Here is a 56,871-nt window from a genome sequence, read left to right as displayed (position 1 = left end):
TGGTGGTCAGATAAAGGCGCTAAGGCGTAAAAAAAGAGGCTACCAATGGTAGCCTCTTTACATTTGCAGGTATTGTTTACTTTCTTATTTTTGCTTACGCAGTTTTGGTGCGGATAAGGTAGTCAAACGAACTCAGAGACGCTTTGGCACCTTCACCCGTGGCAATAATGATCTGTTTGTACGGCACCGTGGTGCAGTCGCCCGCGGCAAACACCCCTTTCACGCTGGTTTCGCATTTCGCGTCGATGATAATTTCACCCATGCGGTTGCGCTCAATCGCGCCTTCCAGCCAAGTGGTATTCGGCAGCAAACCAATCTGCACGAAAATCCCCGCCAGCGCCACGCTGTGCACATCGCCGCTCACACGGTCGCGGTATTCAAGGCCGGTCACTTTGCTGCCGTCGCCTTTCACTTCGGTGGTCTGCGCGTTCAGAATAATGTCGACGTTTTTCAGGCTGCGCACTTTATCCTGCAATACCTGGTCAGCTTTCATTTCCGGGGCGAATTCGAGCAATGTCACATGCTCGACAATCCCCGCCAGATCGATAGCCGCTTCCACGCCGGAGTTACCGCCGCCGATCACCGCCACGCGCTTGCCTTTAAACAGCGGGCCGTCGCAGTGCGGGCAGTAAGTTACGCCTTTGGTGCGATACTGATCTTCGCCCGGCACATTCATGTTGCGCCATTTCGCGCCGGTGGCAATGATAATGCTGCGTGCTTTCAGCACCGCGCCGGAGGCGGTTTGGATCTGATGTAGACCGCCTTCCACCGCTGCCGGAACCAGCTTGCTGGCGCTCTGGCTGTCAATCACATCAACGTCGTAATCCGAGACGTGCGCTTTCAGCGCGCCCGCCAGTTTCTGGCCTTCGGTTTTCGGCACAGAAATGTAGTTTTCGATATCAACGGTATCCAGTACCTGACCGCCGAAACGCTCGCCCATCAGGCCGGTACGAATGCCTTTACGCGCTGAGTAAACCGCCGCTGCCGCACCCGCCGGGCCGGAACCGACAATCAGCACATCGTAAGCGTCACGTTTGTTCAGCTCTTCCGCCGCGCGTTTTTCCGCGCCGGTGTCGATTTTGGCAACGATTTCGCTCAGCGTCATACGCCCCTGGCCGAACTCCTGACCATTCACAAACACCGCCGGAACCCCCATCACGTTGCGATCGGTAATTTCGTTCTGGAACGTACCGCCATCAATCGCCGTGTGCTTGATACGCGGGTTCAGCACCGCCATCAGGTTCAGCGCCTGCACCACGTCCGGGCAGTTATGGCAGGAGAGCGAATAGTAGGTTTCAAACTCAAAATCGCCGTCGAGATCGCGGATCTGCTCCAGCAAAGCCTGCGTCTCTTTTGACGGATGACCACCGGTCCACAGCAGCGCCAGCACCAGTGAAGTAAATTCGTGGCCCAACGGCGAACCCGCAAAACGCGGGCCGGTATTCGAGCCAGGGTTGGTAATCAGGAATGACGGTTTACGCACCGCCAGGCTGTTGTCTTCTTTAAAGGAGACCTTGTCTGACAGTTCAGCGATTTCGCCCAGCAGTTCTCTGATCTCTGCTGATTTCGCGCTGACGTCCAGCGTAGCAATCAGCTCAACAGGTTTGGTGAGTTTCTCAAGATAGGCTTTGAGCTGGGTTTTCATAGTAGTGTCGAGCATAACGTTCTCCCTTAAAACATCATCATGCAAGCCGAATTGTTTAAGGCTGCATCAATGCAACTTGCATCATGGTGCTGAATAAAACGGGCACTCAAAAGTACCCGTTTGCCAGATAATTTCCCCAGTATTTCGCGCCAGAGCAAGGCGGCTAGCCTGAGAGTCCCCGGGAGCTTACACCAGTAAGTGACCGGGGCTAGCAGGCGACGCCAACGCCGCTATGGCGTGAAAGACGACAGGAAATTTAGATTTTGCCAACCAGATCCAGGGACGGAGCCAGCGTCGCTTCACCCTCTTTCCATTTCGCCGGGCACACTTCACCTGGGTGAGAAGCCACGTACTGTGCTGCTTTGATTTTACGCAGCAGGTCAGATGCGTCGCGGCCGATGCCTTCAGCGGTGACTTCGATAGCCTGGATAATGCCCTGCGGGTCCACAACGAAGGTGGCACGATCGGCCAGACCTTCATCTTCACGCATGTTGTCGAAGTTACGGGTCAGGGCGCCAGTCGGGTCGCCAATCATCGCATATTTGATTTTCGCGATGGTTTCGGAGCTGCTGTGCCACGCTTTGTGGGTGAAGTGGGTGTCGGTGGAAACAGAGTAAACGTCCACGCCCAGTTTCTGCAGCTCGTCGTAGTGGTCAGCCACGTCGCCCAGTTCAGTCGGGCATACGAAGGTGAAGTCAGCCGGGTAGAAGAAGAAGACGCTCCAGCGGCCTTCGGTATCTTTCTCGGTTACTTCGATGAACTCGCCGTTTTTGAACGCCTGGTTTTTAAAAGGTTTAATCTTGGTATTAATTAAGGACATCTATACTTCCTCCGTGTTTTCGTTGGGGTGTAAGTTAACGAACTTTGATTGATTGGGCTAATGCGTTTGCTTTATCAAATCAATAAGTGTTAGCTAACAACCCACATCGAGCAACCTTGTGAACGGCTGAATTGCCAAAAGTAAAAAGGCCACCGCGACGGGTGGCCTCGATACCTGAAATACCCGTGGGTAACTTCAGCGCCAGCAAGCTGGCTTTGCGTTGCGCTCATAACCTGTTGGTCATCAAGCGTTGTTGATTACAACACTGCGGACACGTGAGAACAATGCCTTACCCGGCGGTCTTACCGATAGTTGTGATAGGTTTTCTCTACCCTTGCTCTTTCCCACTGTTTTTATAAGGATTTTTATGCTCAAGCGCCTGTTAATGCTGACCCTGCTCCCGCTGACTCTGCACGCCGAAGAACTGCCCGCGCCGGTAAAAGCCATTGAAAAGCAAGGCATCACCATCATCAAATCCTTCGACGCACCGGGCGGCATGAAAGGCTATCTTGGCAAATATCAGGAGATGGGCGTCACCATTTACGTCACGCCGGACGGCAAACACGCCATTTCCGGCTACATGTACGATGACGCGGGCACCAACCTAAGCGAAAAGCTGATCGCCAAAGAGATTTACGCCCCGGCAGGCCGTGCGCTGTGGCAGCAGATGGAAAAAGCCGACTGGCTGCTGGATGGCAAAAAAGAGGCACCGCGCGTGGTGTACGTCTTTGCCGACCCGTATTGCCCGTACTGCAAACAGTTCTGGCAGCAGGCGCGCCCGTGGGTGGAGTCCGGCAAAGTGCAGATCCGCACGTTGCTGGTTGGCGTGATCAAACCGGAAAGCCCGGCGGCCGCGGCAGCGATTATGAGCGCAAAAGATCCGGCGAAAAGCTGGCACGACTTTGAGCAGTCGAACGGCAAAATGGCGCTGACGTTACCGAAAAGCGTACCGCCGGAAATGATGAAAAAGCTCAACATCAACCAGAAAATCATGGACGATCTCGGTGCGAACGCCACGCCTGCCATTTACTACATGAATGAAGACAATGTGTTGCAGCAGGAAGTCGGTTTGCCGGACGCGGAAAAACTGAACACGATTATGGGCGAGAAATAAAGCAGTCACGGCGGCGCAGCCAGCACCGCCGTTAACCTGTTACAGCTTACACAGGCGCTCTGCCGCCGCCAGCAGCGTCGATTCCTGTTTCGCGAAGCACAGACGAATCAGTTTGTGCGGGAAAGGATCGGCGCAGAACACCGACAGCGGGATCGCCGCCACGCCCACCTCTTTCGTCAGCCACTGGCAAAAACTCACATCATCCAGATCGGAAATGGCGCTGTAATCCGCCAGCAGGAAGTAGGTGCCTTCACACGGTAAAATCTCCAGCTTGCTGTGGCTGAGCGCATTGACCAGCACATCGCGCCGCGCGCGGTAAAATTCCGGTAGATCACGATAATGTTCCGGCGCGGCGCGCAGCATATCCGCCAGCGCCAGCTGCGCCGGGGTATTCACCGAGAACGTCAGATATTGATGCACTTTGCGCAGCTCCGCGCTAATCGCGGCAGGTGCCACGCAGTAGCCCACTTTCCAGCCGGTCATATGGTAGGTTTTGCCAAATGATGACACCGCCACCGCCCGCTCGCGCAATTGCGGATGCGCCAGCACACTGGCATGCCCCTCTTCGGCAAAACAGATGTGCTCGTAGACTTCATCGCTCAGCACATAGATTTCGCGTTCGGCAATTGCCTGCCACAACGCAGCGAAATCCGCCTTTTGCCACACCGTCGCCGACGGGTTGTGCGGCGTGTTCAGAATCACCAGCCGCGTGCGATCGCTCAGCAGCCCCGCAAACTGCTGCCAGTCGACGCGAAAATGCGGCGGTTGCAGCGCAATGCGTTTCAGCACCCCGCCGGAAAGCTCGACCGCTGGCGCGTAACTGTCATAGCTCGGATCAAAGCAGATCACCTCATCGCCCTGGCGCACCAGCGCAGTAATCGCCGCGTACAACGCTTCAGTCGCCCCGGCGGTGACGGTGATATCGGTATTCACATCCGGTTTATGCCCGTACAGCTCGGCTGTTTTATCGGCAATCGCTTCGCGTAGCGCCTGCACACCGGTCATGGGCGCGTACTGATTCGCCCCCTGCGCCACGTGGAACGCTAAACGCTCCTGCAAATAGCGCGGGCCGTCGAAATCCGGGAAGCCTTGCGACAGATTAATCGCCTGATGCTGCTGCGCCAGGGCGCTCATTTGTGTGAAGATGGTGGTGCCAAGCGTGGGAAGTTTACTTAGTGGAATCAGTGCGTTATTGCTCATTATTATCTGCCTGCCTGTGATACGCGTGTTGCCGCCACTATAACACGATGCTAGTATTTGGCAATCAAGACGCTTAGACGTCTATACGATAACAATATTCCTTATAAGGAAGGGTGATGACAGACAACCTGCAACTCCAACAACTCGTTGCCGCCTGCCACTGGATCGGCGCGAAAGGCTGGGCACCCGCCACCGGCGGGAATATGTCGGTTCGCCAGGACGCCGACTGGTGCTGGCTGAGCGAATCCGGCAAAGACAAAGGCAGCCTGACCACGGCGGATTTTTTGCAGGTGTCGATTGCCGATAACCATGCCCCTTCCGGCCGTAAACCTTCGGCGGAAACTGGCCTGCACACCCTGATTTACCGTCTCTATCCGGACGCCAACGCCGTATTGCACGTACACACCGTGAACGCGACGGTGCTGTCACGGGTGGAGAAATCCCCTGTCCTGCTGCTGAACGGTTTTGAGATGCAAAAATCCCTGAGCGGTCAGACCTCGCACCTGGACACCGTGCCGGTGGCCATTTTCGACAATGACCAGGATATCGACGCGCTGGCTGCACGCATCGCCGCCTATGCGCAGACTCACCCATTGCGCTATGGTTTTCTGCTGCGCGGCCACGGGCTGACCTGCTGGGGGCGTGATGTCGCCGAAGCCCGTCGCCATCTGGAAGGGCTGGAATTTTTATTTGAATGCGAAATGCAGCGTCGCCTGCTGGAGAGACCATGATCCGCGCTATCGTTACCGATATTGAAGGCACCACCAGTGACATCCGTTTTGTGCATAACGTCCTGTTCCCTTACGCCCGCGAACGCCTGGCGGCGTTTGTCACGGCGGAGCAGTACAACGAGCCGGTGAGCACCATCCTGGATAACCTGCGGGAAGAGATCGCCCGGCCACAAGCCAGCACCACCGAACTGATTGAGGTGCTGTTTGCTTTTATGGATGAAGATCGCAAATCAACGGCGCTGAAAGCGTTGCAGGGCATTATCTGGCGCGACGGTTATGTGAACGGTGATTTCAAAGGCCACCTCTACCCGGACGTGTTGCCCCAGCTTGAGAAATGGAAAGCACAGGGCATTGATCTGTATGTATATTCCTCTGGCTCGGTTGCGGCGCAAAAACTGTTATTTGGCTACAGCGACGAAGGTGATATTACTCCTCTGTTCAGCGGGTATTTCGACACGCTGGTTGGCGCGAAACGCGATGTGCAGTCGTACCGTAATATTGCGACGCAGATTGGGCTGCCGCCCGCGGCCATTTTGTTCCTCTCCGATATTCACCAGGAGCTGGACGCCGCCGAAGCGGCAGGTTTTCGCACCACACAACTGATTCGCGGCGATGATGACGCAGCCAGCCATCATTACCAGGTTCCCTCTTTCAGCAACATTAAGCCGGAGCAGATCCCTTCATGAGCGCACTGACGATTTACACCGATACCGATGCCAGCACGCCAGTGTGGCACAGCACCGACGCCGCAGAGATCCAGCAAAAACTGAACGCCAAAGGTGTGCGTTTTGAACGCTGGCAGGCCGACCGCGATCTCGGCGCAACCCCGACACCGGAGACGGTGATTACCGCTTACCAGCACGCCATCGACAAACTGGTGGCCGAAAAAGGTTATCAAAGCTGGGATGTGATCAGCCTGCGCGCCGATAACCCGCAGAAAGAGGCGCTGCGCGCCAAATTCCTTAACGAACATACGCATGGCGAAGATGAAGTACGCTTCTTTGTCGAAGGCGCGGGTCTGTTTTGCCTGCACATCGGTAGCGACGTTTACCAGGTGCTGTGCGAGAAAAACGACCTGATTTCCGTCCCCGCCGGAACCCCGCACTGGTTTGATATGGGCTCAGAGCCGAACTTCACGGCGATCAGGATTTTTGATAACCCAGAGGGCTGGATCGCGCAGTTTACCGGGAGTGATATTGCCGAAGGGTATCCGCGGTTGGCGTGATAATAAGGCTCCTTTCGGAGCCTTATTTTAAGATTTTATGGTGGCGATTTAACCATAATCCTGGCGTGTAAAAGATCACTTTTTCTGTATGTCACGTCGATCCAATTCCCTGCGTAACAGCCGCTTGATCCACCCTGCTTTGTTGTCGTCGCCGTCTTCTTTCATCGCTATTGCCAGCCTTTCTGACAGATCAGCATCCAGACGGAGTTGCACCACGTGCCTTTCTTTTTGGTTGTCTTTGATTGACATCAACGCTCATCCCTGCGGGTATTTCGTGCTAAGACTCAATGCACACCCATATCCTAAAATTTAAAAAACGACCCAATTAGATTTATAACCAAAGAGCCGGACTTTTTTATATCATTGCTTCAACTCAATCCCTTTCGCCTGCAACTCTTTCCTGATTATCCGCTTAATCCACGCAGAAAGCGTTGCGTCTCCATCCGCTTTCAATGCCTGCTGCATTGCTTCTTCCAGCGCAGGTTCTACACGCAGCGCGATCTGTTTATTGCCCTTTTTTTTGAATGATACAGTTGACATGTGTCAGACACCATTTTAGAGTAGCGATGTAAGCAAGTGTATGACACTTGTCTTACTAAAACAACGAAGCCCACAGGTGCTACCAACACCTGCGGGCCTCTAACCACATCATTACTGGAGGTAATGTATGGCTGTTGCCAATAATATCACGCATGGGTATTTAAAGCCCAACCCCTTCTCAATTAACGCTTTTGTTTGTCTTTCTGCTGTTCGTTTCTCCGCTTTGCCGGAGGTGCGCTATGCTGCCTGACACCGATATCCTCTCTTCCGAACTGCGCGATATTTTTCGCAAACTGGATACCTCAAACCTGAGCGAAGAAGAGATGCTGCAACTGGCGAACGGTTGCGAAGATCACATCGCAGGACTTTGCCACGGTCTGCACTTTTTGGGCAAAACCTTCGTCTCATTTGCAGACAGCGACGTGCTGGAGTTTTCCCGCGAAAGTCTCTGCCAGTTAGGTCATGGGTTAAAGACCACTGCAACGCTGCTTCCTGCGCTGATGGAGCTTCATCAAATGACTGAGCGGAAAATCGCCGCAGAAGAGTATCTAATCTAACCCACAAGGCTCCCACTACGCGCAGTTAACGCTTTTGGGAGCCTGCTCGGTTTTTCATTTTCCACGCCTTGCGATTAGCCCCCGTTTTGCGTTGCAATTCGCGCTGTCCAATCTTATCCTTGTGTACGGATTATATCCGTACACAAGCTGACAAGATTATTGGTAGATCTGCATAAAGCAGGCTGCCTGGGAGAGTAACGCTATGCCCGCACTGAAAAAACAGCGCATCGATCTGCGATTGACCGACGAGGATAAAAAAATGATTGAAGAAGCGGCGGCAATGACCAACCAGACGATCACCCAATTTCTGGTGAGCAGCGCCTCGGAACGCGCCGCAGAAGTGATTGAACAGCATCGCCGTCTGGTTCTGAATGAAGCGTCATGGAACCGGGTGATGGATGCTATCGAAAACCCACCCGCACCGAATGACAAACTTAAACGCGCCGCAAAACGTCTGCAAAACAGGGAGTGAATCGTGGACAAGTTGACCATTGAGATGTTCTCAGGAGAGACAGAGTATGAAACGGGTGGTTTTGATTGTGGTGAGATCTCGCTCAACACCTTTTTAACCCAGCATCTCAAGCACCAGCACAACGGAAAAATTTTACGCGCCTATATCCTGCAAACAACAGCTTCCAGGCCGCGCGTTTTTGGTTATTACACGTTGTCGGGCGGGAGTTTCGAGAAAGAGCAACTGCCAACCAAAACGCAGCAAAAAAAAGTGCCTTACCGCACTGTTCCGTGCGTGATGTTGGGTCGTCTGGCTATCGATAAATCACTCCAGGGAAACGGCTGGGGAGAAATGCTGGTCGCACATGCCATGCACGTGGTTTACAACGCCTCACTTGCTGTCGGTGTCCATGGATTATTTGTCGAGGCGCTCACGGACAGTGCCAAAAATTTTTATGAAAAACTGGGCTTCATTCCGTTAGCTGCTGGCAACCAACATTTGCTGTTCTATCCGACAAAATCTATTGAGTGCCTGTTTGAAGAGTGAACGCTCTCCAGCCATAGCGAATTACCCTATACCCTTCATTATCTCCTCTGGCTCCAGCCCTACCAGTCTCGCCAGGTGGACAAATTCCACCACATCCAGCCTTCTCTCGCCTTGCTCGATTTTGGTGATAAAGGATTGTGGGCGACCAGGTGCTTCGGCAAGTTTCGCCTGCGTGATACCCCGTGTTTTGCGAGCTTTTTTAAGCGCCGTGATAACGCGTCGGTACCCTTGCGCATAGACAGATGTCATTTGCCAAACTCCTTTTCACACTTTCGAAACGGTTTCTTCCTCTCTCTTTTGCATCGCAACGCTTGCTACCTGTTAACGCTACCTCATTACTCCCCGCCGCGCCTTTCTTGCCGCGAAACATTTGTGATCTCTGCGTAATAGGCCGCACCCCGCGCTGGCAATCTCCCCCGCCACCAGCAACACTCTGTAAGCCGCCAGCACACATAAAGGAGCAAAACATGACGAGTGATTTTTACTGGATCAACGAACCGCAGCAGTGGCGCGAAACGCAGGGCAAAATTGAAGTGGTGACCGATGGCAGCACCGATTTCTGGCGCAAAACCTGGTACGGATTTGAGCGCTTCAGCGGTCACGGTTTTGTGCGCGATGTGACGGGGGATTTCACCTTTCAGGTGCGGATTCAGGCGCGGTTTTCCGAGCTGTATGACCAGGCGGGCGTGTTGTTGGTCGCGGACGAGCAGAACTGGCTAAAAGTCGGCATCGAATTTAACGATGGCGCGCCCGCCATCGGCAGCGTGCTGACGCAGGGTTATTCGGACTGGGCGACCGGTATTTTCCCCGGTGACGCGGGCGATTTCTGGCTGCGCCTGAGCCGCAAAGGCGACGCGCTACGGCTGCAATACTCCACCGATGGTCGCATCTGGCCGCTGCTGCGGCTGTGCCATTTTCCCCACTCGCGTTGCGCGGTTGGCATGATGTGCTGCACACCGGAACGCAGCGGTCTGGAAGTGGTCTTTTCTGAAATGGCGCTCACGCCGCTGCTGGAGAAAGATCTGCACGACTTGAGCTAGTTTCTCCATGCTTCCACCGAAGATCACCGTTTCGTTTCCCGTCCGGTGACAACCAGCAACACAGGCGACCGAACGAGAGGTTTATACGTTTCGGTTGCCAGAACACGGAAAGCTCGCACACCGTTAGAAATACCGCTTCCCTAATTATTTACCTCATAAGTAATTTGCTTTGCTACATGATATTTCAGCGCAGCTAAATGATGCCGTTAAATATCGGCAACCAATACAGGATATATTCTCCACAAAATTATAAACCATCATAAATATATTATATAAACCCGGCAATCCATATTTTATTAAAAACCTTACCGATTGTATTTTATGGTCATTTTTAACGTGTGTTAACTGGCTAACTAAAAAACAAAACCCATATCTCTTTTTGTTAAATCTTCTATGAAGGTTTCGCTTTAGTCGCCGATAAAAATAGAGTTCACCCTGGATATGGAAAGCACCTGAGGCCGTTATGACCATTTTAAAGAAACTGTTATTTGTTTTTGCCATTACGTTTATTGCCATGATCGTGCTCGGTGGTTTAAGCATCCGGGCATTAGATAATGCGCAATCACGTTTCGATTACGTTGTTGAAAATAGTTTACCGAGTATCAGTAAGCTCAGCGAGGCGCTTCAGCACCGCGAAGAGGCGCGTCGACAAATCCTGATGTCGCTGCTGATAAGCGATGAAGCGGTATTCACTAAACATATGGCGCAAGCGAAAGATGAGTTAAATAAAACCAATGAGATATTTAAATATTATCGCGAGCAACTTATTAGCGATGATATTGATGGTCAGTTATTGAAAAAAACACAGGATTCCTTTGATGACTATCTGCAAAAAGCAGAATCCATGGTTGGCATTTATCATAGCGAAGGCATTGAAGCCGCACGCAAAATGGTGTCGGATGGTGGTATTACTGCCAATGCCTCTGTTGCGCTTAGCGCCAATTTAAAAGAGATGCTGGTGCATAATTATAAAATTGCCGCAACATACGCTGAAAATAACCATACGCAATATATCAATACCTTCTGGTTATTGGTCGGAACCATTATCTTTTTACTGGTGTTAATTGCCGTATTCGCTTCAACGATCCTTAGCTATTTAAACAAAGGGTTAAAAAACCTGCAAAATAGCATGGGAACCATCAGCAGCACGCTGGATTTAACTGTCAAAGTGGATCTCGATAAAAAAGATGAACTTGGCGCTACCGCTGCCAGTTTTAATAATCTGGTAGACAAAATCCGCGAAGTATTAAGCAGTGTGAAAGACGCCAGCAACGAAGTGGATGTTGCTGCCACCGAAATCGCCAAAAGCAATGATGATCTGTCATCGCGTACCGAATCACAGGCCTCGTCGCTGGAGCAGACCGCTGCCAGCATGAACGAATTGTCGGCCACGGTGCGGCACAATATGGACAACGCCAAAGAGGCAAATGCCTTTATTGGTCGTGTGCAAACCATGGTGAATGAAAGCCATCGCGAGCTGAGTTCCCTGCAAAAATCCATCGACGATATTTCCGCGTCTTCGGCGAAAATCTCTGAAATCACCGACATTATCGACGGCATCGCCTTCCAGACGAACATCCTCGCGCTCAACGCAGCGGTGGAAGCCGCCCGCGCCGGTGAGCAGGGTAAAGGCTTTGCGGTAGTCGCCGGTGAGGTGCGTTCGCTCTCGCAACGCTCTTCTGTGGCGGCGCGCGATATTCGCGGCTTAATCGACGAGGCGATTAAAAATGTCGGCCAGGGCGTCAGCTATGCGGCCAACGTGACTACGCGGATGAACGAAGCGCTGGGCGCTGTCGATGAAACCACGGTGCTGATAAACCAGGTAAATAATTCTTCAACCGAGCAGAGCCACGGTATTGATCAAGTTAACGTGGCGGTCAGTCAGATGGAGGGCAACCTGCAGCAGAACGCCGCCATGGTTGAAGAGATGGCCACTGCCGCGAACTCACTCAGCCACCAGGCCGGTAAACTGCTTAACGATGTCAATGCCTTTAAGCTGTAACAACGAGGCCGGGAAGCGCTCGTGTTTCCCGGCTTCACCCTCGCCCTAACGCTTCAGGTAAATGGCTAACAAACGCGGTGTTATCGGCCGGATAGTGTTGTGATCTTTCATTAAACATCGCTACCAGGCGATATTTGGCCTCCGCGTTAGGCCATCCCTGAGAACACATCACGCCTCTGCGCCTGGATCTTTCACGATCAGCGCTTTCATATCTTCAAGGCTGTCAGCGCCCCATTTCATCTTCATCTGGTGAAAAATTTCCACCGCGAGGCGGTACTCCTCTTCGCTGATGGGCGCGTCTTCTTCGACGATATAATCGCAGATTGTTTCAAATGCTAAGCCGCTTTCACCGAAATCGACATATTCAATGGCAAAGCGCAGTTTCTCTGCATTCACGCGGCCAGCAAAACGCGCACCAAAGGTTTTAATGCCCTCGCGCATTACGATCCTCTCTTCTCCCGCGATTCGTTGACCAGCGCGCAAACCACCGGCACAGATACCGCAAGCAAAAACAGCACGATGCTGGTCATTACGTTATCGGCGTTTTCACGCCAGTTGCCGAGCAGCGCTGAAAAGAGAAAAAATCCCGCACCGCAGAGAAGCATCACCTTGCCAAAAAGGCGGTTCGCCCGATACCAGGCCGTGTCATCCCGCAAGGTTAGCGCGGTACGCACACCGTAAAAACGATTGGGTTTGATACGTTGCCGCGCCAGCGGAATGGCAACCGCCATTAACACCAGCATCCCAACGCTGAGGGAGAGAAAGATGTCGTTCATTGCAGGCTCCTTATGCTGAGCAGACACATTCCGGACGTTTGTTGTGGCAAAACATCATGTTCCCGACAACGGGATAAAGCAACGGCTATTCCTGAGTGGGATTGCGCATGTGTTTAGCGGAGGGAAAGAAACCCGCACACCAGGCGGTGCGCGGGAAAGTATGTAGTTTAGAAGAAGGTCAGCAGGCTGAGGTTAAAGCGATTGTCCTGCGATTCGCCGCTTTGATTGCCGCGCGCGTATTCCAGCGTCAGCAAGGCGCTGTTCGGGCTGGCGGCCTGGCTGGCGCTCAGGCGCAAACCGGCACCGTACGCGCTACCGTGCACCTCTTTTTTCTCCAGCGCCGTCGGTTTTGCCTGGCTTACGGAACCCAGTGAACCGAAGACGTACGGCATTACCGCACTACCAAGATCGGGTGCCCAGGAGAACGCGCCCAGCGGCTGCGGCAAGCCAACTTCAGCGCGCGCGGCCAGGGCGCTATCGCCGCTGACCGTGCCGGAATCAAACGCCGAAAGCCAACTACTGCCGCCAAGTGAAGCCTGCTCAGAGGACGGCAGAGCCTGGTCAAACGAGGTCTGCGCCAGGCCAGAAAGGGAGAGCTGTACTTTGCCATCCACCAGCGGCTGGCTGTAGTTCATAGTCAGCTCCAGCTTCTGGAAATCCGGATCTGCACCATTCCTGCTCATCGGCAGGTCAGTGGTGCCGTGGCGCGCGCCCAGGCCGTCGATGCCAAAAGAAGCCGTCAGGCTGGAGGCGAAACGCGCGTCAAAATCAGTGGTGTAATCCATCGACTGCGCCAGGCGCACAATGCGCAGACGATCATCGGTGAACGGTACGTCATTGTTATTAAACTGCAAATGCTGGGTTTCGTTTTGCACATCCAGCGACAGCAAGGTCGAGGTGTTGAAATCACGCGCACGCACCCAGTGATACCCCAGGCGTGTCGACAGGCGCTGGAAGTGATCGCGTGAGGTCAACCCACTGTCAGTTTTCGGTTTGGTGCGGCTGTCCACCCCTTCAACGTTCATCCACAAGCCGTCGGTGCCGAGCGGTACGACCACGCCGAGCGCCCACTGGCGGTTACGCGGCTGCGTATCCGTAAACGGGTTGTCGCCGCGCGGGTAACCGTTCAGGCGCACGTACACCTGCTCGCCAAAGCCTGTCAGGTTGTTAAGCTGCCCGCCGAGCCCGAGTGAGTATTTCCCCAGCTCGTCGGAAAGGCCATTATCAAAGGTCACCAGCCCGGCAACCGGATCGTAGCGACCATCAACAATCAGCACCGTTGAACCCGGCTTGCTGCCCGGTTTGAGGGTCGATTTCAGCATCACGCCTGGTGTGTCGCCTGCCAGCAGCAAACGCCGCTCCAGCGCTTTACGGGTTAAATGTTTCTCGCCCACCAGCGGCTGCAACAGGCTTTCCACCCGACTGCGCGCGGTATCCGGCAGCGCAGAGGCATCCACTTTTTCCACATAGCCGTCGGTAATCACCACACGCAGCGGCGCACCATCTTTGATCTGTTGCGGCGGCAGACTGACGCGCGCCAGCAAGTAGCCCGCTTTGATGTAGGCGGTTTCCAGTTCCTGCGCGGCGGCAAATAAATTCGCCGCTGAGACGCGGCGGCCTTTAACGCGCGACTCAATACGCGCCGTTTCGCTCGCTAACTGTGGAAAACCACCTTCAACGAGCAGACCGGCTGGTATGACAAACAGTTTTTCCGCGCCGTTCGGCGCAGTAAGCCCGGTGGTGGCAGGCAGCGTAATGCCGCCGCCGGTGTGCTGCTGAACCGGCGCATAAGAGGGTTGCACCAGTTGGCCCGCGTTGGGCGCCGCCATCACGGCTCCTGCGTGTAAGCTCGCGGCGATACTCAGGCTCAGCAATGTCGGTGCTAAAAGTGAAGAGTGTGAAAATAAACGCATGAGTTATCTCTTATTTTTACTTGCCGGAGCAGGAAAGGGCCAAATCGGCGCCCATGGAACAAACCGCACCCGCCAGACGAGGATCCGCCGTGGCGATAACCGCGTTATCCGCACTGCCAGCACTGCTGGCATCATGGGTCACCAGCATCGTGTTACCGGTCAACTGACGCGTCACATCCTGCGCCGAGACACGGTTGCCAATGGTGGCGGCTAACGGCGTCGATACCGGTGTTGATGTCGGCGTCGGGGTTGGCGTGCCCGGCTGGGCATTCACCACAAGCGTTCCGTCGATATAGTTGATGGTGTAATTACCCAGCCCGTTACCGGTGGCATTGGCTGCAATCACTGCGTAGCTGCCCGCAATGGCAGTCGCCGCCGAACCTGCGCTGTTCAGCGCCACACCGGTCACCGTGTCGCCATTAAGCAGGCCGAGCACGCTGTAATCACTCAGGCTGACAAGGTCGCCGTAGGTTTTGCTGGCGTTGCCCGCGTTGATCACCAGTTGCGCTGGCGTCACGTTTAGCGAGCCTGCGCCGTAACTGATGGTGTAGTTCGACAAGCCACTGCCGTTCGCATTGCTGGCGTTGATGGCATAACTGCCCACGCCTGCTGTGATGGCGGCGCCTGCGCTGTTAAGCGCGACATTCGTTACCGTATCGCCGTTTAACAAGCCCACAATGCTGTAACCGCTTAAGTTCGCTGCTCCACCGTAAACCTTACTGGCGTTATCGGCGGTGATGGTCAGCGTCGCGGGCGTGACGGTCAGATTGCCGTTGTGATAGACAACGTTGTAGTTGGCAAGCCCGGTGCCCGTCACGTTGCTGCCCACAATGCTGTAGCTGCCAACGTTAGCCGTAGTGGCAAAACCCAGGCTGGTATAGGTCAAGCCGTTCACGGAGTCGCCATTGACCAGGCCTTGCGCGGAGTAGTTCACACTTCCCGGGAACTGGCCATACACTTTGCTGGCGTTATCCACGTTGATGGTCAGCGTGGCTGGCGTCACCGTGGCGCCAACGCCCACAACGCTGGCCGTCTGCCCGTTAGCTTTAAGCGCGCTGACACCGGTGGTATCCAGCGCATAGCTGCCAACGTTATCGGTGCTCCTAAGGCCGTTTGTCAGGCTGCCGCTGATGGCGTTCCAGAAGCCGGCACCGTAGTAAGTTGTAATCGGATTCGCGCCATAGATGGCGGTTTGCGCCACGCCAACAATACCGGACACGCCGAACAGCGCCGGCATGGCGGAGCCGGTGGCCGGTGCCCAGGCTTTATTATCCAGCCCGATAAAACTCGCGCTGTTGTTCATTTGCGCAGCGGTTAAACCGGTAATCGCTTCCATACCGTTCGCGCCGCGCCCGATGCCTGCCGCAACGTTATCACTATTCCAGTAGAGGTTCGTTAGCGTTCCGCTACCGCTTTTGGATCCTACCACCCCGCCAATTGCGCTGGGTGTTGAGGTCACGTTGATGGTATTGGTTGCAATGCTATTGCTGATCGTTCCGGTGTTACTGCCCGCCAGCCCACCTGCCTGCGCGTTCAAACCCGCGTTAATCACGCCGGAGGAGTAGACGTTGTCGATATTCCCGGCGTTATTACCTGTCAGCCCGCCGACATAACCAATCGCCCCGCCCATCCCGCTGCCGGTCACGCTACCGGAAACGTAGCTTGCGCTAATGGTGCCGCCCGCCATGTTGTAGCCGGTCAAACCGCCGACATACTGCAAGCCGTTGCCGCTGGTGCCGGATAGGTTCAGGGAGCCGTCGAAATAACTTTGCGTAATGTTTTTGCTGTTCTGTCCGACCAGTCCCCCCCAGTAAGACCAGTTAGCGCTGTTCGTCGCGGTAATTGACGCCCCGGAACGGCTGTAGGAGATCTGCCCGGCGTTGTTACCCACCAGCCCGCCCATATAAGCCGTGGCGTCAGACGAGCGGGTCAATGAGCCAAGCACCGTTGAATAGGCGATAGTGCCGGTGTTGTAGGCTGCCAGCAGCCCGGCGTAGAACGGTGATGTCGAAGATGCGGTAAGCTGCGCCGAGTTCAGCCCCATGTTGCGGATGGTGCCGGTGTTATAGCCGAACAAGCCAACGTAGGTATCGGCACTGTTAATGGTCAGACTGGAGATGGTGTGCCCAAGCCCGGTAAAGATGCCGCTAAACGGCGCACTGGAAGAGACGCCAACCAGTGACGAGGTGTATGTGTTGCCGATGGCAAGAATGTTTTGCGCCAGCGCGTATTTGCCGCCAAGCCCGGTGCTGTCAATGGCATCGAGATCCGCCATCGTGCGGATCAGCGTGTAATTCTGCCCGCCAATGGTCAATGAAGCATTCGCACCAGGGATGGTTATCTGTTTGCCCGAGAGCAGCGTGTAATCTTTGCCAATACCGTAGTTCAGCGCCAGACCCGCATTCGCTCCGGTCGCCGAGATATTACCGTTGAGAATAATATTGCCTGCCGCCGCCAGCGTTAAGGTGGTGTCTGTCGTCCAGCCAAGGTTCGTGGCAAGCGTAATGTCGCCATTCTGGCTGCCGGTCGAGCCGGTGGAGACCGTGACGTTGGCGGTCGAGAGCGCGTTTTGTAACGTGGTCACGTTGATCACGCTATCGTCCGCGCTGGCGCTAAAGCCGGTGCCGCTGTCAGCCGCCGTGGAGATCACCACGTTATGCGGATCGAGCAACAGATTGCCGAACTGGCCGCTTTGTGCAGAGAGATCGGTACTGCCGGTATAGGCCAGTTTGGCTTTACCGGAGACTTCCGCTTCGCCGCCTTTGCCGGTGCCCGCGCCGCGTGCGCTGATTTTACCGCTGAACGTCGTCTGGTTATCTGACCACACCACCACATCGCCGCCATTGCCCTGGGCTGTCGCATCGGCGCTGATACGGCTGGTGCTGTCAATTTGTGTGTTCGTTGCGCGTTGCGTACTGCCTTTGCCCTGGTGCTCGCCGCCAATGTTAATTTGGCCGCCGCCGGTTTTGCCGGAGGCGTCCACTTTCGCTCCCGCCAGCGTAATGTTATCGCCGGTGACAGTGATTTTCCCGCCCGTGCCGTCGCTCGATTTCGCGCTCAGCGTACCGGAAAGCGCCACATTACCGCCTTCGCCGCCGCCAATGACGATGGAGCCGTTCTGGCCGCTGACGCTGTCGGCTTCAACCACGCCGCTCAGATTGATGGCGTTACGCGCCGCATTGCGCGCCGTAGCCGCCGTCATGATAACCGAACCGCCCTGTGCTGACACCGTGCCGCTGTTGTCGATTAGCGCCTCTTTCACGCCGGAATTGCTTGGTACGGCGACCTGCAAGAAGCCGTCGCCGGAGAGATCGAGGGTGGCAGATTCCCCGGCGCCAAGCCCCACTTTGCCGACCGGGACGTTAATTAAGCCGTCGTTTTTGACGTTGCCGCCAATCAATGCCGCATAGCCGCCGCGCCCGACGTTAATCACGCCCGCGTTGCTCACTTCAGCCGATGAACCGTTGCCGGTGAAGACACGCTTCCCTTTGAGGAAGTCTTCATCTTTGATATCCAGCGTCGAAGCAACAAAGCCGCCGCCGGTTTTGACCGTGCCGCTCGGCGTAATGGCGATACCATTCGGGTTTACCAGATAGACCTGGCCATTGGCGGTTATCGAGCCGGCAATGGTGGATTTTGTTGCGCCAGTGACGCGGTTAAGAATGGCGGAAGAGCTGCTCGGCTGAACGAAATCGACCGAATTGCCCTTGCCGACGGAGAAACTGTTCCAGTTAACAATCGCCGTGCCGGAGTGCTGGTTCACCGTGACGGCGGAACCATTTTGCCCGATGGAGACCTGCCCCGCCGCGACGTTCCCACCGGTGGGCAACTCACCCGCCAGTGCGGGTGCAGCGCAAAGGGCGCTGACAAACAGCGCGATAAAACGTTTTGTAAAAACCGGTGGCGTGTTACTGCCCTGGTGCTGAGCTGAAGAACGGCAAAACGATGATGTCATGAGCATCATTCCTGTGATGGCAAGAAGAGTAATGGGGTGTTTACTCGCAAGTTGCTCTTTGCAAAGCAACGTTACATCCCTTGCAGATCAACAGGTCTGAACTGTCGCTATCGCAGAATTATGTAAATGCGCCGTAACAATATGGTTATCGTCACCTTAAGATAAATCTTTATCATTTCGGACATATCTCGTTGCATATTTTCACAAATAAAAATAAGCGGTTGATTAACGAGAAATTTCGCTGGAAGGCGACTGACGCGCGATCCGGGCAGGCGCATGGCGCGAACGAAAGAAGGCCAAAGGTAAATTCAACCTGCGTGTTGCTGTCGTCGGAGCTGGCTGAGTTTGCGGTATTTTTGCGGCGGCATACCGACATATTTCTGAAAGGTGCTGTAAAAACGGCTGGAGGAACCAAACCCGGCGGTGAGCGCAATATCAAGAATGGTCTTGTCGGTATCGCTTAACAACGCACGCACATGGTTGATACGCATGGCGGTGATGTATTGCTTCATGGTCAGTTGCATCACGCGCTGGAAAATGCCCATCGCATAGTTGGGGTTGAGTTTCACATGCTCGGCAATGGCGTTGATTGTCAGCACCTGATCATAATTTACCGCGATAAATTCCAGCATCTGGCTTACGTAAAACTGCGCATGGCGCGAAACGCTATTTTTATGGGTGCGCGAGGTTTTATTCACCAGAATCGGCTGCCAGCCTGAGAGACTAAAACGCTTGAGCATCAGCGCAATTTCTTCAATCGCCAGTTGGCGCAATTGCTCATTGTCGCTGTTGAGTTCGCTTTGCCAGCGCTGCACTTCAAACGCGCTAAGCTGCTGGGCGGCAAGGGATTTGATCACCATGCCATGGGTGACATGGTTAATCAGTTCGCGATCCAAAGGCCAGGAGAGAAACAGGTGCATTGGCAGGTTAAAAATTGCCATCTGTTTGCATTCGCCTGGTCGCGTGAGCTGATGCGGCGTACAGGCCCAGAACAGGGTGATGTAACCCTGCTTGATGCGTACCACTTCGTTGTTAATCAGGTATTCCACATCGCCATCGAACGGCACATTCACTTCAACCTGGCCATGCCAGTGGCTGGCGGACATGGCATGCGGTGCGCGCAGTTCAATTTCCATGCGCTGGTATTCCGAATAGAGCGACAGCGGGCCACGCGTGGTTTTCTCATCGCCGCTGCACATATCCGTTCTGGGCTTCTCTTTTGCCATTCTTCCCTTCCTGAATCATCACTTTCGCGCTTCGCTTTGCGCCGTCCTGTTCTATTTTAGTTAAAGGTATTGCCGTTAACTCTGCTTAAGCGCGTATTTTTTCCCGGAAACTCAGATCCAGCGCGGCACATTGCGCGATCTGAGTTTTCAGGAATTCCCCGCCGGGAAGACGGCAGATGACGCAGGCGACGCGTGCCACGCTCAGGACGTACAACTACACAGGGAGAACGCACATGTCTGCACCAAAAATCACTTTTATCGGCGCCGGTTCCACCGTTTTCGTTAAAAATATTCTCGGCGATGTCTTTCAACGACCAGCGCTGAAAGCTGCACACGTTGCGCTGATGGATATTGACGCCACGCGGCTGGAAGAGTCGCACATTGTAGTGAGCAAACTGATGGATTCCATAGGCGCATACGGGGAGATTAGCTGCCATACGGATCAAAAAACGGCGTTGAAAAACGCGGATTTTGTCGTGGTCGCATTCCAGATTGGCGGTTACGAACCTTGCACCGTAACCGATTTTGAGGTTTGCAAGCGCCACGGACTGGAGCAGACCATTGCCGATACGCTTGGCCCCGGCGGCATTATGCGTGCGCTGCGCACCATCCCGCATCTGTGGCAGATTTGCGAGGACATGACCGAGGTCTGCCCGAACGCCACCATGCTCAACTACGTCAATCCGATGGCGATGAACACCTGGGCGATGTATGCCCGTTATCCGCATATCAAGCAAATTGGGCTGTGCCACTCGGTTCAGGGCACAGCGGAAGAGCTGGCCAACGATCTCAATCTCGACCCGGCATCGCTTCGTTACCGCTGCGCCGGGATCAATCATATGGCCTTTTATCTCACGCTGGAGAAAAAGCTGGCCGACGGCAGCTATGTGAGCATCTATCCGGAGCTATTACAGGCCTACGCCGATCAACGCGCGCCAAAGCCGAATCTGCACGGCAACCCGCGCTGCCAGAACATTGTGCGTTATGAGATGTTCAAAAAGCTCGGCTACTTCGTTACCGAATCCTCCGAACATTTTGCCGAATACACGCCGTGGTTTATCAAACCGGGGCGCGAAGATCTGATAGAACGCTACCGGGTGCCGCTGGATGAGTATCCCAAACGCTGCGTTGAACAACTGGCGAACTGGCAGAAAGAGCTGCAGGAGTTTAAAACCGCCGACCGCATTGAGGTGAAAGCCTCTCGCGAATACGCCAGCACCATTATGAACGCCATCTGGACCGGCGAGCCGAGCGTGGTTTACGGCAACGTGCGCAACGATGGACTGATCGACAACCTGCCACAGGGCTGCTGTGTGGAAGTGCCGTGTCTGGTGGACGCCAATGGTATTCAGCCGACCAAAGCCGGGAAACTCCCCGCGCATCTGGCGGCAATGATGCAGACCAATATCAACGTGCAGACGCTGCTCACCGAAGCGGTGCTGACGGAAAACCGCGATTACGTCTATTACGCCGCGCTGATGGACCCGCATACCGCCGCCGTGCTGGGTATCGATGAAATCTACGCGCTGGTGGATGACTTAATTGCCAGCCACGGCGACTGGCTTCCCGCCTGGCTGCATCGCTAACGCATAAGCCGGGCCGCGCGCCCGGCGGTTTTGCAACCCTTCCGACACTGAAAGAGGCAATCGGTACCCTATGAGTATTTCAATGACAACAAAGCTCAGCTACGGATTTGGTGCATTTGGTAAGGATTTTGCGATCGGCATCGTCTACATGTATTTGATGTATTACTACACCGATATTGTCGGTCTGTCGGTCGGCATGGTCGGGACGCTGTTTCTGGTGGCACGTATTCTCGACGCGCTGGCCGACCCGATCATGGGCTGGATAGTTGACTGTACCCGCTCGCGCTGGGGCAAATTCAAACCGTGGATCTTAATCGGCACGCTCAGCAACTCGGTGGTGCTGTATATGCTATTCAGCGCCCATCATTTTGAGGGCACCGCACAGCTGCTCTGGGTCTGGGCGACCTATTTACTGTGGGGATTCACCTACACCATTATGGATGTGCCGTTCTGGTCGCTGGTGCCAACCATCACGCTGGATAAGCGTGAGCGCGAACAACTGGTGCCCTACCCGCGTTTTTTTGCCAGCCTCGCCGGTTTTGTCACCGCCGGGATCGCCCTGCCATTTGTTAATGCCGTCGGTGGCGCAGATCGCGGCTTTGGTTTTCAGATGCTGACGCTGGTGTTAATCGCCTTCTTTGTGCTGTCGACCATTGTGACGCTGCGCAATGTCCACGAAGTCTATTCGTCGGATAAACATCCCAGCGCCGACAGCACTCCAATGAATCTGAAACAGATGATTCAGCTAATTTTCAAAAACGATCAGCTCGCCTGTCTGCTGGTCATGGCGCTGGCTTACAACACCGCAGCCAACGTGATTGAAGGGTTTGCCATCTACTACTTCACCTATGTCATCGGCAATGTCGATCTGTTCCCCTATTACATGTCCTATGCTGGTGTCGCCAATCTGCTGATCCTGATTCTGTTCCCGAAACTGGTGAAGGTCTTCTCGCGCCGCGTGTTGTGGGCGGGAGCATCCGTATTGCCGATTTTCAGCGGCGGCGTGTTGTTGGGGATGGCGCTGATGGGGGCCACCCACGCAGGTGTTATCTTGCTGGCGGGCGTACTGTTCAGCATTGGCAAAGCTTTCTTCTGGGTGTTACAGGTGATTATGGTTGCCGACACCGTCGATTATGGCGAATACAAACTCAATGTCCGCTGCGAAAGTATCGCCTATTCGGTACAAACGCTGGTGGTTAAAGCGGGCGCGGCTTTCGCAGCGTACTTTATCGCCATCGTGCTGGGGGTGATCGGCTATGTGCCGAACGTCGCGCAATCTGCCAGTACATTAATGGGCATGCAGTTGATTATGCTGGCGCTGCCGGTCTGTTTTTTCCTTGTGTCGCTGCTGGTCTATTTCCGCTTCTACAAACTGAACGGCGATATGCTGCGCCGCATTCAAATTCATCTGCTGGACAAATATCGCCATGTGGATAACACCACCACACCGGCCTCCCCGCCGGTAATGGCAGATCAGGTACGCGTATGATCACCGGGCAAATCTCCTTGAACCGGCAACACAGAGAATCACCCCCACGGTAATCATTACCATCAGCGGGCTGACGGTTTCATGTAGCAACGAAGCCGACAGCCCGAGCCCGAAAAAGGGCTGCAACAACTGAAGTTGCCCAACGGCGGCAATACCGCCGAGCGCCAGCCCTTTGTACCAGAAGATAAAGCCAACCAGCATGCTGAAGAGCGACACGTAAGCCACCGCGCTCCAGGCCGAAATACCGATCCCGCTGACGGTGTGGGGCATCGTGGCCAGCGCGGCAACGAGCATCAACGGCAGGGCAAGAATCAGCGCCCAACTGATCACTTGCCATCCGCCGAGCGTACGCGATAACACCGCACCTTCCGCATAACCCAGGCCGCATACCACCACCGCCGCCAGCATCAGCAGATCGCCTGTGAGTGACGCCGAAACCGCCTGCGACAGCGCAAACCCGACGACCAGCAGGCTGCCCATCACTGAGAAAAGCCAGAATGCCAGACGTGGACGCTCGCCACCACGGAGCACACCAAACACCGCCGTCGCCAGCGGTAACAACCCCAGAAAGACAATAGAGTGCGCCGACGTCACCTGTTGCAGCGCCAACGCCGTGAGAAGCGGGAAGCCAATCACCACGCCGATCGTGACCAGCGACAACGAAAAAAGCTGCGCGCGCTGCGGGCGTTTAACGCGAAAAATCACAACCAGCATCAGCGCCAGCACGCCGGCAATCGATGCGCGCAGAAAGGTCAGAAAAAAGGGATCCAGCGCCAGCACAGCGATGCGCGTGGCGGGCAGCGAACCGCTAAAAATCAGCACACCCAGCAGACCGTTAACCCAACCCGATACCGAACCGGATGCGCTTTTGTTATTGGCGATATTGACCACGTTAAACCTCACTGTGCGGGTTAATGACGCAGAGCATTTCCCTGCATTGACGGCGCTAAGCGTACGGGCAACAATCCATGACAATCAAAATATTGTCATGGATACAATGCGTGAAAGCACGTTACAAAGCGATCGTCGACAGTTTCGCCAGCGCCATTCGTGAAGGCCACTTGCCGGCGGGGAGTCGACTGCCCACGCACCGGGCATTATCAGTGGAAAAACAGATCTCGCTGGCTACCGCAACGCGCGTCTACGCCGAGCTGGAATCCATGGGGCTGGTGAGTGGCGAAACCGGGCGCGGCACCTTTGTCAGAGAGATTTCATTGCCCGCCGGGCTTGGAATCGACCAGCAGGTGATTGCCACGGATATGGTGGATCTGAATTTCAATTATCCCGCGCTGCCGGATCAGGCGGAACGGCTGCGCGACGCCCTGCGCCAGCTGACCACCCGTGGCGATCTTGACGCCCTGTTGCGTTATCAGCCCCATGCCGGGAAGCTCAGCGAGCGCGCGGCAATCGCCTGTTGGCTGGCGCGGACAGGTTTTACCCCCGCCGCAGATAACGTGCTGATCGTCAACGGTGCACAGCATGGACTTGCGATTACGGTGATGGGGCTGTTGCGCCCTGGCGATGTCGTCGCCGTTGATGCCTTAACCTACTCCGGTTTTAAGGCGCTGGCCGCGCTGTTTCATCTGGAACTGGTTGCCATACCGGTAACGCCTGGCGGGCCAGATCTCGATTATTTGCAAACACTTTGCCAGCGCAGGCGCGTACGGGCGCTCTATACCATGCCAACACTGCATAACCCGCTGGGCTGGGTGCTTACGCGTGCTCAGCGCAAGATCATCGCCGACATTGCCCGTCTGCACGATCTGCTGATTATTGAAGATGCTGCTTACGCCTGGCTGGTACATCCTGCCCCGCCGCCGGTGGCATTTTTTGCCCCCGAACACACGGTCTATGTCACCGGGTTTTCCAAAAACATCGCCACCGGCTTACGCGTCGGCGCAGTGGCCTGCCCGGCGCGACACAAAGCCTCGCTTGAGCGTGCCATTCGCGCCACCAGCTGGAATACCCCGGCGCTGATGAGCGCGATTGTCTGCGGCTGGTTACAGGATGGAACCGTCAGTAAACTGGAAGCCCTGAAGCGCAAAGATGCTTACCAGCGCCAGAAAATGGCCCGCGAATTACTGGCACCGCTGGAAATTATCAGCCACCCGAATGCCTATTTTGTCTGGCTGCCGCTAACAGAAGCGGTGCGCGCCGAACGCGTGGTGCACAAACTGCTGGCGCACAACATTTCGCTTTCCACCGCCGAGCCCTTTTGCACAACGGACAATGTGCCGCACGCCCTGCGGTTAGCGCTCGGTTCCGTCAGCCTTGCAAATTTGCGCCAGGCGTTGATTACCGTGCGTCAGACCATCGACTATGAGCACAATTTATGAGCAATCGTCAGCGGTTCACTGCTCGCTTTCGGGATAACGATTGATACCCATCGCCATCACCTGCGCCGGGTCGAACAGCGACAAACTTTCCACCTGCGAGAGCAGCAGCACTTTGCGAAAATCGAGCGCCGAGCGCGGCTCTGAAGCGAGATCGATACCATGCTTGTCGTACCAGGCGCTGTAGTTATGCTCGACGTGCAGATCGAGCGTACTTTCATCGCGATAGCCGCTGAGCATCGGGATCAACACAATGTTATTGGCATCGCCGCTGTCAAAGGTGGCGGTATGGATCATGCCAATGTAGATGCGCTGCGATTTGAGCGTGATCCACGCCAGATCGCCCTTCTCCATACACTGATAAATCAGCCCTTCCACGCCGTTGGCGCGCGAAAGGTGTTTATACAGCTCGCGGCGGCCATTGCTGTCCAGCCTGGCGCTGCCGGACCAGTTCGAGCGCCACAGGCAAAACAGCACCGCAAAGGCGAGCATAATCACCACCGGCGCCTGAATGCCTAAAAAGCTCCAGTTCATAAAACTCATGTGCAAGTGGTGCTGTTCCGGGCCAAACACCGCAGGCCATGCGTTCATCACCGCAGAGGTGATCAACAGGCACAGCCACAGTAACCCTGTCGCCAGAATCCCCTGCAACACAAAAACGCAGCCATACAGCGCCACCAGAAAGTAGACATCCCAGCCGAAGCTGCGTTTGAATTTAAAACGGGTAGAGAGATCGTGCGAGGTATACCAGTAGCCGCAGACCATCAACACCATAAAGATTGCCGTTCCCATGCTACGCCCTCTTTAACGTGTCGACGTGGCGTTTGAAATCTTCCTGCACGCGCTGGCAATGGATATTCACCGAAGTGTTGCCATCGGCATCGACAACAATCCGTTCGCCATCTTCAATCGCGTCCTGAATTTCACTGTGGCTCATCACCTGCAACAATCTGTCCGGGCTTGCGAATAATGAATACAACATTTTTTTCATCTCTCACCTCCGCAGCCAAGTATAGAAACCCTGCGGCGCGTATGGCGTTTTTCATCCCGATTCTTACTGCCGCACGGCTTTTCGCTCAGGTTGTCACTTTTACGCAATAGGTTGTCCGTTGCGCGGGGGCGACGAAGGGTCGCGGCGTGGAAACTGAAACCACACCCTGCGGAGACCCGAAAAATGTTAACGACCCCTGCTGAAAAATATCAACGCCACACACCTTTAGCGCTGCGCGATCGCCGCTGGCCGGATAACGCGCTGACCCGAGCGCCGCGCTGGCTCTCCACCGATTTGCGCGACGGTAACCAGGCGCTTGCCGAGCCAATGGACGCCGCGCGTAAGCTGAAATTCTGGCAATTGCTGCTCGACTGCGGCTTTAAAGAGATTGAAGTAGCGTTCCCGTCCGCCTCGCAAACGGATTTCAATTTCGTGCGCCAGTTGATTGAGGAACAACGCATTCCGGACGATGTGACCATTCAGGTATTAACCCAGGCGCGGGAAGATTTGATTACCCGCACTTTTGCTGCGCTGCAAGGCGCGAAACGCGCCACGGTGCATCTGTATAACGCCACCGCCCCGGTATTCCGCGAGCAGGTTTTTCGCCAGAGCCGCGAGGAGATTGTCGCGCTGGCGGTAAACGCCGCGCGGCAAATTCGCACCCTTTGTGAAAACGCGCCAGAAACCGAGTGGATTTTCCAGTACTCACCGGAAACCTTCTGTTTTACCGAAGCGGAGTTTGCGCTGGCGATTTGCGAAGCGGTCGCCGATGTGTGGGAACCGGGTGCGACACGGCCGATGATCATCAACCTGCCTGCCACGGTGGAAGTGAGCATGCCGAATGTGTATGCCGATCAGATTGAGCACTTTTGCCGCCACTTCTCGCGCCGCGAGCAGGTGTGCATCAGCGTGCATACCCATAACGATCGCGGAACCGGGATTGCCAGCGCCGAACTGGCATTGCTCGCCGGCGCGGAGCGCGTGGAAGGTTGTCTGTTTGGCAACGGTGAGCGCACCGGCAATGCCGACCTGGTGACGCTGGCGCTGAATCTCTATACCCAGGGCATCGCGCCGGGGCTGGATTTCAGCCAGATGAAAAAGGTGGTCGAAATCGTCGAAGAGTGCAACCAGTTGCCGGTGGCGCCGCGTCATCCCTATGCCGGAGAACTGGTGTTCACGGCCTTTTCCGGCTCACACCAGGACGCGATTAAAAAAGGCTTTGCCGCACGACAAAACAACCCGGCTGCATTCTGGGAAGTGCCTTATTTACCGCTCGATCCGGCAGACATTGGCTGTAGTTACGAAGCGGTGATCCGCGTCAATAGCCAGTCGGGCAAGAGCGGCGCGGCGTGGCTGCTGGAGCAGAACCACGGCCTGAATTTGCCGCGCAAACTTCAGCAGGAATTCAGCCAGCATGTGCAGGAGGCGGCGGATGCGGACGGAAAAGAGATGTCGCAAATGGCTATCTGGAACCTGTTTCGCCAGACTTACGGGCTGGTGGAGCGCCCATCGCTGCAACTGATTGAATATGTCTGCACCAACCAGCCAGGGCAGCGCACCACGTTACAGGCGGAGATCCTTTGCCACCACAAAAAACTGAAGCTTGACGCCAGCGGCAACGGTTTTCTTTCTGCCGCCATCAGCGCCCTGTGCCGCAGCTTGCAGGTGGAGATCAACATTGAGAGCTACCACGAACATACGCTCGGCAAGCACAGCGACAGCCGCTCGGTGGCCTATGTCTGCTGTGAGGATAAACACGGCGCGCGCGCGTGGGGGGTCAGTATCGATAGCGACATTACCCGTGCGTCGCTGCAGGCGGTGTTAAATGCCGCTCAGCCGTTCATTACGAAGTAAAGTAATCGCCGGGCGATACGCCCATCACCCGGCGAAACATGGCGCTGAACGCGCTGGGATTGGCATAACCGCACTCCAGCGCCACCTGCGTGACCGGCTCGCCATGCGCCAGCCGGGTTAACGCCGCCAGCAAACGCGCCCGGCGTAACCATTCGCTGAACTGCAAGCCAGTCTGCTGGTAGAAGTGGCGCGACAAAGTTCGCCCGCTCATGTTGACCTGGCGAGCGGCATTTTCCAGCGTCCACTCACCCGCTGGATCGCACCGCACCGCGTCACAAAGCTGTTTGAGGCGCGCGGAAGTGGGTTCCGGCAGGCAAAACGGCAGCGTATTCATCAGACGGATTTCATCGAGGATCAGTTCATAAATGCGCTCCGCGCGACTGCCAGCCTGATACGCCTGTGGCAATTCCAGCGCATTCAGAATCAACGCGCGCAGCAAATCGCTGACGCGCACCACCTGGCACACTACCGGTAAATCAGCCCGCGCCAGCGGTTCGACAAACACGCCGCGCGCCTGCACTTCACCATCAATTCGCAGCGCGTGGGACACCTGCGCCGGGATCCACACACCACGCCCTGGCGGCACAATCCACATGCCCTGCTGCGTGTCCACGCGGATCACCCCGCTTAAGGTATGAATCAGCTGATCGCACGGATGGGTATGCCAGTGCTCATGCTCCCCGTGCCGGTAGTCATGGGCGTAGGGGATCACTGCACGGTGGGAAAAATCGAGGGTGAATGTCTGTTTCACGGCGCACCGTTATTATTTACAGGGTGACATTACCTTAATCACCGCCGCGCCTGCTGTCATTTATTTCTCCCGGCACAGCGGGCAGTTGTGGCAATACTCCACCGGCGTTGAGGCTTTGTAATAAAAACAACAGGTGCGGCGAAAACGCACCATCTTGCCCGCCGCGTTCTTTTGCGCAGGCCGGCGAAAGCGCTTCAGCGGATTCCAGGTCGCAGCAAACAGATCTGGCGCGGCAGCGTCCAGCAGCCAGGCGAAATCCGCCTGCTGGCGCTGCATCTGCCGGGCGTTCAGCCCCTCCATTCGCCCCTGGTAGAGCGAGTAAACGCGCACGGCGGTGTTCTCCCATAAAATGGCTTCCGGCAGGCCGCTTACCCGCGCCAGGCTCTGCCACAACGGCGATAAATAGTCGCGAAACAGCGCGCCAACCACCGTTTCGCGCCACGCGTCGCGCTGACCAGGAAGGTAATGCGTCACTTCAACATCCACCGGCAGCGACGAGCTCCACAGCCCGTTGTCATGCGCATACTCCAGCCGACTGGCGTGAAGCGACAACGGCAAGCCCTTATCAAACACGCTCATCGCGTACAACACATTCCCGGTTGCCAGAAAGGCCAGCCGTTTGGCGAGTAGCGATGCGGCAATCGTCAGATCCGGTGCGCCAGTCAGCGGCATCACTCGCGTTAACAGCGCGCGGCAGCTTTGCGCCTCCAGCAGCGCCTGTGCCGGTACGCTGCGCGCATCGGCTTGCGAGCGCGAACGCAGGCGAAAAGTGCGTTGCAGATACGAACGCTCTTCAACCGTCAGCATCTGACGCTCCCGGAAAAGGAATGCACAACGGCGTATGGAAAAAAGGATCGTCGATGATGCGACAGCGCAGATTAAACACCTCGTTGACCAGCGTTTCGGTCATTATCTGCTGCGGCGCGCCCTCGGCATAAACCCGCCCGTTATGCACAGCGACGAGATGATCGGCATAGCGGCAGGCGAGGTTGAGATCGTGCAGCACCATCACAATGGTCTTGCCTTGCTGTCGGTTGAGCTGGCGCAACAGTTCGAGGATCTCAATCTGGTGCGCCAGATCAAGATAGGTGGTCGGTTCATCCAGCAAGAGTGTCTCCGTGGCCTGCGCCAGCGTCATGGCAATCCACACCCGCTGGCGCTGCCCGCCGGATAACGCATCTACCGGGCGATGCTGCAACGCGTCGGTGCCTGTCAGGCGCAGCGCGGCATTCACCTGCTGCTCATCCTCCTGCGACCACTGACGCAGCCAGTTCTGATAAGGAAAACGCCCCAGGCTCACCAGTTGGCGCACCGTGATACCTTCTGGCGCGACGGGGGTTTGCGGCAAAATGGCCAGCTTGCGGGCAATCTCCGCCGTATTGCTGGCGTGAATGTCCAGACCATCGAGAATAACGGTGCCGGATTGCGGCGTCAGCAAGCGCGCCATGGCTTTGAGTAGCGTGCTTTTGCCACAGCCGTTGCTGCCAATCAGCACCGAGACTTTCGCGCCAGGCAGGGTTAAATCCAGCGCGTTAATCACCTGCCGCTGTTGATAGCTGACACTCAGCTTTTGCGTTGAGAGAGACACTTTTTCCCCATCTGATTACGTCCGCTGCCGGATCAGCAGCCACAAAAAGAACGGCGCACCGGCCAGCGCCACAAAAATCCCTGCCGGTAAATCAGCAGGCCGGAATAGCGTTCTGCCGAGCAGGTCGGCAATAACTACCATACTGCCAGCGCTACAGACGGTGACAAACGCCTGGCCGAAAAAGCCCTGACGCACCACAAGCCTTGCCAGGTGCGGCGCAATCAGCCCGACAAACGCCATCGCGCCTACTTGCGCAATCGCCCCGCCGGAGAGCACCACACAACTTAGCAGTAACAGCACCCGCAGCGGCTGCACCCGTACGCCAAGGCCGGTGGCCAGCGCGTCGTCCAGTTGCAGGGTTTTCAGATAGCGCGTCAGAAACAGCAGCACCGGCAACGCCCACACATACACCGCCAGCAGGCGCAGCACTTTATCCCAGGTGGCGGCATACACGCTGCCGCTCAACCATATCCATGCAGAAAAGGTGGTGGTCAGCGGGCTGAACACCAGCACCAGCGTCACTACCGCGCCCGCCAGGGCTGAAACGCCAACGCCGGTGAGGATCAGCCGCAAGGGTGTCAAACCGCTGCGCCACGACAGCAGAAAGATCAGCCCGACGGCGCAGGCCGCGCCGCCCATCGCCGCATACGGCAAGGGTGCGCTGCCATATTGCAGGCTGAAAAAGGAGAGCCACAGCAACGCCCCAGCGCTCGCCCCGGCGGTCACGCCGAGCGTATCCGGCGATGCCAGCGGGTTACGCACCAGCGTTTGCAGGATCAACCCGGCAAGCCCCAGCCCGCCGCCCGCCAGCATCGCCAGCGCCACGCGCGGCAGACGTAATTGATGCAGAATAAAGCTGTGCGCGCTGGTATCCGGCTGCACCAGCAGCCGAAGCATTTGCGCCAGCGAAATCTCCACATCGCCAGTGTTCAGTGCCACCAGCGCAATCAGCAAAGTCATCGCCGTACAGCCGAGTAATAGCGGGAGTAAACGCCGGGAGTAGTGGCGGGAAAATGGTCCACAGCGCAAAAGTTGACTATCCGGCATGGTTCCCCCTGCGTTGTGCCAGCAGGATAAAAAACGGCGCGCCCATCAGTGCGGTCATCACCCCGACCGGCAGCTCCTGGGGCAAAATAACCACCCGCGCGGCGATGTCGGCGGCCAGTAGCAGTAACGCGCCGAGCAGCGCGCAGGCCGGAAGCGTATAGCGCAGGTCGCTGCCAAATAACTGGCGCGCCATATGCGGCACCATCAGGCCGACAAAACCGACATTTCCCGCCAGCGCCACGGCGCAACCCGCCAGCCCCACTACCAGCATGCTCGCCAGCAGACGCACCAGCGCGATGTTCAACCCCAGCCCACGGGCAATCTCTTCTCCGGCGTTGAGCACGTTCATCTGCCCGGCGAAAAAGCAGGCGGCAACCACCAGCAGCGCACCGGGGAGCAGCATCGGGTACATGTGCTGCACGTCGTTGCCCGACAGGCTACCGGCCAGCCAGAACAACATGGTGTCGAGACTTTCCTGATCGATAACGAGAATGGCCTGGGTAAAGGCATTGCACAGCGCGGTGATCGCCACACCCGCCAGCACCAGCCGCAGCGGATTAAGCTGCCCGTTGCTGACTTTACTGGCAAACCACACCAGCGTTCCGGTGGCGCAGGCACCGCTAAACGCCAGCAGCAGCGTGACCCACGGATCGCCGATGGCGAAAAAACTACCCGCCAGCACAATCAGCAGCGCCGCCCCCGCATTGACACCAAACAGCCCCGGCGACGCCAGCGGGTTGCGGGTCAAGGCCTGCATCAACGCACCCGCCACGGCGAGAAACGCACCAACGCCAGCGGCCAGTAAAGTGCGCGGCAGGCGCGAGGTGCGAATAATAATATCCACCGCGCTGGTGGGATCGGCATGCAGCAGCGCCTGCGTCAGTTGGGTGAGCGAATAAAACCGCGCGCCGGTCATCATGCTGAGCAGCATCAATACTACCAGCAGCAAGCCGCAGAGCAGAAAACGCCCGCTCATACGCGCCCCCGGTTGAGTGCCTGTTCAACATCACGGAGGATCTGGTTGGCGCCAAGAATGCCGCCGGATAAGCTCCACGGCACGCTGTCCACTTCCCACAGTTGCCGCGCTTTCACCGCACGCAGTTGCTGCCATAACGGGTGTGCCGTCAGCGTGTGGTACTGGCGGGTGATGGCCGGGCTGTTAGCCCGCAGCAAGATAAAAAACAGATCGGCGTCCAGCAGCGGAATATTCTCCATGCTGGAAAAGCGCAACGACGCGCTGTGCGCCTGCAGGGCCTGGGCGTTCCAGGCAAATCCCACTTCGGACATCACCGAGCCGGGAAAGCTGTTCGCTACATAGCTGCGAATGTGGTCAGGACGCACTTCAATCACCGACACCTGCGGCGCACGCGGCCCGGCAAAACGCTGTTGCAGCAGGCTGCGCAGAGCTGCAATACGTGTATCCCAGCGCTGGAGCAGTTGCGCGGCGGCGTTTGTCAGGGCAAGTTTTTGCGCCACCACCGTCAGCGTTTTTTTGAATTCAAAGACATCATCCAGCAGCGTAACAGGGGCGATTTTCGCCATCAGCGGCGCGACATCCTGGTGGCGAAAACGGGAAGCGAAAATGATATCGGGTTGCAGCAGCGCGATTTTTTCCAGCGCGGGCTGCGTCTCCAGCCCCAGTTGCGGCACGCCGGAAAGCTGCGGTCGTAAATAGCGGTACACCGGTTTTTCCGCCCAGGATTCAACAATGCCGCAGGGCGTAACGCCCAGCGCGGCCAGGCTGTCGGTTGCCCCCTGAAACAGAGAAACCGCGCGTGGCACGCCGGGTTTGGCAAACAGTGCGGGTGAGACACTGCACAACAGTAGCGCCTGCAAGCTGCGTCGGCGCGAAAGAGAGAAAGCGCGTTCGTTTTTCATCATCTACTCAAACCGCCCCGCTAAACGGGGCGGTAACACTCAGAAATCGAGACTGTAGCCCAGCGTCGCGGTGCGACCCCGACCGGCGAAATAGCGATCCGGATCGACAGACGCGCTTTGCGAATAGTAGGTGATGTACTGTTTATTCAGCAGGTTAGAAACCCCAAGGCTCACCTGCCCGTACGGCAGCTTGTAGCCGACTGCCGCATCCACCAGCGCATAGCCGGAGAAGTCTTTTTCCGCGTCGTCGAATTTCTTGCTAAGCGCCCAGTTGGCTTGCAGGAAGGTGCTCAACTGCGCATTCCAGTTTGCCGACCAGCTGGCGATGATGCGATCCGGGGCGATGTTTAAACCATCGAGTTTCGCATCCAGGCTGCCGTTATCGTCGCTGTCATACCGGCCGCGCATGTGTGACCACGACACGGTGAATTTGTGATCGGCATTCGGGCTGTAACCGGCGCTCACTTCCACACCGTCAATCTCGGTCTTTTCGCGACGGGCGACAAACGCGTCGTTGACCAGCTCAACGCGACTGCCGAGCTTCGAGGTGGACTGGTAATAGCTGGCTTCGAAATCAAACGGCGCGTGTTGTACGCGAAAACCGATTTCGCTGTTTTTGGTGACGATCGGTTTCAGACCGTTGTAGTCATCCAGTTTAATGCCCGGCGTGTCGATGCCGCGCAACACGCGTCCGACATCCGGCACGGTAAACCCTTCGCTGTAGCTGGCGAACAGGCTTAACGGTTCAACCGGCGTCCAGACCACACCGGCGTTATATAGCGTCTGGTCGAACGATGGCGTGCCGCCTTGCACGGTTACCCGGTCGTTGGCCCACACGGTTTGATAACTGTCGATATTCAACCGGGCGTATTCATAGCGCACGCCGCCGCTTAATTTCACCGATTCAACTGGCGTGTATTCCAGTTGCAGGAACGGTGACAGATCGGTGTAGTTAATTTCCGGCACGTAGGTGCGCCCGGTGGCCCATAAATCCTGTTTCGAGTTATCAAACAGGGTATCGAAACCCACCGTCACTTTTATACGGTCATCCCAGAGATCGTCTTTGGTGAGCGCGATTTTGCTGCCGTATTTATCGGTATACGCACGGCTCTGATCGTACAACGTGCCAATGGGAGCAATGGCCGGATCCTGGAACGACGAGGAATTGGTCGCGCCGAACAGCGCTTCATAACGCTGATAATAGGCCAGCGCCGTCAGTTTCATGCCTGCCAGATTGTAATTATCGTAGGTAGCGCCGACCGTCCACACATCGTTGTGCGGCGCGCTACCCGGCGGGTTACCTTTCTTCGATGTGGTTAATACACCGTTATCGCGATCGCCTCGCACGCTGACATAGTTATCTTTGTTTTTCAGGCGATAACGGTTAAGGCTCAGCTGTACGCGCTGATCGTTATCCAGCCAGTAACCCACTTTCGCCAGCAGATCCCAGGCGCGGGAGTCCATCAAATCGCCCTGCGTGTTATCCACGCCAATCGCGTGGTTGTCGGCGTCTTTAAATAGCCCCTGATCTTCATAGCTCAGGGCGAACAGGTAATCGATGTACTCTTCGCTGCCATTGATGCTGTAGTTGGTTTTATAGGAAAGCGTATCGTGACTGAATTCCGCCGTGGGCGTGGTGGTTTCCACGCTGACGTGCTGGTTGACGGTGCCCGGTTTCGCGCGTTTGGTGATGATGTTGATCACCCCGCCCGTCGCGCCGACGCCGTTGCTGGCGTTCGCCCCTTTGATCACCTCAATGCGCTCGATCATCGAGGCGTCGATGGTGTGCATTTCGCGCCCGGTCGGGCGCAGCGGGTTTGATTGCGGTATGCCGTCAATCATTACCAGCGGCGTGCGCCCGCGCAGTGTTTCGCCACTGCCGGACATTTTCTGCCGTGACGGTGAAAACGACGGCAGCAGATTGCTGAGGATCTGCGAGGTATCGGAGGTGATTTGCCGCTGCTGGGCAATCTCTTTTTCGCTGATGACTTTGATGACCTGCGGGGAATCATTACGCGAACCGTCAGTGCGGGTGGCGGTTACAATCAGTTCATCATCACTATTTTTCGCGTCCTGCGCATAAAGTGGCGAGGCGAAAAGCAGAGCCATCGCGCCGTACAAAGGGGAAATTCTCATCTAAACAACCCTCAATTTTTATTATTCCCCACCGTTTGCGGGGATCATTCCGTAATAAAATCAAATGACACCAATAAGAAACATTTTGATATCGATTATCATTATCGATAAAAGAATGTAAAGTGAATATTTTCCAGGCGAAATTGAGACGCGCAGGAATAGCGCGACGTGAATGGAACAAACGCAACACATAAGCAAAATTAATTAAATTTTGTGTAAGCGGTCTACCCTTTAACAAGCAGATCCTGTGGCTTATCCCGCTTGTTTCCACCAAAAGGAAAGACCAATGCAAACACTCTCCGGGCCATCGCGCGCGACGCTTGCGCTTTATGAACTCTTTAACCCGCTGCCCACTGGCTTTTTTGTGGCGGCGTGGATCTTCGATATTCTGTACCTCAAAACCTTTCAAATCATGTGGACCGACGCGGCAAGCTGGCTTATCGCCATCGGTCTGTTGATTGCCATCCTTCCCCGGCTACTCAACCTTGTGCAGGTTTGGGTGACGCAGCGGCATAGCGTTACAAACGCAGAAAAAATCTATTTCTGGCTCTGGCTGGTGGCTATTGTGCTGGCGATTTTTAACGCCTTTGTGCACAGCCGGGATGCGTACGCGGTGGTGCCGCTTGGCGTGCTCCTCTCAACGGCGGTGGTGATTTTGCTGCTGATTGCCCATGTTCAACTCGCCCTGCGCACGCGTGTCCAGTAAGGAAAAAACCATGAATATGCCTAATCGCTTACTGACTGTTGCCTCACTCGCCGCCCTGCTCACCGCTTGCGATCAGGGTGCAAACGTAGACCCGATGAAGCAGGTTGGCCCGGAACCGGAGTTGCCAAAAGCGCAGAATTTCCTGTTACCGCCGATGCAGGTGCCGGAAGGCGTGGCGTGGAAAGCGGGAGAAACACCAAAAGTGCCAGCGGGGTTAAAAATTGAAAAAGTGGCGGATGGCTTGCTGCATCCGCGCCAGCTGTATGCGCTGCCGAATAACGACATTCTGGTCGCTGAAGCCAATGCTCCGGAAAAACCGACCACGCGCCCGAAACAGCTGATTATGGGCCTGGTGCAAAAAGCCTCCGGCAAAGGCGGCCCCGGCGGCAACCGCATCACGTTGTTGCGTAACGCTGGAGGAACATGGCAGAAACACACGTTTATTGAAAATCTGCACTCGCCGTTTGGTATGCAATTGATTGGTAATACCTTGTGGGTCGCCAACGCCGACAGCCTGGTGAAATTCCCGTATCAGCAAGGGGAAACCACCCTCAGCGCACCGGGAGAAACCGTCACCGAACTGCCCGGCGGGCCAATTAATCACCACTGGACAAAATCCCTGCTCGCCAGCCCTGACGGCAGCAAACTCTATGTAGGCGTGGGTTCCAACAGCAACATCACCGAAAACGGCATCGGCGCGGAATATCGCCGCGCGGCGGTGCTGGAAGTGGATGCCGCCACCGGCGCAAGCCGGATCTATGCAAGCGGGCTGCGTAACCCGACCGGGCTACAATGGGAGCCTGAAAGCGGTGCGTTATGGGCGATTGTCAACGAGCGCGACGAAATTGGTTCCGATCTGGTGCCGGACTACATGACATCGGTTAAAGAGAAGGGGTTTTACGGCTGGCCGTATAGCTACTTTGGGCAGCACGTGGACGAACGCGTTAAGCCGCCACGCCCGGACTTAGTGGCCCAGGCCATCAAGCCGGATTACGCGCTCAGCTCGCACGTCGCACCACTTGGCTTGTTGTTCTATACCGGCGACAACATGCCGCAGTATCGCGGCGGCGCGTTTATCAGCGAGCACGGAAGCTGGAACCGCACACCGCTCAATGGCTACCAGGTGGTGTGGGTGAAATTTGAGAATGGTAAACCGGTTGGGCAACCGCAGCCGGTGGTGACCGGTTTTCTTACCGATGACCAGAAACAGGTGCGCGGGCTACCGGTCGGGCTGGCGATGGATAAACAAGGCGGCGTGCTGATTGCCGACGATGCCGGTAACGCCATCTGGCGAATCAGCGCACGCTAATCTTGTCGCTGCCTGTTGCCTGCTTTATAACGTTCAGACACGCTTAACGGATGAAAACGATGGATAGCAGATTGCAGGCAGCGATTGCGCTGCGCAAACAGGGTCAACACGATAAAAGTCGTCAGGCGCTGCAAGCGCTGGCAGAAGAGCCTGCGCTGCGTGCACAGGCGTTGCTCAATATCGCCTGGTCGTATGATAACGAAGGTAAAGAGCGCGACGCCGAGCCTCATTACCTGGCGGCGCTTGAGGCCGGATTACGCGGTGAAGACAAGTTCGAAGCGCAGTTTGGTCTGGCGTCAACGTGGCGCTGTCTGGGCAAATATGCGCAGGCGAAAACGCTGTTTGAGGAGATCATGGCAAGCTGGCCGCAGGCCACAGAAGTGCGGCCTTTTTATGCCCTGTGTTTGCATAATCTTGGCGAACACGACGCCGCCATTGCCGCGCTGCTGACGTCGATTATCCAGCATCCCGACGCCCGCACCGAACCCTACAAAGCGGTGCTGCAGCATTACGCGCAGCACCCGCATCAACGCTGGTGACGGTTTACCTTTTGCCGCAGTGGACGACGCGTTGAGGCTAGCTTGCCTGATGGGTTAACCCGTCAATAATCACCTGCTTCATCCCTTGCGAGCAGGGTTCCACGCGCCCGCGCACACCGTACACCTGCGCCAGGCTTTCCGGCGTTATCACCTCTCCCGGCACGCCGTTCGCCACCAGTTCGCCTTGTTTGAGGATCAACACATGGTCGCCGTGGCGCAGCGCGATATTGATATCGTGTACCACCACTACGGTGACGATATTACGGTTGCGCGTTTCCCGCTTCACCAGATCCATCACGTGGAACTGGTAGTTCAGATCCAGCGCGCTGAGCGGCTCATCGAGCAACAGCAGTGAAGGCTGGCGAATCAATGATTGTGCCAGCCCGACTAACTGCTTCTGCCCGCCGGAGAGCTGGTCGAGGTAGTGCAGCGCCAGATGTTCAATACCGAGCTGGCGCAATAGCGACATCACTTCGGCCTGCTTTGCCGCGCTGTGTAAACCGCCGGAAGCCCGCTGCGCGACGATAATTGACTCCAGCACATGCAGATGAACGCCCGCCGGCAGCGATTGCGGCAGGTAAACCACTTGCTCCGCGCGTCTGGCAAATGGCTGGCTGAGTAGGTCGTCGCCATCCAGCAGCAATTCCCCTTGCGCCTTGTTCAGCCCGGCCATCGCCCGCAGCAACGTTGATTTGCCGCTGCCGTTTGGCCCAAGCAGGATTGTCACTTTGCCGCGCGGCAGATGGGCAATATTGAGATCGCGAATGATCTGCCGCTTGTGATACCCCGCGCCAAACCCGCGCAGGCTCAGGCCGCTCTGGCTCATACACTCCCCCGATGGCGCACAATGATGGTGATAAAAAACGGCACGCCAACCAGCGAAGTGACAATGCCCACCGGAATAATCACGCCATCGATCAGGTTCTTGGAAACAATAGAGGCCAGCGACAACACCAGCGCGCCAATCAACGCGCTACCGGGCAGATAAAAACGGTGATCCTCGCCAAACACCATGCGGGCGATATGCGGAGCGACCAGCCCGATAAAACCGATCGGGCCAACAAACGCCACCGACAGCGCCGACAAAATACTGATGCGCAACAGCGTCGCCAGCCGCAGGCGACGCACGTTGATGCCAAAACTTATCGCCCGGTCTTCGCCGAGGCGCAGCGACGTCAGCTTCCACGAGCTGAGCATCGACAGCGGCATGATCACCGCCAGCGCCAGCAGCAAAATGCCGAGTTTCTCCCACGACGCGCGAGCAATGCTGCCCATGGTCCAGAACACCAGCCCCTGCAGCGTGTCTTCGTTGGCGATAAATTGCAGCATCGACACCAGCGCGTTAAAGGTAAACACCAGCGCGATACCAAACAGCACAACGCCGGAGGTCGCCACCTGCGTCCAGCGGGTGATGCCGTCCAGCAACAGCGCCGCCAGCAGCGCGAAGAGAAACGCGTTCGCCGAGATAAACCACTGCGCCGGAACGCCGGGAATGCCGATACCAAGCACAATCGCTAATGCCGCGCCAAACGCCGCCGCCGACGACACGCCCAGCGTAAACGGGCTCGCCAGCGGGTTGTTGAGGATGGTCTGCATCTCCGCGCCCGCCAGCCCCAGTGTCAGCCCAACAATGATCGCCATCAACGCGTACGGCATGCGGATATCCCAGACAATCACCCGCGTTCCGGCATCGGCGCTCGCCGGGTCGACCAGCGTTTGCCACAGCGTCTCCAGCGGCAAGCCGGAGGGGCCAAGAGTGAAATCCAGCAGCATCGCCGCAGCGATGAATACCACCAGCAGCGCCAGCAAACTGACGCGGCGGCGAAGGATCACGCGGTAGTTGAGCATCAGGCTGTCCGCAGCCGTGTCCGGCCTCTGCTCGCTTGTTTCCAGCGTGGTACTCATTTGCCCTGCTGCCAGCTATAGACGAAGTGGTTATCCGGCAGTTTGGTGAAATTTTTGATGATGTGATGGTAGGTGGCATCCGGGTTCAAATCCGCAAACGCCTGCGGATAGATATCTTTCGCCAGATATTCCATGCCGACAATGTTGTACGGATGGTTATAGAAGTGGTGGTAAACGCCATACACACGTTTGGCGCTGACCGCCGGGATCTGCGCGACACCCGTGCGTTGCAGCAGCACCTGCGCCTGGTTGTTCACCTCACTTTGCGACACATTCAGACCGAGCGGCAGCACCTGGCTGTTGCCCCGTTTTGAGCCGGTCATGATATAGACATCCGGGTTGACGCTGATGATTTTCTCCAGCGAGATAAACCCGGTTGCGCCCGGCAGCAGTTCCGAGCCGAGGTTCTTCGCGCCGACCGCTTCAACCAGCCCGCCCCAACCGCTGTGTCCGTGGGTAAAGCAGCAGCTATCCGCGTTACCGGCCAGCGCTTCGACGAATACCTTCGGTTTCGGGTTGATAGCGGCGGTTTTCTGCTCAATTGCCGCCAGTCGCTGACGATAATACGCGGTGTAGGCCGCCGCGTTGCTTTCGCGGTTAATCACTTTACCCAGCAGATCGATACTCGGTGCGGTATCTTTTGCCGGGTTCACTTCATAATCAACAAACACCACCGGAATGTGCAACGCGGTCAGTTTAGCCAGCACGCCGCTATCGGCCAGCGCCGGTTTCGCGCGCAGTTGGGCTATCATCAGATCCGGCTGTTTTGCCAGCACACTTTCCAGATCAACATTGCCTTTATCGCTAAAGCCCATGTCCATAATGCGGGTCGCTTCCGGCCACTGGGTTTTCAGCATTTCCCAGGTGGCAATATCCTGTTTTTTCGCCAGGTTGTTCCATGCCACCAGCCGTTTAAACGGGTTGTCGCGATCCAGCAGCGCCATCGTCATGATGTCGCGCCCGTCCTGCAAAATAATGCGTTGCGGCTCGTGTTCGATGGTCACGTTGCGGCCATCGAAATCGGTAACGGTGAGTGGATATTGCGTGGCGTGTGCCAGCATAGGAACAGCGAGTAAAGCGGAGAGCGCGAGCGTAAAGATTGATTTCCCTTGCATAAAAAAACAACCCTGCTGATAGTCAGATATTAATGATTTTGATAATTATTATCATGTCAAATTAAACGAAACATATACAACATCAAAAAATATGCTGACCGCAACCCCACGTTAACATCCTGATTCGTTTTCTCTTTTGCTGACATCGTTTCTTACGGATTTTCACCGGCCTGATGAATTACCTTCGTGCTTTGCCAAAAACCTGCGGAAACCGCCGATGAAATACTCCCTGCTTCTCTTGCTGATAACCTTTATCTCCAGCGTGCGGGCTGATGATGCCGTCAAACTTCACTGCCCGACACGCGGCAACCTGACGGTCTCTTTTTTTAACTACAACCTGATAACTATGAAGTGGAGCGACCATTTCCAGGTCGCGGCGGGCAAAGAGCGCAGCAAAACCAAAGCGGGCGTGCCATTCTGGAGCACCACGTTTGGCAACGGCGACAACTTAGCCTTTTTCCCGGATTCCGGTCAGTACTATCTGTTTTATGCCGGCGCGAATGCGCCTGAGCAGTGCAGCGAGCTGGGTAGTTTTGTCTATCCGGTGATCACGCCGCCGCGCTATGACAAAAACGCCGCGACGCCGCAAAGCCAGGCCAGCACCCTAGATAAGGATGTTATCTTGCTGCATCCGGCAACATAAATTCCCCCTACCCAATTCTGTAGCCTCCCTTTGTGGCACGCCGCAAGGCGTGTATGCTGCCCCGGCGCTAACGCTTACAGGGAGCAACCATGCAAAAGGTTATTGTGCTGCTTTTTATCGTGCTGCTGGGTGGCTGCACGACGACGACCCCGATGCCGAAATGGGACAAAATCACTGAACTTGAAGTGCGCCAGGATCGCATCACCGCCTATTCCAGCCATTACGCCTACAACTTCATCCGTAACGATCCGCATGCTGATGCCTACGCCCGCTACGCAGAGTTTTATCAGGAGTTTGCCAGTCATGTTCCCGGCGTTGCCGTGAACTTTGTGGTGAAAGATGAAAAAGTGACGGCTGAGTACAAAGCGCTGGTTGATGCCTCAGGCCTCAGTGCCGCGCAAATTGAGCGCCTGCGTTATCACTATGGCGCAAACATTATTGAGCCGAATAAGAAGCTGGCGGTAACCTTCAGAGCGCAGGGGGATGTGGTCTATATTCTGCAACACCCGCCCGGCCCCGACACCCGCGTGCTGGAAAAACCGGTGACCGTGACAATTAACGACACCACCGAACAGAATGTCTCATGGGTGGCACCCTTACTGATCCCCGCGTTTCCGTTAATTATGATCTACGGCTGCGCCACCGGGCCCTGTGTGTGATCGGCACGGTTGATCACATAAGTCACCGCCATCTGACAAGCAGACGGCGGTATTGACGCCTGTCGGTTTACGCTTAGCGTGGCTGGAATATCCCGCCAGCCACATCGGCAGGCGTCACCACGCCGCTGTCCAGCACCCAGCCACTGATAAGTGCCGCCGGTGTGACATCAAACGCCGGGTTGTAAACACGCGCGTTTTCCGGCGCCCAGTTTACCGCGCCAAAACTCCCGGCCACGCCGGTCACTTCTGCGGCAGCGCGCTGCTCAATAGGAATGGCATCCCCGTTCGGGCAGTGCGGGTCGAGCGTCGTTTGCGGCGCAGCCACATAAAACGGCACGTGGTGGAATTTCGCCAGCACCGCCAGCGAGTAAGTGCCGATTTTGTTCGCCACATCACCATTGGCGGCAATGCGATCCGCGCCCACCCATACCGCATCCACCTGCCCTTTCGCCATCAGGCTGGCGGCCATTGAATCGGTAATTAACTGATACGGCACGCCTAGCTCGCCCAGTTCCCAGGCGGTCAAACGCCCGCCCTGCAACAGAGGACGGGTTTCATCCACCCACACATTGGTAATTTTTCCCTGCTGATGCGCCCGCGCAATAACACCCAGCGCGGTGCCGACGCCCGCTGTCGCCAGCCCGCCGGTATTGCAATGGGTCAGCAAGCGGCTGCCCGGCGTCACCAGTGCGCTACCGGCCACCGCAATGTTGTCGCACAACTGTTTATCTTCTTCGATAAGCCGCAGCGCTTCGGCAGTTAACGCCGCCACAACGTGCTCCTGCGTAAGCGCCTGTTTCATGCGATCGAGGTTATTCATCAGGTTCACCGCCGTCGGGCGCGCGGCGCGCAGCGTTCCCAGCGCCTTCGCCAGTTGGTCGCGGTTGGCGCCCTGCTCTGCCAGCAGCGCCAGTAACAAGCTCGCAGAAAGGCCAATCAACGGTGCTCCGCGCACGCGCAGGGCATGAATATGACCGACAAGTTCTTCTACCGTACTGGCCGGTAGCCACTGTTTCTGCTGCGGTAAGGCCTGTTGGTCGAGAATATATAATTGATTGTCGGCGACTCGCAGGCTGGTGGTCTGTAATGGCTGCATTGCGTTAAATCCCTGTTGCGTTGTTGTAGCGTATTGTGTCAGGATGAATTCCGGATGTATAGACGTCTAAATGGCTTTATTAGCAAAAGAGGATCGAGGCAATGTCGCAATACCGTACCTTCTCCGCCCGCGATGCCGTGGCGTATGCACAACAATTTGGCGGCCTGGACAACCCGTCCGAACTGGTGGACGCACAGGAGGTGGGCGATGGTAACCTCAATCTGGTGTTCAAAATTTTCGATACCCAGGGCGTGAGCCGCATCATCGTTAAACAGGCACTGCCCTATGTGCGCTGCGTCGGTGAGTCCTGGCCGTTAACGCTGGATCGCGCCCGGCTAGAGGCGCAAACGCTGGTGGAACACTACCAGCATAGCCCGCAGCACACGGTGAAAATCCACCACTTCGACCCGGAGCTGGCGGTGATGGTGATGGAAGATCTCTCCGATCATAAAATCTGGCGCGGCGAATTGATAAACAACGTCTCTTACCCGCAAGCCGCTGCGCAACTGGGTGAATACCTGGCGCAGGTGCTGTTTCACACCAGCGATTTTTATCTGCATCCGCATGCCAAAAAAGCGCAGGTCGCGCAGTTCATCAACCCGGAAATGTGCGAAATCACTGAAGATCTGTTTTTCAACGATCCCTACCAGGTTCATGAGCGCAACAACTATCCGGCTGCGCTGGAAGCGGAAGTCACCGCCCTGCGCGATGACGCACAACTTAAACTGGCGGTCGCGGCGCTTAAACACCGCTTCTTCTCCCACGCCGAAGCGCTGTTGCACGGCGATATTCACAGCGGCTCGATTTTTGTCGCCGAGGGTCGCCTGAAAGCGATTGACGCCGAGTTTGGTTACTTTGGCCCCATCGGTTTTGATATCGGCACCGCCATCGGCAACCTGCTGCTCAACTACTGCGGTTTGCCGGGGCATCTGGGCATTCGCGATGCGGCCAGCGCGCGTGAACAGCGTCTGGCCGATATTCAAACCTTATGGACCACCTTCGCCGAGCGCTTTCAGGCGCTAGCGAGCGAGAAAACCCGCGACGCAGCGCTAGCACAACCGGGCTATGCCAGCGCTTTCCTGAAAAAAGTATGGACCGACGCGATCGGTTTTTGCGGCACCGAGCTCATTCGCCGCAGCGTCGGACTTTCGCACGTCGCCGATATCGACACCATCAACGATGAAGCGATGCGCCACGCCTGCCTGCGCCACGCCATCACGCTCGGTAAAGCGCTGATTGTCATCGCCGAGCGCATTGAGAACGTCGATGAGCTGATTGCCCGCGTGCGCCAGTACAGCTAACGCAGCCCTCTCCCCCTGTCGGGGGAGAGGGCCTCACTACCCCAGATACTCAATCACCGACAGCCCGCCGTTGTAATCGGTGCTGTAGATAATCCCGTTCGCATCAACAAACACATCGCAAGACTGAATAACGCGCGGGCGTGCAGGCCGCGTATCCATCATCTTCGCTGGCGCGGCAGGCACCAGCGCGCCGGTTTCCACCGGACGATATGGGTTAGAAATATCGTAAGCCCGCACGCCCGCGTTCTGGTAAGTGGCGAAAATCAGTGTCGAACTGATAAAGCTGCCGGGGCGGTTTTCGTGCAGGTTGTGCGGCCCGAAATGCGCCCCTTTCGCCACATAATCGGTTTCGTCCGGCTGCGGAAAGGTGGAGATGCTTACCGGGTTTGACGGCTCACGAATATCAAACAGCCAGATCAGTTTCTCTCCATCTTCCTGATTGTCGAGCACCGCTTCATCCAGCACCACCAGCAAGTCCCTGTCCGGCAGTGGCAGCGCGGTGTGCGTGCCGCCGCCAAACGGCGGGCTCCAGTTGCGGTGGCTGATCAGCTTTGGCTGCGTTCTGTCTTTCACATCCAGCAGCGTTAAACCGCCATCGCGCCAGCTACCGTACGCCGTATCCCCGGCGATAATCGCGTGGTGTAGCGCATAGCGTTTGCCTTCCGGCCACGCTGGCGTTTCCCCTGCGGCCTGGTTCATACCCGGTAGCCACCAGCGCCCGGCAACCTGCGGTTTGCGCGGATCGGCCAGATCAATGGTCAGGAAGATGTAGTCGGTAAAACCGTCGATCAGCGCCGAGACATACGCCCAACGCCCGCCTACATACCAGATGCGATGAATGCCGATGCCGTTGAGCGACAGGAAGCTGATTTCATGCGGTTTATCGGGCGTGGAGATATCAAAAATACGCAGCCCGGCGCTCCAGCCTTTATCCTGCACATCGCTAACCGTCTCGCCGACCGAACGGGTGTAATAGACCTTTTCATCGGCAAACCGCGCATCGGCGAACAGATCGCGGGCGTTGATCACCAGCAACAAGTCGTCGTGGGCTTGCAGATGCACATTCCAGGTGCCCGGCGGTGCCGGTACGTAACCGGCGGCTTTCGGTTTTTTCGGATCGCGCACATCCACAATCGAAAAACCCTGCGATACCATATGCCCGATATAGGCAAAGCCGCGATGCACCATCAGTTGCACGCCATCCGGGCGACCGCCCTGATCGCTGTGGCCAATCAGCCGCATATTGCGGCTGTATTCGGGACGCGGTAACTCACTCGCCATGTCCGTTCCTTACTTGTTTTTCGCTTCCAGCGTGGCGAACCACGGCGCGATAAAATCTTCCGTCTGGCCCCAGCCCGGGATGATTTTGCCAAGCGACGCCACGTTCACCGCGCCCGGCTGGCTTGCCAGCAGCGCTTGCGGAATAGCAGCGGCTTTAAAGTCATACGTCGCTGGCGTCTGTTCACCGGCAATTTTGTTGGCAATCAGGCGCACATTAGTGGCACCAATCAGTTTCGGATCCACCGCCACGCTCACTTTCCACGGGCTGCCCGACTCGCGCATCAGTTGCAGATCCTGGTTGGAAACGTCGATGCTGTAGAGTTTGATCTCGGTGCGACCGTTCTCTTTCAGCGCTTTATACGCGCCCTGGCTGAACGCATCCCAGGTGCCCCAAATCGCATCAATCTGCCCTTTCGGGTACTTCGCCAGCACCGCGCCCACTTTGTTAGCCGTGTCGCCCTGCACATCAGAAGAGACCGCGCCAATCGACTCCAGCTCTTTGATGCCAGGGTTGGCTTTCAGCAACTCGGCGTAGGCGGCCTGACGGCGCTCCATCGGCGGGAAACCGGCAACCCACAATTTGATAATGTTGGCTTTGCCGTTGAAATCTTTCACCAGCTCGCCAAAGGAGAGTTTGGTCAGCGAGGCGTCATCCTGCTGCGTAACCGTCACCCCCGGAATGTCACCGTTGACGGCGGTATCAAACACCGCCACTTTGATGCCCGCAGCAACGGCTTTTTTAATCAGATCGGTGGAGTACGGATCGCGCCCCTGCGACAGAATAATGCCGTCATACTTCTGGCTTATCGCCTGGTTAACGAAGTCCTGGAATTTGGCATCATCGCCGTTGCTCAAAAAGGTGCTGATTTTAAAGCCGAGCTTTTTGCCTTCCTGCAACGCACCGGAGACAAACTGCGTGGTGTTATCGTCCGAACCAAGGTTGCGGATAAGCGCAATGCGTATCGGCCCGTGATGGTTAGCAATGGCGTCCGGCACCGGCGCAGGTGTGGTGGCGTGGCCTGGCAGCGCGCTCAGTAAGCCCAGCGCCAGCAGTGAGAGTGCAATTTTTTTCATCTGTTTTCCCCTGGATAATTAACGACGCTGGAAGTAAGTCAACGCAAGAGCACCGGCCAGCACCAGCCCCTTAATAATGTCCATCGCGTAATAGGGCACGGAGAGCATCACCAGCCCGTTTTGCAGTACGCCGAGAATAACCGCCCCTACCAGCGTGCCGAGCGCATTCGGTTTGCCGGAACCGGCGAGCGAAAAACCGATCCACGCCGCCGCTACCGCATCCATCAAATAACCGCCGCCGGCGTTGACCTGCGAAGAGCCAATGCGTGACGCCAGCAGAATGCCGCCAAGCCCGGCGAGCAGCGAAGCAATCACATACGCCGCCACTTTGTAGCGGGTGGTGCGAATGCCGGAAAGACGCGCCGCTTCCAGGTTACCGCCAATGGCATACATGCGGCGACCGTGGGTGGTCAGCGACAAACCCAACTGCGCAACCACTGTCACCACCAGCATAATGACCACAATGGTTGGCACCTGACCGAGCAGGCCAAACGCCGCCGGAATGGTGCCTTCTGCCATATCCCCGCTCGGCAACACCATATTTTCGGTAATCGAGCCGCCATAGCTGTAGGTCATCGCCACGCCCTGAATCACAAACAGGCTGCCGAGCGTTGCCAGCATGTCCGGGATGCGCAGCACCACAATCAAAAAGGCGTTAAACAAGCCCACCAGCGTACAGAGTGCCAGTGTGATAATGATCGCTTCGGTGGTGCCAACGCCGTGCCAGACAAACAGCGAAATCACCAGCGCGTTCGCCAGTGAAGCGGTGGAGCCGACCGAGAGATCAAACCCGCCGATGGTCAGCGAAATGGAGACGCCAATCGCAATCACCGTAACGATGGCGATCGAGCGCAAAATGTTGATGATGTTGAACGGATCGAGGAAGTTGTCCGACGCCACGCCGAAAATGGCGACAAGCGCGACCACGGTAAGCAACATGCCCCATTTATAGAGAAAATCAAAAAACTGCTGGCGGGACGTTACCGCCGCATTGACTGAAAGGGCCTTACTCACGGCGCCGTTCCTCCGGTGGAATAATAAAGAAGCGTCTCTTCGCGGGCATCCTCGCCCTGCACTTCCGCCACAATGCGCCCATCCCACAGCACACAAATCCGGTCACACAACCCCACCAGTTCGGCGAATTCACCCGAGGCGTAAATCACCCCTTTGCCTTCGCGCGCCAGGCCATCAATCAACTGGAACAGGTCGGTTTTCGCTTTCACGTCCACGCCTTTGGTCGGCTCATCGAAAATCACCACATTGGCGTGACCGCGCAGCCATTTGCCAATCGCTACTTTCTGCTGGTTGCCGCCGGAAAGACGGCGCAGCGTCTGCCCCGGCCCGCTGGTGCGCACGCCGACGCGGGCAATCACTTCCTGCGCCCAGCGCCAGGCCTGGCGATGCGCAAAAAATCCCCAGCGCGAGAAACTATTATCCGCGCTGATCGACAAATTCATGCTCACCGGCTCTTCAATAAAGATGCCCTCTTTGCGCCGCTCTTCCGGCACCAGCGCCAGCCCGCGCATCACGGAATCGGCCGGATCGCGCGGCCGCCACGGTTGGTTATTCAGCTCGCCACGGTTGATTCGGCTTTTACTCGCACCGAACAGCGCTTTACACAGCTCGGTTTTCCCCGCACCCGCCAGACCAGCAATGCCGAGAATTTCCCCTTTGCGCAGGCGCAGCGAGATATCTTTCAGCAGCCCCTCGTCGTGCAAACCGTCAATGCTTAACAGCACCTCTTCGCTGTGCGGCGGGCGCGCAGGCGGGTAGATGTCGCTCAGCTCATGACCGAGCATTTTCTCGACAATCTCTTCGCCGCTCAGCTCACGCATTGGGCCGGATTCAATTAATTTGCCGTCGCGCAGCACCGTTAAGGTGTCGCAAATCGCTTTAAGTTCATGGATGCGGTGCGAGATAAACACCACGCCAATACCCTGCTGTTGCAGGCGTTTAACCACGGTGAATAAGCGCTCACTTTCGTGCTGGTCGAGCGGCGCGGTAGGCTCATCAAGAATTAAAAAACGGCAGTGATGCGAAAGCGCGCGTGCCAGCAAAATCTGCTGCTTTTCTGCCAGCGTGCAGCTATCAATCGAGCGTTTCACCTCAAGCTCAACGTCCAGTTGCGCCAGCGCTTCGCGCGCACGGTGGCGGATCTCGCCCCAGCGGTAGCGGTGCCCGGCGTCCGCCAGCGTATCGAGCATGATGTTCTCGGCAATGCTTAAACCGGGGATCAGCGCCACATCGACTTCCTGCTGCACCAGATGAATGCCGAACTGTTTGGCATCACGCGGGGTGCGAATCGACACCGCCTGGTTGTTGATGGCAATTTCCCCTTCGTAATGGTCATACGTGCCGCACAGCACCGCCATCAGCGTCGATTTCCCCGCGCCGTTCGCACCGGTTAAGGCATGCACCGAACCGCCGCGCAGGGTGAAATCCACATGCGACAGCGCTTTAAAGCCGCTAAAGGCCAGGCTAATGCCGCGCATTTCGAGGTGGTTGCTGCTCATTCGCACGGTGTTCCTGCAATTAATAGGTTGATTTAACGAATTTTTCACAGCCTCGCTTGACTGGCAACGACAGAAAATGCATAAGATAAAGCTAAAAATTATTAGCCATCCGGATGTCCAGACATAACATCGGGTTAGCGATCACGCACAAGGACACAACACATGAACAGCACTGATATCCGCGTCGTACCCGGCCCGGCCAACTACTTTTCCCACGCCGGTAGCCTCGCGCGGCTGCACGATTTCTTCAGCGAAGAACAACTGGCGCGCGCAGTATGGATCTATGGCGAGCGCGCCTTTGCCGGGGCTAAAGCGTTTTTGCCGCAAGGGTTTAACGCGCCAGGTGCAAAACACATTTTGTTTAAAGGCCACTGCAGCGAACACGACGTGAGCGAACTGGCGCAGCAGGCGGGCGACGATCGCGCAGTGGTGATTGGGCTTGGTGGCGGCGCGCTATTGGATACCGCCAAAGCGGTGGCGCGCCGTCTCGGTTTGCCGGTGGTTGCCATTCCGACCATTGCCGCCACCTGCGCGGCATGGACGCCGCTGTCGGTCTGGTATAACGATGCCGGCCAAGCGCTGCACTTTGAGATCTTCGACGACGCCAATTTCCTGGTGCTGGTGGAACCGCAAATCATCCTCCATGCGCCTGCGGAATACTTGCTGGCGGGCATCGGCGATACGCTGGCGAAATGGTATGAAGCGGTGGTGTTAGCGCCACAGCCGGAAACGCTGCCGCTCACCGTGCGTCTGGGCATTAACGGCGCGCTGGCGATCCGCGATGTGTTGCTGGAAAGCAGTGAACAAGCCCTTGCCGACCAGCAGCGTGGCGACGAGACGCAGCCATTTCGCGATGTGGTGGATGCGATTATTGCCGGTGGCGGGATGGTTGGCGGGCTGGGCGAACGTTACACCCGCGTAGCCGCCGCACACGCGGTACACAACGGGTTAACGGTGCTGCCGCAAACAGAGAAGTTCCTGCACGGCACCAAAGTGGCGTACGGCATTCTGGTACAAAGCGCCCTGCTCGGCCAGGACGATGTGCTGGCACAGTTGATTAACGCCTATCAGCGCTTCAACCTGCCGACAACGCTTGCGGAACTGGAGGTGGATATCAATAACCGCGCGGAGTTGGATAGGGTGATTGCTCACACTCTGCGCCCGGTGGAGTCGATTCACTACCTGCCGGTGAAACTCTCCGCCGATACGCTGCGCGCGGCGTTTGAAAAAGTGGAAGCGCTGTCGCGCTAATCGTTCTTGCTGGCGTAATGCCGCCGGTAAGGAGCTTACCGGCGGCATTTTCTTTTACGCCCGCAGCGGTGTGCCGCGAACCGGGCGATCGCCCGCGACAAAGTAATCCGCATTGCTGCGCGGCAGCGGCGTGCGGCCACGGATGTTATCGGCAATCTTCTCGCCAATCATAATGGTGGTGGCATTGAGGTTACCGGTGATGATCAGCGGCATGATCGAGGCATCCACCACGCGCAAGGCGTCCAGCCCGTGAACACGTCCTTCACCATCAACCACCGCCATCTCATCGCTGCCCATTTTGCAGGTGCCGCACGGGTGATACGCGGTTTCCGCATGGTTACGCACAAACTCATCCAGTTGCTCATCGCTCTGGCACTCAATGCCCGGGCTGATTTCCCGCCCGCGATATTTGTCCAGCGCCGGCTGGTTGATGATTTGCCGGGTAATGCGAATCGCATCGCGGAACTCGTGCCAGTCCTGCTCATGCGCCATGTAATTAAACTGGATCGCCGGATGCTGGCGCGGATCGCGCGATTTCAGACGCACAAAACCCCGGCTTGGCGAACGCATGGAACCCACGTGGCACTGGAAGCCATGCGCTTCAACCGCATTTGAGCCGTTGTAGTTAATTGCCACTGGCAGGAAGTGGTACTGAATATTCGGCCAGGCGAACTCATCGCGGCTGCGGATAAACCCGCCGCCCTCAAACTGGTTGCTGGCACCAATGCCGGTGCCGTTGAACAGCCACTCCGCACCGATTTTCGGCTGGTTCCACCACTTCAGCGCCGGGTAGAGCGACACCGGCTCTTTGCACTCATATTGCAGGTACATTTCCAGGTGATCCTGCAAGTTTTCGCCCACGCCCGGTAAATCGTGCACCAGCGGAATATCAAACTGTTTGAGCAGCTCAGCGGCACCGACGCCGGAGCGCTGCAAAATTTGCGGCGAGGCAATCGCTCCCGCGCAGAGCAGCACTTCCCGGCGCGCATGCACTTCATGCAGCGTGTCGCTGGAACCGTGCAAATAGGCCACGCCAGTCGCGCGTTTGCCGTCGAACAGAATGCGATCGGTGGTGGCATGAGTAATGATTTTCAGGTTCGGCCGCGTTTTCGCCATGTCGAGATAGCCGCGCGCGGTGCTGGAGCGGCGGCCTTTCGGCGTGACAAAGCGATCCATCGGGCCAAAACCTTCCTGCTGATAGCCGTTAAGATCGTCAGTGCGTGGGTAACCGGCCTGTACGCCCGCCTCGATCATCGCGGCAAATAACGGATTATTGCCCGGTTTGCAGGTGGTGATGCTAACCGGCCCGTCGCCGCCGTGGTAGTCGTTGGCGCCAATATCGCGCGTTTCCGATTTACGGTAATAGGGCAGACAGTCGCGGTAGGTCCAGTGCTCAAGACCCGGCTGCTGCGCCCAGTTATCGAGGTCCATCGCGTTGCCGCGCACGTAGCACATGCCGTTAATCAGCGATGAACCGCCCAGCCCTTTACCGCGCCCGCACTCCATGCGGCGATTATTCATGTGCGGCTCAGGTTCCGTTTCATAGGCCCAGTTGTAGCGCGTCCCCTGCAAAGGGTAAGCCAGCGCCGCAGGCATCTGCGTACGAAAATCAAAACGGTAATCGGGACCGCCCGCTTCGAGCAGCAGTACATTGACATCGCTCTCTTCGGTCAGTCTTGTTGCCAAAACGTTCCCTGCGGATCCGGCTCCAATGATGATGTAATCAAATTCCATTCGTCGCTCCTCAGGTTAAAACTTTTTCAAAATACGGACTGAAAACGGCTCAGTTCGAGCTGGACGGATTTGACCTGCGTATAGTTTTGCAGCGTCATCAGGCCGTTTTCGCGCCCGATGCCAGAATGCTTGTAACCGCCCACCGGCATTTCGGCGGCGGATTCGCCCCAGGTGTTGATCCAGCAGATCCCCGCTTCAATCTGGTGAATGACGCGGTGCGCACGGTTAAGATCCTGCGTCACCACCCCCGCCGCCAGACCGTAATCGGTGGCGTTGGCGCGGCGCACCGCTTCTTCTTCGTGCTCATAGCTCAGAATCGACATCACCGGGCCGAAGATCTCTTCGCGCACGATGGTCATCTCGTCGCGGCAATCGGTAAATACAGTGGGTTCTACCCACGCACCGTGGTCAAACTCACCGCCGGTCAGACGTTTACCGCCGCACAGCAGGCGCGTGCCTTCGTTGATGCCGCTTTCGATATAACGCATCACGTTGTCGCGGTGTGCGAAGCTGACCAGCGGCCCGAAATTGGTGTTCAGATCGTTGACATTACCGGCTTTAATGCGCGCCACGCGCGCAACAATTTTCGCTTCGAACGCACTCTGCAAGGCCTTCGGAATAAACACGCGCGTGCCGTTGGTGCATACCTGGCCGGAGCTATAGAAGTTCGCCATCATGGCGATATCGGCGGCGAGATCGAGATCGGCGTCGTCAAAGATAATCAGCGGCGATTTCCCGCCCAGCTCCATGGTCACCTCTTTCAGCGTCGAGCCAGCCGCATTCGCCATCACTTTCTTACCGCTGGCAACGCCGCCGGTGAAAGAGACTTTGTCGATGCCCGGATGGTCAGTCAGCAACTGGCCGGTTACCGCGCCGCTGCCGTTCAGCACGTTAAATACGCCATCTGGCACACCCGCTTCGCTGTAAATCTCCGCCAGCTTCAGCGCGGTGAGCGGTGTGACTTCGCTCGGTTTGAAGATCATCGCGTTTCCGGCCGCCAGCGCAGGGGCGGATTTCCACAACGCAATCTGAATCGGGTAGTTCCACGCGCCAATCCCGGCCACCACGCCAAGCGGCTCGCGGCGGGTATAGACAAATGAGGTTTCACGCAGCGGAATTTGCTGACCTTCAAGCGAGGGGATAAGCCCCGCGTAATACTCCAGCACATCCGCGCCGGTGACGATATCGACGGCCTGGGTTTCACTTAGCGGTTTACCGGTGTCCAGCGTTTCCAGCGCCGCCAGTTCATCATTGCGTTCACGCAGAATATCGACGGCGCGGCGCAGGATGCGCGAGCGCTCCATTGCGGTCATCGCGGCCCAGATTTTCTGCCCTTTTTGCGCGCTGGCAACGGCGCGATCGACATCGGCCTGCCCGGCTTCGTGCACCTCGGCCAGCACCTCGCCGTTCGCCGGGTTGATGGTCTGGAATGTGGTACCCGCCGCAGCCGGGACGTATTGACCATGGATATAGAGCTGCTGTTCTGCGAATCGGGACATACTTCCTCCTTCTCAGTGATTCGTCGCGCCAGCCAGTTGCTGGCGAATAAATTGGGTGGTGAGCGTTCTGGCAATGTCCAGGTTAAAGGGCTTGCCGCTCAACGCCGCGCGTAGCCAAAGTCCATCGATCAGCGAAGCAAGGCCATGCGCCGCCAGCCGTGCCTGTTCACGCGGCAGATCGCGGCGAAACTCCGCCGCCAGCGTGGAAAACAGCCGGCGGCTGCTGACGCGCTCCAGGCGACCCAACTGCGGCTGATGCATGCTGCTGGCCCAGAAATCGAGCCAGGCTTTCATCGCCGCGCTGTGCACCTGGCTGTCATCAAAATTCCCTTCGACAATCGCCAGCAAACGCGTTTCGGTACTGGCCTGTGCGAGGGGTTTTAATCGCTGTGCCACGGCGTCGCGCAACTGGCGGGTGATGTCGCGCATGGTCGCTTCCAGCAGACCATTTTTGTCCTTGAAGTAGTGGCTGATGATGCCGGTCGATACGCCAGCGCGGCGCGCAATCTGCGCAATCGTGGCATCGTTAATGCCCACTTCATTAATGGTACTCAGGGTCGCATCAATTAGCTGCCGACGGCGTATCGGCTGCATTCCCACCTTTGGCATGGCTCCATCTCCACCGCAATGTAAGGGCCTTATTTAATCTTTTTTTGATTGCACGTTCAATATAAAAAAAGATTTTGTTAGGATACTGTGCTTCAATTGTTAAATAAACGAAGCGGGAATGTGTAAGCTGAACACGGCGAAACAAACCGCGAGAAAAGAGAGGAACAAGCGCGATAAAACAACCGATGTTATTAAGTTAATCTTTTGAAAAATTACAGGAAATTAACCAGAGGTAACCGATGATTAATCCACCTGCCAGTGAAAAAGACAGAATCAATCCCGTGGTGTTTTACACCTCTGCCGGACTGATTCTGACATTTTCACTGGTCACCATTTTGTACAGCGATTTTGCCGCTGCCTGGATCCAGACCACCGTTAACTGGGTGTCATCCACCTTTGGCTGGTATTACATGCTGGCCGCGACGCTGTATATCGTCTTTGTGGTCTATATGGCCTGCTCACGCTACGGCGCCATCAAACTCGGGCCGGAGCAGTCCAAGCCGGAGTTCAGTTTGCTGAGCTGGTCGGCGATGCTGTTTGCCGCCGGGATCGGTATCGATTTGATGTTTTTCTCGGTGGCGGAGCCGGTCACGCAGTATATGCAGCCACCGGAAGGCGCAGGCCAAACGATGGAAGCCGCGCGTCAGGCAATGGTATGGACACTGTTCCACTACGGTTTAACCGGCTGGTCGATGTATGCGCTGATGGGCATAGCACTGGGCTACTTCAGCTATCGCTATAACCTGCCGCTCACTATTCGTTCGGCGCTATACCCGATTTTCGGCAAACGCATTAACGGCCCGATTGGTCACACGGTGGATATTGCCGCGGTGATCGGCACCATTTTTGGTATCGCGACCACGCTCGGCATTGGCGTGGTACAGCTGAATTACGGTTTAAAAGTGCTGTTCGATGTGCCGGAAGGGCTAACCGCGCAGATGGCGCTGATTGTGCTGTCGGTGGTGATCGCCACCATTTCGGTCACCTCCGGGGTGGATAAAGGTATTCGCATCCTGTCGGAGCTGAACGTGGCGCTGGCGCTCGGGCTGATCCTGTTCGTGCTGTTTATGGGCAAGACCGATTTTCTGCTCAACGCGCTGGTGCTCAACGTGGGGGATTACATCAACCGCTTTATGGGCATGACGCTGAACACCTTTGCGTTTGATCGTCCGACAGAGTGGATGAACAGCTGGACGCTCTTCTTCTGGGCCTGGTGGGTCGCGTGGTCGCCGTTTGTCGGGCTGTTCCTCGCGCGAATTTCCCGTGGGCGCACTATTCGCGAGTTCGTGCTCGGCACGCTGATCATTCCGTTTACCTTCACCCTGCTGTGGTTGTCGGTGTTTGGTAACGCCGCGCTGTATGAAATCATTCACGGTGATGCGGGGTTCGCCCAGGAGGTTATCTCCCATGCCGAACGCGGTTTCTACAGCCTGCTGGCGCAGTACCCGGCGTTTAAACTCAGTGCTTCTGTCGCCACCATTACCGGCCTGCTGTTTTATGTCACCTCGGCGGATTCCGGCTCGCTGGTGCTGGGCAATTTCACCTCGAAGCTGAAAGATATCAATAGCGATGCGCCAAACTGGCTGCGGATTTTCTGGTCGGTCGCCATCGGCGTGCTGACCATGGGCATGCTGATGACCAATGGTATTTCCGCGCTGCAAAATACCACGGTGATCATGGGGTTGCCGTTCAGTTTTGTGATCTTCTTTATTATGGCCGGGCTGTATAAATCGCTGAAGGTGGAAGATCATCGTCGCGCCAGCGCCAGCCGCGAAACCGCGCCATATATTCCGGCAAGCAACGACCGCCTGAGCTGGAAAAAACGCCTCTCGCGGCTGATGAATTATCCGGGCACGCATTACACCCGGCAGATGATGGAAACAGTGATTTACCCGGCGATGCAGGATGTGGCGAAAGAGCTGGAACTGCGCGGTGGACGCGTATCGCTTGAAAATGTCGCGCCGGAGGAAGGCCAGCCGCTGGGCTATCTGGATCTGCGTGTCCACCTCGGTGAGGAGCAAGATTTTGTCTATCAGGTGTGGCCGCAGCAATATTCCGTACCGGGCTTTACCTACCGCGCACGCAGCGGGAAATCGCACTACTTCCGGCTGGAAACCTTCCTGCTGGAGGGCAGCCAGGGCAATGATCTGATGGATTACAACAAAGAACAGGTGATCATTGACATACTGGATCAGTATGAGCGCCACCTGAACTTTATCCATCTGCACCGCGAAGCGCCGGGG

General features: G+C 56.5%; 55 protein-coding genes (2 of these 55 cut by a window edge). 23 read left to right on the top strand and 32 right to left on the bottom strand.

The annotated features are described in order from the left end of the window. Positions 1–14: the 3' portion of a universal stress protein UspG gene (gene uspG / locus JKP81_RS09570; RefSeq protein ID WP_200551563.1), read on the top strand. It extends 415 nt beyond the left edge of the window; 14 of the gene's 429 nt are visible here — the last part of the coding sequence; its start codon lies beyond the left edge, outside the window; it ends in the stop codon at positions 12–14. A gap of 80 nt (positions 15–94) precedes the next feature. Here the strand turns inward: uspG and ahpF are convergent, their stop codons facing one another. Further along, positions 95–1,660, bottom strand: coding sequence for an alkyl hydroperoxide reductase subunit F (gene ahpF / locus JKP81_RS09565; RefSeq protein WP_200551562.1), 1,566 nt, complete (start codon positions 1,658–1,660; stop codon positions 95–97). 241 nt (positions 1,661–1,901) lie between these two features. Further along, on the bottom strand, positions 1,902–2,465 hold the full coding sequence (gene ahpC / locus JKP81_RS09560; RefSeq protein ID WP_162379580.1) for an alkyl hydroperoxide reductase subunit C: 564 nt from the start codon (positions 2,463–2,465) through the stop codon (positions 1,902–1,904). Positions 2,466–2,832: 367 nt separating this feature from the next. Here ahpC and dsbG point away from each other — a divergent pair, with 367 nt between their 5' ends. Further along, complete coding sequence (gene dsbG / locus JKP81_RS09555; RefSeq protein WP_200551561.1) at positions 2,833–3,579, top strand: thiol:disulfide interchange protein DsbG; 747 nt, start codon at positions 2,833–2,835, stop codon at positions 3,577–3,579. A 39-nt stretch (positions 3,580–3,618) separates the two neighbouring features. On the opposite strand, the gene JKP81_RS09550 is transcribed toward dsbG, so the two are convergent. Beyond that, positions 3,619–4,779 carry a pyridoxal phosphate-dependent aminotransferase gene (locus JKP81_RS09550; RefSeq protein ID WP_200551560.1) on the bottom strand — a complete coding sequence of 387 codons (1,161 nt, stop codon included), beginning with the start codon at positions 4,777–4,779 and terminating at the stop codon, positions 3,619–3,621. A 116-nt stretch (positions 4,780–4,895) separates the two neighbouring features. Here JKP81_RS09550 and JKP81_RS09545 point away from each other — a divergent pair, with 116 nt between their 5' ends. Genes JKP81_RS09545 through JKP81_RS09535 form a run of 3 tightly spaced genes read left to right on the top strand, consistent with a single transcriptional unit; the run spans position 4,896 to position 6,735 of the window. Next, positions 4,896–5,510: a methylthioribulose 1-phosphate dehydratase gene (locus tag JKP81_RS09545; protein WP_200551559.1), complete on the top strand. Its 615-nt coding sequence runs from the start codon at positions 4,896–4,898 to the stop codon at positions 5,508–5,510. Further along, a complete protein-coding gene (gene mtnC, locus JKP81_RS09540) occupies positions 5,507–6,196 on the top strand; it encodes an acireductone synthase (RefSeq protein WP_200551558.1) in 690 nt (229 codons plus the stop codon). Before JKP81_RS09545 ends, mtnC begins: the two co-directional genes overlap by 4 nt. Beyond that, on the top strand, positions 6,193–6,735 hold the full coding sequence (locus JKP81_RS09535) for an acireductone dioxygenase (protein WP_200551557.1): 543 nt from the start codon (positions 6,193–6,195) through the stop codon (positions 6,733–6,735). The genes mtnC and JKP81_RS09535 overlap by 4 nt, the downstream gene beginning before the upstream one ends. A gap of 75 nt (positions 6,736–6,810) precedes the next feature. Here JKP81_RS09535 and JKP81_RS09530 read toward each other — a convergent pair whose 3' ends face one another. Both JKP81_RS09530 and JKP81_RS09525 read right to left on the bottom strand, forming a co-directional pair. After that, entirely contained in the window at positions 6,811–6,984 is a 174-nt protein-coding gene (locus JKP81_RS09530; protein ID WP_200551556.1) for a hypothetical protein, read from the bottom strand. Between the two features lie 111 nt (positions 6,985–7,095). Next, a complete protein-coding gene (locus tag JKP81_RS09525; protein WP_200551555.1) occupies positions 7,096–7,275 on the bottom strand; it encodes a hypothetical protein in 180 nt (59 codons plus the stop codon). Between the two features lie 127 nt (positions 7,276–7,402). Between JKP81_RS09525 and JKP81_RS23705 the strand changes: the two genes are divergently transcribed. The 4 genes from JKP81_RS23705 (at position 7,403) to JKP81_RS09510 (ending at position 8,829) form a co-directional block, all read left to right on the top strand. Further along, positions 7,403–7,525: a hypothetical protein gene (locus JKP81_RS23705; protein ID WP_255563088.1), complete on the top strand. Its 123-nt coding sequence runs from the start codon at positions 7,403–7,405 to the stop codon at positions 7,523–7,525. Then, positions 7,515–7,832 carry a hypothetical protein gene (locus JKP81_RS09520; RefSeq protein WP_200551554.1) on the top strand — a complete coding sequence of 106 codons (318 nt, stop codon included), beginning with the start codon at positions 7,515–7,517 and terminating at the stop codon, positions 7,830–7,832. Before JKP81_RS23705 ends, JKP81_RS09520 begins: the two co-directional genes overlap by 11 nt. 202 nt (positions 7,833–8,034) lie before the next feature. Beyond that, the gene (locus JKP81_RS09515) at positions 8,035–8,304 is read left to right on the top strand and encodes a DUF1778 domain-containing protein (protein ID WP_020456982.1); all 270 of its coding nucleotides are present in this window, start codon (positions 8,035–8,037) and stop codon (positions 8,302–8,304) included. 3 nt (positions 8,305–8,307) lie between these two features. Continuing rightward, complete coding sequence (locus tag JKP81_RS09510) at positions 8,308–8,829, top strand: GNAT family N-acetyltransferase (RefSeq protein ID WP_200551553.1); 522 nt, start codon at positions 8,308–8,310, stop codon at positions 8,827–8,829. 21 nt (positions 8,830–8,850) lie between these two features. Here the strand turns inward: JKP81_RS09510 and JKP81_RS09505 are convergent, their stop codons facing one another. Further along, entirely contained in the window at positions 8,851–9,078 is a 228-nt protein-coding gene (locus JKP81_RS09505; protein ID WP_200551552.1) for a helix-turn-helix domain-containing protein, read from the bottom strand. A 218-nt stretch (positions 9,079–9,296) separates the two neighbouring features. On the opposite strand from JKP81_RS09505, the gene JKP81_RS09500 reads away from it, so the two are divergent. Next, a complete protein-coding gene (locus JKP81_RS09500) occupies positions 9,297–9,869 on the top strand; it encodes a DUF1349 domain-containing protein (RefSeq protein ID WP_200551551.1) in 573 nt (190 codons plus the stop codon). 463 nt (positions 9,870–10,332) lie between these two features. Continuing rightward, positions 10,333–11,871, top strand: a complete 1,539-nt coding sequence (locus tag JKP81_RS09495) for a methyl-accepting chemotaxis protein (protein ID WP_200551550.1) — start codon at positions 10,333–10,335, stop codon at positions 11,869–11,871. A 168-nt stretch (positions 11,872–12,039) separates the two neighbouring features. Here the strand turns inward: JKP81_RS09495 and JKP81_RS09490 are convergent, their stop codons facing one another. The 5 genes from JKP81_RS09490 to melR form a co-directional block, all read right to left on the bottom strand. After that, on the bottom strand, positions 12,040–12,312 hold the full coding sequence (locus JKP81_RS09490) for a MafI family immunity protein (RefSeq protein ID WP_200551549.1): 273 nt from the start codon (positions 12,310–12,312) through the stop codon (positions 12,040–12,042). Next, complete coding sequence (locus JKP81_RS09485) at positions 12,312–12,647, bottom strand: SdpI family protein (RefSeq protein WP_200551548.1); 336 nt, start codon at positions 12,645–12,647, stop codon at positions 12,312–12,314. The genes JKP81_RS09490 and JKP81_RS09485 overlap by 1 nt, the downstream gene beginning before the upstream one ends. A 167-nt stretch (positions 12,648–12,814) precedes the next feature. After that, entirely contained in the window at positions 12,815–14,476 is a 1,662-nt protein-coding gene (locus tag JKP81_RS09480; RefSeq protein ID WP_200551547.1) for a ShlB/FhaC/HecB family hemolysin secretion/activation protein, read from the bottom strand. A gap of 100 nt (positions 14,477–14,576) precedes the next feature. Beyond that, positions 14,577–18,515, bottom strand: coding sequence for an S-layer family protein (locus JKP81_RS09475; RefSeq protein WP_200551546.1), 3,939 nt, complete (start codon positions 18,513–18,515; stop codon positions 14,577–14,579). 308 nt (positions 18,516–18,823) lie between these two features. Beyond that, complete coding sequence (gene melR, locus JKP81_RS09470; RefSeq protein ID WP_200551545.1) at positions 18,824–19,741, bottom strand: transcriptional regulator MelR; 918 nt, start codon at positions 19,739–19,741, stop codon at positions 18,824–18,826. Between the two features lie 233 nt (positions 19,742–19,974). On the opposite strand from melR, the gene JKP81_RS09465 reads away from it, so the two are divergent. Beyond that, the gene (locus JKP81_RS09465; RefSeq protein ID WP_200551544.1) at positions 19,975–21,327 is read left to right on the top strand and encodes an alpha-glucosidase/alpha-galactosidase; all 1,353 of its coding nucleotides are present in this window, start codon (positions 19,975–19,977) and stop codon (positions 21,325–21,327) included. A 70-nt stretch (positions 21,328–21,397) separates the two neighbouring features. Then, positions 21,398–22,816 carry a melibiose:sodium transporter MelB gene (gene melB / locus JKP81_RS09460; protein WP_200551543.1) on the top strand — a complete coding sequence of 473 codons (1,419 nt, stop codon included), beginning with the start codon at positions 21,398–21,400 and terminating at the stop codon, positions 22,814–22,816. On the opposite strand, the gene JKP81_RS09455 is transcribed toward melB, so the two are convergent. Further along, a complete protein-coding gene (locus tag JKP81_RS09455; protein ID WP_200551542.1) occupies positions 22,817–23,707 on the bottom strand; it encodes a DMT family transporter in 891 nt (296 codons plus the stop codon). Positions 23,708–23,817: 110 nt separating this feature from the next. On the opposite strand from JKP81_RS09455, the gene JKP81_RS09450 reads away from it, so the two are divergent. Further along, positions 23,818–25,152 carry a PLP-dependent aminotransferase family protein gene (locus tag JKP81_RS09450; RefSeq protein WP_200551541.1) on the top strand — a complete coding sequence of 445 codons (1,335 nt, stop codon included), beginning with the start codon at positions 23,818–23,820 and terminating at the stop codon, positions 25,150–25,152. Positions 25,153–25,167: 15 nt separating this feature from the next. Here JKP81_RS09450 and JKP81_RS09445 read toward each other — a convergent pair whose 3' ends face one another. Together JKP81_RS09445 and JKP81_RS09440 are read right to left on the bottom strand one after the other, a co-directional pair. Beyond that, positions 25,168–25,941: a hypothetical protein gene (locus tag JKP81_RS09445; RefSeq protein ID WP_200551540.1), complete on the bottom strand. Its 774-nt coding sequence runs from the start codon at positions 25,939–25,941 to the stop codon at positions 25,168–25,170. A 1-nt stretch (position 25,942) separates the two neighbouring features. Further along, positions 25,943–26,140, bottom strand: coding sequence for a hypothetical protein (locus JKP81_RS09440; RefSeq protein WP_200551539.1), 198 nt, complete (start codon positions 26,138–26,140; stop codon positions 25,943–25,945). A gap of 183 nt (positions 26,141–26,323) precedes the next feature. Here JKP81_RS09440 and leuA point away from each other — a divergent pair, with 183 nt between their 5' ends. After that, positions 26,324–27,994 (top strand): 2-isopropylmalate synthase, encoded by a 1,671-nt coding sequence (gene leuA / locus JKP81_RS09435; RefSeq protein ID WP_200551538.1) that lies wholly within the window; start codon positions 26,324–26,326, stop codon positions 27,992–27,994. On the opposite strand, the gene JKP81_RS09430 is transcribed toward leuA, so the two are convergent. The 7 genes from JKP81_RS09430 to JKP81_RS09400 are packed head-to-tail and all read right to left on the bottom strand — an operon-like array spanning position 27,984 to position 35,394. Next, positions 27,984–28,745, bottom strand: a complete 762-nt coding sequence (locus JKP81_RS09430; RefSeq protein ID WP_200551537.1) for a helix-turn-helix domain-containing protein — start codon at positions 28,743–28,745, stop codon at positions 27,984–27,986. The genes leuA and JKP81_RS09430 overlap by 11 nt on opposite strands. Positions 28,746–28,805: 60 nt before the next feature. After that, a complete protein-coding gene (locus tag JKP81_RS09425; RefSeq protein WP_200551536.1) occupies positions 28,806–29,552 on the bottom strand; it encodes an IucA/IucC family C-terminal-domain containing protein in 747 nt (248 codons plus the stop codon). Continuing rightward, positions 29,539–30,333, bottom strand: coding sequence for an ABC transporter ATP-binding protein (locus JKP81_RS09420; protein ID WP_200551535.1), 795 nt, complete (start codon positions 30,331–30,333; stop codon positions 29,539–29,541). Before JKP81_RS09420 ends, JKP81_RS09425 begins: the two co-directional genes overlap by 14 nt. Before the next feature lie 15 nt (positions 30,334–30,348). Continuing rightward, positions 30,349–31,380, bottom strand: a complete 1,032-nt coding sequence (locus JKP81_RS09415; RefSeq protein WP_200551534.1) for an iron chelate uptake ABC transporter family permease subunit — start codon at positions 31,378–31,380, stop codon at positions 30,349–30,351. Further along, positions 31,370–32,356, bottom strand: coding sequence for an iron ABC transporter permease (locus tag JKP81_RS09410; RefSeq protein WP_200551533.1), 987 nt, complete (start codon positions 32,354–32,356; stop codon positions 31,370–31,372). Before JKP81_RS09410 ends, JKP81_RS09415 begins: the two co-directional genes overlap by 11 nt. Then, positions 32,353–33,261, bottom strand: a complete 909-nt coding sequence (locus tag JKP81_RS09405) for an ABC transporter substrate-binding protein (protein ID WP_200551532.1) — start codon at positions 33,259–33,261, stop codon at positions 32,353–32,355. The genes JKP81_RS09410 and JKP81_RS09405 overlap by 4 nt, the downstream gene beginning before the upstream one ends. Positions 33,262–33,297: 36 nt before the next feature. Continuing rightward, the gene (locus JKP81_RS09400; protein ID WP_370568874.1) at positions 33,298–35,394 is read right to left on the bottom strand and encodes a TonB-dependent receptor; all 2,097 of its coding nucleotides are present in this window, start codon (positions 35,392–35,394) and stop codon (positions 33,298–33,300) included. A 286-nt stretch (positions 35,395–35,680) separates the two neighbouring features. On the opposite strand from JKP81_RS09400, the gene JKP81_RS09395 reads away from it, so the two are divergent. Genes JKP81_RS09395 through JKP81_RS09385 form a run of 3 tightly spaced genes read left to right on the top strand, consistent with a single transcriptional unit; the run spans position 35,681 to position 37,948 of the window. Next, entirely contained in the window at positions 35,681–36,100 is a 420-nt protein-coding gene (locus tag JKP81_RS09395) for a DUF2231 domain-containing protein (RefSeq protein WP_200551531.1), read from the top strand. A 10-nt stretch (positions 36,101–36,110) separates the two neighbouring features. Then, positions 36,111–37,409, top strand: a complete 1,299-nt coding sequence (locus tag JKP81_RS09390) for a sorbosone dehydrogenase family protein (RefSeq protein ID WP_200551530.1) — start codon at positions 36,111–36,113, stop codon at positions 37,407–37,409. 59 nt (positions 37,410–37,468) lie between these two features. Continuing rightward, positions 37,469–37,948: a tetratricopeptide repeat protein gene (locus JKP81_RS09385; protein ID WP_200551529.1), complete on the top strand. Its 480-nt coding sequence runs from the start codon at positions 37,469–37,471 to the stop codon at positions 37,946–37,948. Positions 37,949–37,985: 37 nt separating this feature from the next. On the opposite strand, the gene JKP81_RS09380 is transcribed toward JKP81_RS09385, so the two are convergent. From JKP81_RS09380 to JKP81_RS09370, 3 genes are read right to left on the bottom strand one after another with little or no spacing between them, the layout of a single operon-like run. Then, a complete protein-coding gene (locus tag JKP81_RS09380) occupies positions 37,986–38,774 on the bottom strand; it encodes an ABC transporter ATP-binding protein (protein ID WP_200551528.1) in 789 nt (262 codons plus the stop codon). After that, a complete protein-coding gene (locus JKP81_RS09375) occupies positions 38,771–39,799 on the bottom strand; it encodes an iron ABC transporter permease (protein ID WP_167579018.1) in 1,029 nt (342 codons plus the stop codon). Before JKP81_RS09375 ends, JKP81_RS09380 begins: the two co-directional genes overlap by 4 nt. 50 nt (positions 39,800–39,849) lie before the next feature. Then, complete coding sequence (locus tag JKP81_RS09370; protein ID WP_200551527.1) at positions 39,850–40,968, bottom strand: ABC transporter substrate-binding protein; 1,119 nt, start codon at positions 40,966–40,968, stop codon at positions 39,850–39,852. Between the two features lie 217 nt (positions 40,969–41,185). Between JKP81_RS09370 and JKP81_RS09365 the strand changes: the two genes are divergently transcribed. Both JKP81_RS09365 and JKP81_RS09360 read left to right on the top strand, forming a co-directional pair. Further along, positions 41,186–41,611 (top strand): hypothetical protein, encoded by a 426-nt coding sequence (locus JKP81_RS09365; RefSeq protein WP_200551526.1) that lies wholly within the window; start codon positions 41,186–41,188, stop codon positions 41,609–41,611. 89 nt (positions 41,612–41,700) lie between these two features. Further along, positions 41,701–42,270 carry a hypothetical protein gene (locus JKP81_RS09360; RefSeq protein ID WP_200551525.1) on the top strand — a complete coding sequence of 190 codons (570 nt, stop codon included), beginning with the start codon at positions 41,701–41,703 and terminating at the stop codon, positions 42,268–42,270. Between the two features lie 73 nt (positions 42,271–42,343). Here the strand turns inward: JKP81_RS09360 and mtnA are convergent, their stop codons facing one another. Further along, positions 42,344–43,366 carry an S-methyl-5-thioribose-1-phosphate isomerase gene (gene mtnA / locus JKP81_RS09355; protein ID WP_200551524.1) on the bottom strand — a complete coding sequence of 341 codons (1,023 nt, stop codon included), beginning with the start codon at positions 43,364–43,366 and terminating at the stop codon, positions 42,344–42,346. A gap of 101 nt (positions 43,367–43,467) precedes the next feature. On the opposite strand from mtnA, the gene mtnK reads away from it, so the two are divergent. Continuing rightward, positions 43,468–44,667 (top strand): S-methyl-5-thioribose kinase, encoded by a 1,200-nt coding sequence (mtnK, locus tag JKP81_RS09350; RefSeq protein ID WP_200551523.1) that lies wholly within the window; start codon positions 43,468–43,470, stop codon positions 44,665–44,667. Between the two features lie 36 nt (positions 44,668–44,703). Here the strand turns inward: mtnK and JKP81_RS09345 are convergent, their stop codons facing one another. From JKP81_RS09345 to JKP81_RS09330, 4 genes are read right to left on the bottom strand one after another with little or no spacing between them, the layout of a single operon-like run. Next, positions 44,704–45,948 carry an LVIVD repeat-containing protein gene (locus tag JKP81_RS09345; RefSeq protein ID WP_200551522.1) on the bottom strand — a complete coding sequence of 415 codons (1,245 nt, stop codon included), beginning with the start codon at positions 45,946–45,948 and terminating at the stop codon, positions 44,704–44,706. A 9-nt stretch (positions 45,949–45,957) separates the two neighbouring features. Beyond that, on the bottom strand, positions 45,958–47,022 hold the full coding sequence (locus JKP81_RS09340) for a sugar ABC transporter substrate-binding protein (protein WP_200551521.1): 1,065 nt from the start codon (positions 47,020–47,022) through the stop codon (positions 45,958–45,960). A gap of 18 nt (positions 47,023–47,040) precedes the next feature. Then, positions 47,041–48,036 (bottom strand): ABC transporter permease, encoded by a 996-nt coding sequence (locus JKP81_RS09335; RefSeq protein WP_200551520.1) that lies wholly within the window; start codon positions 48,034–48,036, stop codon positions 47,041–47,043. Beyond that, entirely contained in the window at positions 48,033–49,535 is a 1,503-nt protein-coding gene (locus tag JKP81_RS09330; RefSeq protein WP_200551519.1) for a sugar ABC transporter ATP-binding protein, read from the bottom strand. Before JKP81_RS09330 ends, JKP81_RS09335 begins: the two co-directional genes overlap by 4 nt. 162 nt (positions 49,536–49,697) lie before the next feature. On the opposite strand from JKP81_RS09330, the gene JKP81_RS09325 reads away from it, so the two are divergent. After that, a complete protein-coding gene (locus JKP81_RS09325; protein ID WP_200551518.1) occupies positions 49,698–50,786 on the top strand; it encodes an oxidoreductase in 1,089 nt (362 codons plus the stop codon). Between the two features lie 54 nt (positions 50,787–50,840). Here the strand turns inward: JKP81_RS09325 and betA are convergent, their stop codons facing one another. From betA to betI, 3 genes are read right to left on the bottom strand one after another with little or no spacing between them, the layout of a single operon-like run. Next, positions 50,841–52,520 (bottom strand): choline dehydrogenase, encoded by a 1,680-nt coding sequence (gene betA, locus JKP81_RS09320; RefSeq protein WP_200551517.1) that lies wholly within the window; start codon positions 52,518–52,520, stop codon positions 50,841–50,843. Positions 52,521–52,546: 26 nt separating this feature from the next. Further along, positions 52,547–54,019 carry a betaine-aldehyde dehydrogenase gene (gene betB / locus JKP81_RS09315; protein ID WP_200551516.1) on the bottom strand — a complete coding sequence of 491 codons (1,473 nt, stop codon included), beginning with the start codon at positions 54,017–54,019 and terminating at the stop codon, positions 52,547–52,549. 12 nt (positions 54,020–54,031) lie between these two features. After that, positions 54,032–54,628, bottom strand: coding sequence for a transcriptional regulator BetI (gene betI, locus JKP81_RS09310; RefSeq protein ID WP_200551515.1), 597 nt, complete (start codon positions 54,626–54,628; stop codon positions 54,032–54,034). Positions 54,629–54,867: 239 nt separating this feature from the next. Here betI and JKP81_RS09305 point away from each other — a divergent pair, with 239 nt between their 5' ends. Continuing rightward, a protein-coding gene (locus JKP81_RS09305; RefSeq protein ID WP_200551514.1) for a choline transporter crosses the window boundary here: on the top strand, positions 54,868–56,871 show its 5' portion. It continues 27 nt past the right edge of the window; the window shows 2,004 of its 2,031 coding nt (coding positions 1–2,004); its start codon is at positions 54,868–54,870; the stop codon falls past the right edge of the window.

Source organism: Kosakonia sp. LAM2021 (genome assembly GCF_016620385.1).
Classification (GTDB): domain Bacteria; phylum Pseudomonadota; class Gammaproteobacteria; order Enterobacterales; family Enterobacteriaceae; genus Kosakonia; species Kosakonia sacchari.
Note: the sequence above shows the minus strand (reverse complement) of the source record. Positions and strands in the feature narration are given on the sequence as shown.

Bases quoted from the DNA above. Each gene is read 5' to 3' on its own strand.
- JKP81_RS09325 (WP_200551518.1), top strand. From the start codon at position 49,698: ATGAACAGCACTGATATCCGCGTCGTACCCGGCCCGGCCAACTACTTT.
- JKP81_RS09440 (WP_200551539.1), bottom strand. From the start codon at position 26,140: ATGAAAAAAATGTTGTATTCATTATTCGCAAGCCCGGACAGATTGTTG.
- betB (WP_200551516.1), bottom strand. From the start codon at position 54,019: ATGTCCCGATTCGCAGAACAGCAGCTCTATATCCATGGTCAATACGTC.
- JKP81_RS09415 (WP_200551534.1), bottom strand. From the start codon at position 31,380: ATGCCGGATAGTCAACTTTTGCGCTGTGGACCATTTTCCCGCCACTAC.
- JKP81_RS09465 (WP_200551544.1), top strand. From the start codon at position 19,975: ATGTCTGCACCAAAAATCACTTTTATCGGCGCCGGTTCCACCGTTTTC.
- ahpC (WP_162379580.1), bottom strand. From the start codon at position 2,465: ATGTCCTTAATTAATACCAAGATTAAACCTTTTAAAAACCAGGCGTTC.
- JKP81_RS09340 (WP_200551521.1), bottom strand. From the start codon at position 47,022: ATGAAAAAAATTGCACTCTCACTGCTGGCGCTGGGCTTACTGAGCGCG.
- JKP81_RS09360 (WP_200551525.1), top strand. From the start codon at position 41,701: ATGCAAAAGGTTATTGTGCTGCTTTTTATCGTGCTGCTGGGTGGCTGC.
- mtnC (WP_200551558.1), top strand. From the start codon at position 5,507: ATGATCCGCGCTATCGTTACCGATATTGAAGGCACCACCAGTGACATC.
- JKP81_RS09480 (WP_200551547.1), bottom strand. From the start codon at position 14,476: ATGGCGGCGCCCAACGCGGGCCAACTGGTGCAACCCTCTTATGCGCCG.
- JKP81_RS09505 (WP_200551552.1), bottom strand. From the start codon at position 9,078: ATGACATCTGTCTATGCGCAAGGGTACCGACGCGTTATCACGGCGCTT.
- JKP81_RS09405 (WP_200551532.1), bottom strand. From the start codon at position 33,261: ATGATGAAAAACGAACGCGCTTTCTCTCTTTCGCGCCGACGCAGCTTG.
- JKP81_RS09390 (WP_200551530.1), top strand. From the start codon at position 36,111: ATGAATATGCCTAATCGCTTACTGACTGTTGCCTCACTCGCCGCCCTG.
- JKP81_RS09370 (WP_200551527.1), bottom strand. From the start codon at position 40,968: ATGCAAGGGAAATCAATCTTTACGCTCGCGCTCTCCGCTTTACTCGCT.
- JKP81_RS09500 (WP_200551551.1), top strand. From the start codon at position 9,297: ATGACGAGTGATTTTTACTGGATCAACGAACCGCAGCAGTGGCGCGAA.
- JKP81_RS09345 (WP_200551522.1), bottom strand. From the start codon at position 45,948: ATGGCGAGTGAGTTACCGCGTCCCGAATACAGCCGCAATATGCGGCTG.
- JKP81_RS09395 (WP_200551531.1), top strand. From the start codon at position 35,681: ATGCAAACACTCTCCGGGCCATCGCGCGCGACGCTTGCGCTTTATGAA.
- JKP81_RS09485 (WP_200551548.1), bottom strand. From the start codon at position 12,647: ATGAACGACATCTTTCTCTCCCTCAGCGTTGGGATGCTGGTGTTAATG.
- melR (WP_200551545.1), bottom strand. From the start codon at position 19,741: ATGGCAAAAGAGAAGCCCAGAACGGATATGTGCAGCGGCGATGAGAAA.
- JKP81_RS09535 (WP_200551557.1), top strand. From the start codon at position 6,193: ATGAGCGCACTGACGATTTACACCGATACCGATGCCAGCACGCCAGTG.
- JKP81_RS09490 (WP_200551549.1), bottom strand. From the start codon at position 12,312: ATGCGCGAGGGCATTAAAACCTTTGGTGCGCGTTTTGCTGGCCGCGTG.
- JKP81_RS09495 (WP_200551550.1), top strand. From the start codon at position 10,333: ATGACCATTTTAAAGAAACTGTTATTTGTTTTTGCCATTACGTTTATT.
- leuA (WP_200551538.1), top strand. From the start codon at position 26,324: ATGTTAACGACCCCTGCTGAAAAATATCAACGCCACACACCTTTAGCG.
- ahpF (WP_200551562.1), bottom strand. From the start codon at position 1,660: ATGCTCGACACTACTATGAAAACCCAGCTCAAAGCCTATCTTGAGAAA.
- betI (WP_200551515.1), bottom strand. From the start codon at position 54,628: ATGCCAAAGGTGGGAATGCAGCCGATACGCCGTCGGCAGCTAATTGAT.
- betA (WP_200551517.1), bottom strand. From the start codon at position 52,520: ATGGAATTTGATTACATCATCATTGGAGCCGGATCCGCAGGGAACGTT.
- JKP81_RS09520 (WP_200551554.1), top strand. From the start codon at position 7,515: ATGCTGCCTGACACCGATATCCTCTCTTCCGAACTGCGCGATATTTTT.
- JKP81_RS09385 (WP_200551529.1), top strand. From the start codon at position 37,469: ATGGATAGCAGATTGCAGGCAGCGATTGCGCTGCGCAAACAGGGTCAA.
- JKP81_RS09400 (WP_370568874.1), bottom strand. From the start codon at position 35,394: ATGAGAATTTCCCCTTTGTACGGCGCGATGGCTCTGCTTTTCGCCTCG.
- JKP81_RS09425 (WP_200551536.1), bottom strand. From the start codon at position 29,552: ATGCTGACGGTTGAAGAGCGTTCGTATCTGCAACGCACTTTTCGCCTG.
- JKP81_RS09515 (WP_020456982.1), top strand. From the start codon at position 8,035: ATGCCCGCACTGAAAAAACAGCGCATCGATCTGCGATTGACCGACGAG.
- JKP81_RS09475 (WP_200551546.1), bottom strand. From the start codon at position 18,515: ATGACATCATCGTTTTGCCGTTCTTCAGCTCAGCACCAGGGCAGTAAC.
- JKP81_RS09545 (WP_200551559.1), top strand. From the start codon at position 4,896: ATGACAGACAACCTGCAACTCCAACAACTCGTTGCCGCCTGCCACTGG.
- mtnA (WP_200551524.1), bottom strand. From the start codon at position 43,366: ATGCAGCCATTACAGACCACCAGCCTGCGAGTCGCCGACAATCAATTA.
- JKP81_RS09530 (WP_200551556.1), bottom strand. From the start codon at position 6,984: ATGTCAATCAAAGACAACCAAAAAGAAAGGCACGTGGTGCAACTCCGT.
- JKP81_RS09445 (WP_200551540.1), bottom strand. From the start codon at position 25,941: ATGGGAACGGCAATCTTTATGGTGTTGATGGTCTGCGGCTACTGGTAT.
- JKP81_RS09550 (WP_200551560.1), bottom strand. From the start codon at position 4,779: ATGAGCAATAACGCACTGATTCCACTAAGTAAACTTCCCACGCTTGGC.
- JKP81_RS09330 (WP_200551519.1), bottom strand. From the start codon at position 49,535: ATGAGCAGCAACCACCTCGAAATGCGCGGCATTAGCCTGGCCTTTAGC.
- JKP81_RS09380 (WP_200551528.1), bottom strand. From the start codon at position 38,774: ATGAGCCAGAGCGGCCTGAGCCTGCGCGGGTTTGGCGCGGGGTATCAC.
- JKP81_RS09410 (WP_200551533.1), bottom strand. From the start codon at position 32,356: ATGAGCGGGCGTTTTCTGCTCTGCGGCTTGCTGCTGGTAGTATTGATG.
- mtnK (WP_200551523.1), top strand. From the start codon at position 43,468: ATGTCGCAATACCGTACCTTCTCCGCCCGCGATGCCGTGGCGTATGCA.
- JKP81_RS09525 (WP_200551555.1), bottom strand. From the start codon at position 7,275: ATGTCAACTGTATCATTCAAAAAAAAGGGCAATAAACAGATCGCGCTG.
- melB (WP_200551543.1), top strand. From the start codon at position 21,398: ATGAGTATTTCAATGACAACAAAGCTCAGCTACGGATTTGGTGCATTT.
- JKP81_RS09365 (WP_200551526.1), top strand. From the start codon at position 41,186: ATGAAATACTCCCTGCTTCTCTTGCTGATAACCTTTATCTCCAGCGTG.
- JKP81_RS23705 (WP_255563088.1), top strand. From the start codon at position 7,403: ATGGCTGTTGCCAATAATATCACGCATGGGTATTTAAAGCCCAACCCC.
- dsbG (WP_200551561.1), top strand. From the start codon at position 2,833: ATGCTCAAGCGCCTGTTAATGCTGACCCTGCTCCCGCTGACTCTGCAC.